Below are 57,671 nucleotides of genomic sequence, written 5' to 3' on the forward strand. Positions count from 1 at the left end.
CTTTTTTCAATGCCGAAATGAAAATAACATCTTCTTCATAGCGGCTGCGCAGCTTTTGTTTAAATTCTTCCAGCACCATCAGGCGGTCTTCGTCTTTGATGTAGGGATCAAAATAAGTGCTTTCAAAAGCATCGAATTTGTTGCATATCAACAAAGTGGGTTTGTGCGCTACTTTTAGTTCTTCCAATGTCTTTTTTACTACCGCTATCTGGTCTTCGTAGTGCGGGTGCGAAATATCCACCACATGCAACAAAATGTCGCTTTCGCGCACTTCATCAAGCGTTGATTTAAAACTTTCAATCAGATTATGCGGCAACTTGCGAATAAAACCCACGGTATCCGACAACAAAAAAGGTTGCTGCTCAATAGTGAGTTTGCGCACGGTAGTATCCAAAGTGGCAAATAGTTTGTCTTCGGCGAATACTTCTGTTTTGGCAAGGGTGTTGAGCAGTGTGGATTTGCCCACGTTGGTGTAGCCCACCAAAGCTATGCGCACCAATTGTTCGCGTTGGCGGCGTTGGGTAAAGTTTTGGCGGTCAATATCGGTGAGTCGCTCTTTGAGGCGGCTGATTTTTTCGTTTACGATGCGGCGGTCGGTTTCTATTTCTTTTTCGCCGGGACCACGCATACCGATACCCCCCTGCTGGCGTTCTAAGTGTGTCCACAAACCCCGCAAACGCGGCAATAAATATTGTAGTTGCGCTAGCTCTACTTGTGCTTTGGCTTGTGCGCTGCGGGCGCGTTTGGCGAAAATATCAATAATCAAAAGGCTGCGATCAATGACTTTGCGCTTGAGTTCGCGCTCTAAATTGTTTTGTTGCGAAGGCGAAATGTCATCATCAAAAATTACCAAATCTATTTCGTGAGTTTCTATGTAGTCTTTTATTTCCTGTACTTTGCCTTTGCCTATAAAGGTGGCTTTATCGGGATAAGGGAGCCGTTGTTTAAAAGTTTTTACTGTGCTTGCCCCCGCAGTATCGGCAAGAAAAGTCAGTTCTTTCAGGTACTCGTCTAAGATGGGTTCGGTTTGCTCTTTATAAATAAGCCCCACCAAAATCGCTTTTTCGTTTTCGTGGAGACTGGATATTTTTACGTCTTTTAGCATGTAAAAAAAGGATTTTTGGGCGCGTTAAAAAGATAAGCTGTTTTTTATGTTTGCGGCGGGGGATTGTCGTCAGTATCGTTTGGTGTGGTATAGTGTGGTTTTGCTTCGTGTTCGGAGGGTTCTAATTCGTCGGAGAAAATAAGGTGGCGTTGGAACAATAAAATAACGGCGACACCTACCGAAATAGCGGCATCGGCGATATTGAACACCGGACGGAAGAAAACAAAAAAGTCGCCGCCTACAAACGGAATCCAAGCGGGTAAAAATCCTTCGTAAAGCGGAAAATACAGCATATCTACCACTTTTCCGTGAAATAAAGGGGCATAGCCACCGCCTTTGGGCAAAAATTCGGCGATATTGCGTGCATGGAAAGAACTTTCGCTGAACAATACGCCATAAAAAATACTATCTATAATATTGCCCAAAGCTCCCGCAAAAATGAGCGAAAAACTCAATAATATACTCGCCGATGCCGAGCGTTGCAGCAACTGACGAATGAGGTAGCCAATAAAAAATACCATTAATATCCGAAAAACCGTGAGCAGCAGTTTGCCGTAGTTGCCGCCTAAAGTTACGCCAAAAGCCATTCCTTCGTTTTCAATGAAATGAATACGAAACCAATCGCCCAAAATATAAAACTCCTGACCGATGAACATGTGCGTTTTTATCCAAAACTTGACGAGTTGGTCAAAAAACAGCACGCAGCCTACAACAATAAAAGGAATGTATTTTTTTTTCAAAATAAACTCAATAAGCGTTTTTTATAACGCACAGAAAGAAGATTATCGTATTAAAACAACCCCGCCGTAGTTTTTTACTTCAAAATTGTTTTCAAGGTCTTTGTAATTCGCTATCCACATATAACTGCCCACAGGAGCGTTTTCGCCGCCTTCCATCGTGCCGTCCCAGCCGATACTATTGTCGTTGGTTTCATAAATGAGTGCCCCCCAGCGATTAAAAATTTTGAGGGTATAATTTTCAACAGCGCAAGTGCCTAAACCTCTGAATGTGGGGTTCATGGCATCGCCATCAGGCGAAAAGGCTTTCGGGAATATCAAACAACCCGCCTGACAATCTTTTTTGACGACATACACCTGATCGCTGGCTTTGTTGCCGCATAAATCTTCAATCGTTACGCGATACATTCCTTCTGAGCGCACCTGATACGTTTGCTGGGTGCTGCCGTCTTGCCAAGTATATTTTTTATATCCCGCTCCTGCATTTAATACCAAACTACCTTCGCTGCACAAAGTGAGCGTGTCGGAGTCGGATATATTCACGGTGGCAATTCCGTCATTCAAATGCACATCTACTTCATCAATATAATAATAAGCCGTTGGCTCAGTGCCGTTGGCAATTTCGGTGGGGTTGTCGGTGTTTTCGTCATCATAAAAATTACCAATCAACATATATTGCTCGCCGCCTTGTGCAGTGTAGCGTGCACCGATCAGTTCCCAGCCATCTGTGGTTTTGAATACCGAATCAGAAGAAATAACCAAACTCGGAGTAATATTTGCCGGATAATAATTGTTGGAAGGCAAACTTACTACATTGTTGGTAAAATATACATGAAACTCACCTACTGCCCAACGCGCTTTATCTGCCAAACTGATTTTGAACGACACACAATAATCTTCGCCGGCTTGGAGCGGCTGACTTAACTGTACCTGCGGAAATTCGCGGTAATTGTTTGTAGTGCTCGTATCTACCAAATACAACTTTAATCCTGCGTATGCCTGTCCTTCGGCGGGCGTTTCAATTCCGTATTGATTTGCTGTATTGCTGTTGAAACCACTATTGCCGCAAGCATTAAAATAATCCACAGAATTAATCATCCACCAAGAATTGCACATGTTTTGGAAATCGCCTTCGGCAGCAGGACAACCACTGCTTGACTCAAAACCGGCGTTGGGAACTAAATTTTGGGAAAAGAGCTGAACCATGTTCAGCGTTAATATTAATAAAAGTATTTTTTTCATTGCACAAACAATCCATCTTCAAAAAACTTTGCAAAGTTAATGAGAATGATAATGTAACGTTGTAAAATATTGAAAAATCAATAAAAAACCTCAATATTTGGAGTTGTTAAGGCGAATTTTTTATAAAAAACGAAGGGTATGTTACCAAAATCGGCTGAAAATGATAGTTTTGAACGATGGCAAAGTCGCGCTTTTCGTTGAGTTGTGCAAAAAAACGGTCTAAATCGAAGCGAAGCGGATTGCCTTGTCGGTCGGTCAGTGTTTTGCTGCGCTCGTTGATGGGCTTGTACCATAATGTTAGTTGTTGTTGCTGTTGTGCCGTGTCTTTTACGGATATAATGCAAAACGGCGCACTTGCCAATACCGAATCTTTGCGGATATACTCGTTTTCAAATGCTTCTATCTGAAGCGTTGGTATCGACTTGAAAAAATTGTTGGCTGCCAGCATATTCATCGCAACGGCGGGCAATGGCGGTGTTTGTGCCGACAAGGGCTGTATGATAAAAGAATCTTTGGCAGCGGGCTGAAACGAAAAAGAATATTGTGGCATAGCCGGATATTCTATTTGTACGGAAGCAATCGCTTCGGGGCTTATATGAAATACGCTGCGGTCGCGCCACAGTGTGATGTCGGTATTAAAATTTGCTCTTATATCGCCTTCAAAACCCGGAATATGCACCAAACAGGGAGCTTGTCCGTCTATTTGGGCAATGTTGCCTTGCTTGCTGTTGTTGAGACCCAGCAACGCGAAGCGGCGAAGCGGCTCACTGGCGGTGGCATCGTCAAAAACGGCAACAGTGCGGGCGTTTTTTTGCAGCGAGTTTTGTGCGGTATTTAGGGCACTTTGCGCCAAAGGGCTGTATATATGTAGGCGATACAAAGTGCTCAGTGTGCTTTTGATAGTGGGTGCTGCCACATAATAACGCTTGTTTACCGACCAGCGACCCTCTTTTTCGCGCTGTAAGGTCAGTGTGCCTTCTTTGTCGGAGATGACGATTTTTTGAATGGCAGCAGTATCTGTAATAGCAACGGAATCGCCCGAAACCGAGAGCGTGGAAGTATGACGGCGGGCAATAAAAAAATAGGCTGCCGCCGCTAAAACAGCAAAAATTAAGATATAAAAAAAATTCCTGTTCATTTATGTGCTTATAATAAAAAACTATTGCTTTTTGGAATCATAATGCAAAACGGCTACTACCGGAAAATGGTCAGATTTCCCTTTTTCTATTATTTTAAAACTTTTTGTCTCAAAAGATTTATCGTGTAAAATATAATCAATACGAAAGGAGGGCAAGGGACCATTGTAAGTGCCGCCCATACCTGCGCCACATTCCAAAAAAGCGTCTTTGAGTTTTTTTTGCCGCAAAGTATGATAGGCAAAAGAGTTGGGGGTGTCGTTGAAATCGCCACACACAATTACCGGATACGGCGAAGACTCTATATTTTCAGCCAATGTATGTACCTGAGCACTTCTGAGACGAAAAGCATCGCGCAGTTTTATTAAAATAGACTTAGACCCTTTTAAATCTATATTTTCTATTTTAGATATTTTTTCTAAATATTTATAATCTTTTTGCCCCAAACGATACGATTGTAAATGAGAATTGAACAATTGAAAACGCAATCCTTTGGCTACTTCTACTACACAATAAGTAATTAAATTGAGGCTTTTCGGAAACTGTTTCTTGAAACTGTCTCCACTGATAATCGGGTATTTTGAAAAAGTTGCCAGTCCCCAGTGTTTCGTATTTTCCAAAGTGAGTGTTTTTTCGAAACGATGGTAGGGATAGCCTAAATCGTTGGTAATTTTTTTGACATTGTTGAAATTTCCTTTTTCGTCTTCATCTGTAAAAAACTCCTGAAAAAAAATAATATCGGGGTTTTCGTGCCGTATCAGTTGCAGCATAGAGTCTCTTGAAGTGCTATTTTCTGTCCAGTTGTACAAATCAAAATTTTCTACGTTATACGTCATAACTTTTAATGAAGCCGAATTTTCTGTTTCCGCCTTCTGCGCCCCATCTTTTTCGGATAATTGTGTTGTAGCTGTGGCAAAGGTATATTGAAAATTCTGCCTGCCCCCAATCATCACTCCCAACGACAATAGCAAAGGAAGCAAACGAAACTTGAGTAACCAAAATATTATAAATATCAAATTCGCAAAAAATAAATACGGATAAGCTAATCCTGCTACTGCCACCCACCAAAATTTTCCGGACGGATTGACATATAATGCCGCCTGTGAAATGCCCAAAAGGATTGCCACAGGAATATTGAGGTAAAAGAACAGCTTATCTAATAAAGTAAGGCGGCGCATAATAAGCTGCTAAGATAAAGAATAAAAAAAATAGAAAAGTCTATAATGCGTGAAATGACAAAATTATGATGAATGTCTGCAAAAAAACCTCCTTTAGTGCATATTGCAGCAAAGGAGGTTTTTCTTTAAAATTTTTATCTACTCAATGCAATTATTTATTGCTGGGTGTTACCTGCAAAACGGGTGTTTGCTTTTCGGGCATCGCAATTTTGGATTGAAAACTTTTGTCAAAATCTGCCCAAGGGGTGGTTTGGTGATGATTCTCGGCGAAATAATGTAGTATTTTATCCATCATATCCGGCTCTTTGAAACCCGGTGCAATGCTCAAATTGCTTAAATCTTCGCCCAGAAACACCAAAGTCGGAAAACTCATTCTGCCATTGAGTAAGGTGGCTGCAAATTGGTTGTAGCCTCTGCCGTTACTGCCTTGCACATACTCAAAAGTTTCTTCACCCAATTTGATGGGCGTTTTTTGTTCGGCATCTAATTTTACGGCATAATAGTTGGCATTTACATACTCTACTATCGTGGGGTGAACAAATGTGGTTTTGTCCATTTTTTTGCACCAGCCGCACCAATCGGTATATACGTCCACCATAATTTTTTTAGGGTTTTTCTGCGAAGCTGCCACCGCTTCTTCAATGCTCATCCAACGAATACCTGCTGTGGTAGCAGTGCCGCCGTCTCCGTCAGCCTTTTGTGCCGCCGCAAATGAACTCCACAACACAACCCCGCACAAGAGTGCCAGCGAAAGAAATATTTTTTTCATGTAAAAAATTGTTTTTGTGTTTTTTTTGAAAAATATAAAAAAGTGAAAATTCCCAAAGTGCAAAGTTACTAAAGAATTATCAATACTTGCCGAGTGTGCTTTGACTAAAATCGTGCTAAAAAGTTTATAAAGTGTTAAAAATTTATAATCTTAGTTTCTTTACCATCTTAACAAAGCCGATGCCCAAGTGAATCCGCTTCCAAAAGCAGCCAAACATACTAAGTTCCCTTTTTGTAAGCGTCCTGTTTGATGAGCTTGACTTAACGCCAATGGAATAGATGCCGCTGTAGTGTTTCCGTATTGTTGTATATTGCTCACTACTTTTTCTTCGGGCAGGTTCATTTTGCGCTGCAAAAACTGAATAATGCGATAATTGGCTTGATGCGGCACAAGTAAATCTATATCGGTTGCCTGCAAACCGTTGTGTGCCAATGCTTCGTTGATGACCTCCTCAAAGCGCACTACGGCGTGCTTGAATACTAAGTTGCCGTTCATATACGGATAATAGCTTTCGGGCAATGCTTCACCCTCGACAGGGTAGCGTGCCGCACTTAGGTTGCCCGGGTCTTTTACCATCAGCTCTTCGGCAAATGCTCCCTGTGCATGTAAATGTGTGGATAAGATGCCGCTGTCGTTGTCGGAGGCTTGCAGCACTACCGCCGCCGCCCCATCGCCGAAAATCACCGACACATTGCGCCCGCGTGTTGTTTTTTCTAAGCCGTGACTGTGTAATTCGCTGCCGATTACCAACACTGTTTTGTATGTGCCTGCTTTCACAAATTGGTCGCCTACCGACAGTGCATACACAAAACCCGAACATTGGTTGCGCACGTCCAACGCACCTATTTCGCGAATGCCGAGTTGGTGTTGCACCAGCACGCCCGTTCCGGGGAAGTAGTGGTCGGGGCTAATAGTGGCTACAATGATAAAATCTACATCTTCCGGTGTCAGTCCGGCATTTTCCAGCGCGCGGCGGGCTGCTGCCGTTGCCATTGATGCCGTTGTTTCCTGACCTGCCACTGCCCAGCGGCGTTGCTCAATACCGGTGCGTTCGCGTATCCACGCATCGGTGGTGTCCATCATCTGTTCGAGGTCGGCATTGCTGATTACACGCTCAGGTACATAATGCCCGATGCCGCTGATTTTGGTTCTTTTCAGCATTTTTTTATGATATGGATAAAAAGTGTGATAATTTGTTTCTGAAAAATATGGGTAAAATTACACGAAAATTCAACAATTTCTTATTTGAAAATAAAAGCATCTGAATAAAAAATAATGTCGCGTATGTCTTATTTGCTTTATACTGAATTTTTTTTAGCTTTTGAATAAATGATGTAGATTCGTAAATACAGAGAAGTATAAAAACTGTTTCAAATTCCTGCATATAAAAATGATTTGTAGGCATCATGGCAGTATCTCGTATCATTTGTTAATAGAAACAAATAAAAAATCACCACAAACCATTGAAATATGAAACCTCAGAAAGATATATCAGAAATAATAGAAAAAATTACTGAAAATGCTCCCTCGGTTGATGAAGCCATTATAAAATTAAACGGCTATTTTAAACAATATTTTTGGAACAATCATCTTCGTATAAAAATGGGGGAATTATACCTGAAGAAAGGAGACTTTGTAAAAGCAGGAAAAATGTTGTATTTCAAGGACAAACCGAATGAAGCCGAGCAAAGAGCCATCGTAAGATTTAAGGAGAGTTGTAAAAATAAACACCTCCTTATTCTTAGGTCGTTTCTTGATAAAGCCAAAGTTCCAAGGGGCATTGATGTAAAAATGAGCTATAAAATATTTAATTTAATCCTGAATGTAGCACAGCAGGAAGGTTCTTTGCCTGTTGGTATTGTATTATGGATATATCGGTATGAACGAATAAGAAGTATAGAAATAGAAAAAGGATTGATACAAAATTATTCAAGAAACGATAAGTCTGATGAAAACGTTGTGTAGTTGTTTTTTTGTTGAACTTATAATCCTTTTCAGTTGCAGAAGGTGTATAATTTTACTCAAAAAACCACACATCATTATCTCAAAAACCTTGTGCCGAATCATCTCCACGCGGGTCGGCTCCGCCCTCTAAAGTGCCATCATCGCGCCGCAAAATGGCTTCTACCCTGCCGATAGGTTCGCGCTCTTTGAGCCTATGTCCCAATGCCTCCAAAGCCGCACGCTGCTGCTCCGAAAAAGTGTCCGTTTCCAAAAAAATCTGGTCGGGCTTCCATTGATGATGAAAACGCGGCAACGCCACCGCCTCTTGCATGCTCAAACCAAATTCTTCTACATTTAATAATGTCTGCAATACCGATGTAATAATCGTAGCACCACCCGGCGCACCCAACACCATATATACTTTTCCATCTTTTTCTGCAATGGTGGGTGTCATCGAACTCAACATGCGCTTGTTTGGTTCAATCGTATTGGCGTTGCTGTTGGCTATCAAACCAAATTGGTTCGGTGTGTTGGATTTTGCACTGAAATCGTCCATTTCGTTGTTCAATAGAAACCCCGCCCCCTGCACAAATACTTTGTTGCCAAAACGACTGTTGAGTGTAGTGGTTAGCGAAATTGCATTTCCTTCGGTATCTATAATAGAAATATGTGTGGTTTCTTCGCTTTCGGCGTGCAGTGTGCCCGCTTGTATATGCTCCGAAGGTGTGGCTTGTTCGGGATTAAAGGAAGCAAAACGCTCTTTTAAATATTGAATATTTAACAAAGATTTTTGCGGAACACGCACAAAATCGGGGTCGCCCATATAAGTGGCACGGTCGGCATAAGCACGCCTTTCGGCTTCTGCGATGGCGTGTACGGCGGCAGTGCTGTGTAAGCCCCATTGTTGCAGCGGTTGATTTTCCAACATGTGCAGAATTTGAAGCAAACAAATACCACCACTTGAAGGCGGCGGCATCGTGATAAGCGACATATTTTTGTAGCTGCCGCGCAAAGGAGTGCGCCATACAGAATGATAGTTGTCCAAATCGGCTTGTGTGATGATGCCTCCGCCGTATTGCATTTCTGCCAGCAGCAAAGCTGCCGTTTGTCCTGCATAAAAACCGGCTCTGCCTCCATCGCGAATACGCGCTAAAGTACCCGCTAAATCTTCTAAGTGTATCGTGTCGTCTGCTGCCCACTCGCCGATTTTTTGAAAATAGTTGAAACGGTTGAGGCGTTCAAAAAGGGCTTTTTCTTTATTGATAAATCCCGCTTCTTTTTCGGTAAGTACAAAGCCATTTCGTGCCAAATCAACGGCGGGCTGTATTAAATCTGCCCAAGGTAATGTCCCAAAACGCTCGTGCATGGCAATGCAACCGTCCACCGTGCCCGGCACACCTGCCGCCAAATGCCCGTCTATACTCAACTGAGGAATTATATTTCCATTGCTATCCAAATACATATCGCGGTGTACGGCGGCGGGGGCTGTTTCGCGAAAATCAAGACAAAACGCTTCGCCTTTGGCACTACGGTATATCAAAAAACCGCCACCGCCTATGTTGCCTGCCTGTGGATATACCACCGCCAACGCCATTTGTACGGCTACAGCGGCATCTATGGCATTGCCGCCTTTTTTTAGTATATCAACTCCTACGCGAGAGGCTTCGGGGTGTGCCGACACTACCATCGCTTGCGCCGCCAAAGTGCCGTATTGGTGTTGAGCGCATATACGGGAATACGGTAACATCAAAAAAATATAAAATAATAAAAAACAAATTCTACTGCTGCAAACCAACATAGGCAGAGGTAGTTTTTATAAAAATAACTCAAAAAAAATAAAGACTTTACATAATAAACAACTCAATATAATTGTTCAAACTATTATTTATTTAAAAGCCGAATTGTATGAACATTTTTCTATTTTTGTGCATTATTTTGGATAAAGAAATGAAAAATGTGCAAACATATTGCTGCAAAAGTAGCGTATCCTTCACAAATTCTGTTTTTCTTTTATAATAAAACCTGTTTTTTCCTTATTATTAAAATTAAGTAAATTTAAAATACACAAACAACACATTTTGTATCATGGCAACATCTCATCGTATTATTAAAAAAGTAGCCGTTTTGGGTTCGGGCGTTATGGGCAGCCGTATTGCCTGTCATTTTGCCAATATCGGCTGCGAAGTATTGTTGTTGGATATTGTTCCGAATGATTTAAAAGAAGAAGAAAAAAATAAACCCGCCGCCCGCAATCGCATTGTTAATGAGTCTTTGCAAGCTACTTTTAAAGCTAATCCGGCGGCTTTGTATCATAAAAAATTCGCTTCGCGTATCCAAACCGGTAACTTTGATGATGATTTGTCCAAAATAAAAAATTGTGACTGGGTGCTGGAAGCCGTAGTAGAGCGTTTGGACATCAAACAGCAATTGTATGCAAAGGTAGAACAACACCGCCGCGCCGGTACGCTTATTACCTCTAATACTTCCGGTATTCCTATTCATTTGCTCGCTCAAGGACGCAGCGATGATTTTAAAGCTAATTTTTGCGGCACACACTTTTTTAATCCGCCGCGCTATTTGCGCCTGCTCGAAATTATCCCCACTCCCGACACGCGTCCCGAAGTTGTAGATTTTTTGATGCACTACGGCGATTTGTTTTTGGGAAAAACCACCGTGCTGTGCAAAGATACCCCCGGCTTTATCGCCAATCGTATCGGCGTATTCGGTATGATGGCTACTTTTAAGCTGATGGGCGAAATGGATATGACCCCTACACAGGTAGATTCACTCACAGGCACTATCGCCGGTCGTCCGAAGTCGGCTACTTTCCGCACCGCCGATGTGGTGGGTTTGGATACGCTTATCAAAGTTGCCAAAGGCTTATACGATAGTGGCGCAAATGACGAAGCCCGCGATATTTTCTTATTGCCCGATTATTTGAAAAAAATGGAAGAGAACAAATGGTTGGGTGATAAAACAAAACAGGGATTTTTCAAAAAAGACCGCGATGAGAAAGGAAAGAGCATCATCAAGGCACTCAACCTCAAAACAATGGAATATGAAACGGAAGCCAAAACCAAATTTGCTGCCGTAGAAGCCGCCAAACCCATTGAAAATTTGCGCGAGCGACTCAAAGTGTTGCACGGCGCAGGCGACAAAGCCGCAGAGTTTTTAAATAAATTGGCATATCAGGTATTTCAATATTGTAGTTTTCGTATTCCCGAAATTGCCGACCATTTGTATCAAATAGATGATGCCATGCGTGCAGGCTTCGGTTGGGAATTAGGACCTTTTGAACTGTGGGACGTGTTGGGTGTGGAAAAAACCGTCAAAAAAATGAGCGACAACGGAAATGCTCCCGCCGCTTGGGTGCAAGAGATGCTAGCAAAAGGAATTTCTTCTTTTTATAAATCCGAAAACGGCAAACGTTTTTGCTATCAGCCTGCTACCCAACAATACGAAGCCATTGCCGGAACAGAGGCTTTGATTATGCTGGATAATTTCCGCGCCCAAAAATCGGTGTGGAGCAATAGCGGCGGCACCCTCCACGACATCGGAGATGGTGTTTTGTGCTTGGAGTTTCATACCAAAATGAATGCCATCGGCGGCGAAGTGCTCGAAGGTATCAACACAGCCATAGACATCGCCGAACAAGAAGGCTGGAAAGGTTTGGTCATTGGTAATGATTCACAGACTTTTTCGGCAGGAGCTAATTTGGGCTTGATTTATATGTTTGCCTTAGAGCAGGAGTTTGATGAGTTGGATATTGCTATTCGTATGTTCCAAAATACAATGATGCGTCTGCGCTTTTGCAATGTGCCTACCGTGGCTGCTCCGCACGGCTTGACACTCGGCGGCGGTTGCGAACTCTCTATGCACTGCGACCGCATTGTGGCGGCTGCCGAAACCTACATTGGTTTGGTAGAAGTAGGTGTAGGGGTAATTCCGGGTGGCGGCGGTACAAAAGAGTTTGTATTGCGGGCTTCGGACAGGTATTTTGAAGGCGATATTGAAATTCCGACTTTGCAAAAATATTTGCTCACCATCGGTAAAGCCGAAGTTGCCACCTCTGCCTACGAAGCCTACGATTTGGGTATTATGCAAGCCGGCAAAGATACGGTTACGCTCAATTTGAGTCGGCAGTTGGCTGATGCGAAAGAGGCAGTATTGGAACTCTACAATGCAGGCTACACCGCTCCTACACCGCGCACCGACATCAAGGTATTGGGCAGACAAGCACTCGGTTCTTTGATAGTAGGTATTGAGCAAATGAAAGCAGGTAATTTTATTTCGGAATACGATGCACACATTGCCAAAAAATTGGCGTATGTGATGTGCGGCGGCGATTTGTCGCAGCCTACTTTGGTATCGGAACAATATTTGCTGGATTTGGAACGCGAAACTTTCTTATCCTTGCTCACCGAACGCAAAACATTAGAACGCATACAAAGTATTCTCACAAGCGGTAAGCCTTTGAGAAATTAGATTTTTAAAATTTTTAAAATAAAAAAAACAACTTTTTATGTCTTTACAAAATACTTCGCTTGGCTTGCTCATTTTGCGCATTTCTTTGGGGTTGATGATGCTTTTGCATGGTATTGCCAAAATAACGCACGGTATTGAGGGCATCAAAGGAATGTTTGGCGCATGCCTCCGACATTTTTACAGTAGGCGAACACGGCGGCTGGGGCGTAGAGTTGGCGGGTTTGTATTTGTTCGGTGCATTGGCTTTGTTTTTTACAGGCGGCGGAAATTATGCACTTTCTACTGCCAATCGCTGGGATTAAATCGGTTTGTACCGCATATTTTTTATTTTACATCAATTTTTATCCTGTAAACTGACAATATAACATACACAGATTTAAGTTTTTTTTATCTTGTAATTTCAATATATCATTATGATAATAGAAGTAAAAGTGCCTTCGGTGGGCGAATCGGTAAATGAAGTAACACTTGCCTCTTGGTTAGTAAAAGACGGCGATATGGTACAAATAGACCAAAGCCTCTGCGAACTGGAGTCTGATAAAGCCTCTATGGAACTGCCCGCCGAAAAAGCGGGTAAAATCAAAATTATTGCTGCAACAGGCAGTGATTTGGGTATCGGTGCCTTGCTGGCTACTATTGATACTGCTGCTGCATCTGCCGCTGCTTCGCCCAAAGCCGACAGCCCCGCCGCGCCGCCGCCAACTGCTCCTGCCCCACCCCCTGCCGTTTCGGGAGGCAGCAACTATGCCGGTGGGCATCCATCGCCGGCTGCTGCCAAGCTCATCGCCGAAAATCAGGTGACAGTGGTACAGGGAACCGGAAAAGACGGGCGCATTACCAAAGAAGATGCACAAAAAGCCATAGAACAAAAAAATAATACGCCTGCGCCACCGCCTGCCGACAGCAAAGCAACGCCGCCGCCTGCTGCCAACGACAACAGAGCTGTACGCCGCGAAAAAATGAGCCGTCTGCGCCGTACTATCGCCGCACATTTGGTAGAAGCTAAAAATACCACTGCCATGCTCACCACTTTCAATGAAGTGGACTTGACAGAAATTATGGCTGTTCGTGCCAAATACAAAGATATTTTCAAAGAAAAACATCAGGTCGGGCTGGGCTTTATGTCGTTTTTTACCAAAGCCTGTTGTGTGGCTTTGTTGGAATTTCCGCCCGTTAATGCTCAAATCAATGGCGATGATATTGTGTATCACGATTTTGTGGACATCAGCGTTGCCGTTTCTACGCCGCGCGGCTTGGTGACACCGGTGGTGCGCAACGCACACGCTATGAATTTGGAGCAAATAGAAAAAGCTATCGGAGAACTTGCCGTGCGCGGACGCGACAATAAACTCGGACTTGATGATATGGAGGGCGGTACATTTACCATCAGCAATGGCGGTGTATTCGGTTCTTTGCTTTCTACGCCTATCATCAATGCACCGCAAACCGCTATTTTGGGTATGCACAAAATTCAAGACCGCCCTATGGTTATCAACGGCGAAATAAAAGTGCGCCCGATGATGTATTTGGCTCTCAGCTACGACCACCGTATTATTGACGGCAAAGAGGCGGTTTCGTTTTTGGTGCGTGTAAAAGAATTGCTCGAAGACCCTATCCGCTTGATGTTGGGCGTGTAATGAGCGAGAAAAAAGAGACGCAGTTTTCTTTTGTTCTTTTGTATTGATTTGTATTTTTATATACTCCCTTCTTCAAAAAAGAGGCGAAATATTTATTCATCATTATTTTTTGTTTCCGCTGCAAAATTCTTTGTGTTATTTTGCAGCGGAATTTTTTTTTCAGATGCAATTATTTTATCAGGCGGATATTGACAAGGGCAGCCTTTTTTTGGATAGCGAAGAAGCGCGTCACGCTGCCAAAGTATTGCGCAAAAATGCAGGCGATTTGCTACATGTTACTGATGGCAAAGGAAATTTGTATGAGGTTCAGATTACTCAAATTACCTACGAGCGTTGTTTGTTTCGTGTGTTGGGGGTAAAAAATACAGCACCGCCGCCTTTTTTGCATATCGCTGTTGCGCCTACTAAAAATTTAGACCGCTTTGAATGGTTGGTGGAAAAATGTACCGAATTTGGCGTTACCCATATTACGCCTTTGCTCACGCAACGCTGCGAATTGCGCCAGCATATTAAATTGGAACGCCTCCAAAAAATTGCCGCCGCTGCCATGAAACAATCGCTCAAATATCATTTGCCCCTCATACAACCCGCCCTTGATTTGGCTGCTTTTCTTCGGCAGCACGGAAATGGTGCTTTGCCCTCTTCCGAAGCGGAGCAGCGTTTTATCGCTTATATTGAAACGCCGCCACCGCCACATCTCAAAAGTTGCTATGTCGCTCCGCTCCCTGTGTGTGTGCTCATCGGTCCCGAAGGCGACTTCACAGAGGCAGAAGTGGCGGCTTGTGAGGCTTGCGGCTTTGAGCGGGTATCGTTGGGCGGTAGCCGCCTACGCACCGAAACGGCAGCCATCGCCGCTTGTCATCTGATTCAGGTGTTGCGGGAGCAGTAGTGCGGTGCTTTTTTTTATTTTACCCCAAAAAAACTCAATAATTCATCTGCCCGCATATCGCGTTGCTCGCCGCTTTCCATGTTTTTGAGTGTAAAAGTGCCGCTTTGCATTTCGTTGCTGCCGATGAATATTACATGTGGAATTTTTTTATCGTTGGCATAGTTCATCGCTTTTTTGAGTTTTTTGCCGCTTACCAATTCGGGGTACAACTCGGCGGCAATGCCCGCCTGACGCACCGACTGCACCGTGCGAATGGCAAAGGGCAGTGCGTTTTCTTCAAAAGCCAAAATGAGCAGACGACTACTGAAAAAATCTTTTTCCCCAAAAATGCCCAGAGCTTCCATTAAATCATAAATTCTGTCTAAACCAAACGACATACCCACGCCCGACATACCCTGCCAACCGAAAATGCCCGTGAGGTTGTCGTATCTGCCGCCGCCGACTACTGTTCCTAACTTTACCGAAGTGGGTACGGTTTCCAATACTACACCTGTGTAGTAGCTCAAGCCGCGTGCCAGCAGCGGATCTAAAGCGATATTTTGATGCGCCGCTTCGCCTTTGGCGTAGTTCAGATATTGCAGCAGTTGTTCCATATCTGCCAAACCCGCTTGGGCTGTTTCGGAGGAGGCGAGCAGGTTTTTGAGTTGGCGGCATACTTCGACGGGTGAGTCTGCGGCGAGTTGTATAAAATGTTGTAATGAGTCGCTGTGTGTGTCGATGCCGCGTGCTTGTAATTCGGCGCATACGCCGTCAAACCCTATTTTATCCAATTTATCCACCGCCACTGTAAATTCCTGAAAATTGTCTTTTGCGCCGCACACTTCCGCTACGCCTTCGAGAATTTTGCGGTGGTTGATTTTTATACTAAAATCTTGAATACCTAATTCCCCGAACACTTCCTGAATAATGGCGATGAGTTCCATTTCGCAGAGTAGGCTGTCTGTGCCGATGATGTCGCCATCGCATTGATAAAACTCGCGGTAGCGTCCTTTTTGCGGACGGTCGGCACGCCACACCGGTTGTATTTGGTAGCGTTTGAAAGGAAAAGCGAGTTGTTCGCGGTTCATTACCACAAAGCGTGCAAAAGGTACGGTGAGGTCGTAGCGCAAACCTTTGTCGCTGATGTGAGGCAGCAATTTTTTGGCGTTTTTTTCCTCCATAACTGCTTCGGGGCATTTTGCCAAAAAATCGCCGGAGTTGAGAATTTTAAACAAAAGCTGGTCGCCTTCGTCGCCGTATTTGCCGCTCAATGTACTTAGATTTTCCATTGCGGGTGTTTCCAAGGGCAAAAAACCATATCGCTCATAAGCGCGGCGAATGGTGTTGATGATGTATTGGCGTTTGGCGACCTGCTCCGGTGCAAAATCGCGTGTGCCGCTGGGTATGGAGGGTTTCATAAGATTTTTTTGTTAAAAAAGGACAGGCGAAATTAGCCATAAAAATCTATTTTAGTATATACTGGTCGTTTTTCCTTGCGGGTGAGCGGTTATTTTTGAAAGGAATGAAATGTATGTTTTCTGTGCCACAAAAAAACTTTTACAAAACAATGACAAAAAAACGACTCCTAAATTTGGTGCGTTGAAAAAGATGCGGTTAATTAGTTCCGTTATTATATTAAAAAAAAATAACTCTGCGCCTTTGCGCCTTAGCGGTAAAAAAGATACTAACCGCAAAGACGCAGAGATGCGAAGAGAAAGAACATAAAAGGCGATATTTTTAATTCAATTCTCAATTTTTTCTTTATGAAAACAAAACAAATTTTATTGCACCCTCGCTGGCTGCTGCTGTTTTTACTATTTGCCTATCTATTTGTGGCACCGCCGCCCGAAGCCCGCGCTCAAAACACTGAGTTTGCGCCCATTGGGGCGAAGTGGTGGTATGCTCAACGTTCGCCTGTGGGACCTCCTGACTATTGGACTGTTACTATGGAATGTATAGGCAATACTCTGATTGAAAATACAACCTGCAAAATTTTAGAATTGCGCTCCCTTTCTTTTGTTGATACTTTATATATACACGAACAAAATGGCTTGGTGAAACTATATGACGGGCAAGATTTTTTTACTTTATATGATTTTAATGCGGAAATCGGCGATACATGGAACACAAAAATAATAAGTGATTTATACTCCTCAAATTATTATGATGTAACCGCCATTGTTGATTCTATTAATTACCAAACTATAGAGGGTGTTATTACTAAAAATCAGTATATACATTTTATAATTAGTGATAGTGTAGAACAACAACTTGCTGATGAAACTGGTATTTGGATGATTGAAAACACAAAAATCAATAGTTTGTATGGTGCGACTCCTTTTTTTATTTATAATTTTCTTATTTTGGATGATGGTGGGGAAGGAGTTTTACATTGCTATCAAGATGATGCAATTGCAATTACTTTGGTAATAGACCCTTACTACGCCAATGGCAGCGACGATTGCGATTATTCATTGATGTATGGAGTAGATGACGACAGAGCAGATACGTCCTGTTGAAATAGCTGTATTTCCTGAAAAACTAATCTTTACAATCCCCGATTTTTCGGTATATGATACTGCGGAATGTATGTTGCTGTCGTGTAATGGTCAAACATTGGCACAATTTCCTGTTCGTGAGCCTTCTACCGAAATATCTACGGCACATTTAGCCGCTGGAGTGTATATTGTTTTATTAAGAGATACAACAAATAACCAAATTTTTTACACCACTAAATTTTATAAATTATGAGCCTTCTGCTACTCTCTCCTACTTTTGAACTCGGTTAGCTTGGTTCTGCTTAACTTTGTCAAAGTTCTGATAAAAATTTCCCGCCTTCGGAAAGGAAGGATTGAGGAAGGTAGTGAAAATTCTCAGCAAGAGTTGAGGGAGCTTACTTCAACATCTTCACCGTCATGGGTATATCTTTAAAAGGGCGGCTCTGTGGATTGCTGCCTACCATTGCAATGCGGTCAATTACATCAAGTCCTTCTATTACTTCGCCAAATACAGTATAGTCGCCGTCTAAAAATGGCGCACCGCCCAAAGTAGTATAGATATCCACACTGCTTTTAGCCAATTTGCGTTTAGTTACTTTTTCCACTTGCGCCAACTCTACTGGCGAAAACTTTTGCCCCTGTACCAAATAAAATTGAGAGCCGTTCGATTCCTTTTTCGGATTTACGGCATCGCCCATACGCGCCGCCGCCAAAGCACCGCGCTTATGAATGAGGTCGGGAACGAACTCGGCGGGAATGTTGTAGCCCGGTCCGCCGTTGCCCAATTTTTGGTTGGGAGTGGCAAGTTTGGAGTCGGGGTCGCCGCCCTGAATCATAAAATTCATCATCACCCGATGAAACAGCGTTCCGTCATAAAAACCCTCTTTCGTCAATTTTATGAAATTGTCGCGGTGGCGCGGTGTTTGATTGTAGAGTTTTACCTTCATATCGCCCAGTTCAGTGCTGATAAGTGCCACATGCACCGGCTCTATATGCAGCAGCACCGTAGCCGTGTCGCATTGTTTGTGGTTGTCGCATACCATATATTCAAAGGTTTCATCGCCACTGAAATTGCGCTCAGGCAAAAAACTAAGCGTACCTTTTTTGATCGTCACTTTGCCCCGCAGCAAAGCGATATTTTTTAAAATCTTTACACTGTTGCTGTCTATGGCTTGTTCGGGGTCTTTGTCGTTTGCCAGCAAATCCAACACTATTTCCGTGCCTTCATCGGCGGTGGCTTTGTCGGCGGTGGCGGTAGGCTTCAAATTATCTTCGGTTTTGCAAGAAAATGAAAAAATTATCAACAATGTAATGCCGAAAAAAGAAAAAATATTTTTCATTCGTATTTTTAAAAAAATATAAAAACAGTTTAAATGTTATTAATGTATTCAAGAACTAATTGTTTCAGAAGCGTTTCCTGTTCTTTTAATCCTGCGGGTGCTGTTTTTTGCGAATTGGAGCTATAATGTGGCCAGCCCTCCTCATCATAATGCGAAAAATCATAATATCCCTCTTTGCTCATCAATTTGCAAACTGCAATGTGCATTAAATCTTGCTTCTCTTCTTTCGTAAAAGCCCGCTGAAGTTGTCCCAACTCCTGCACTCCGATTAAAAAAAGCACCGCTTCCATAGTCGGTTTGCGCTTAAAATGCCCTTTGAGGCGGTATAATAAACGCTGCCACTCTACTTCTAAATTTCTTTTATCTTCTTCATTCATACTATCTACAATCAATTGCGCTGCAAATTTATGCCTGTCAAGTGAAAAATATTCAATAAAATGAATAATCTTTTATAAAATCAGATAAATTATATTTCGGTGAAACTATTTCTGCAATTTTACAGTTATGAGCGTTTATGGTGAACGATTATTGATAAAATACTATTTATATAAATATAAAAAAATATTATCAATCTTGTGACTTTTTATAACATTATACTTCAAAATAAGATACTTTATATTTAAATCATAAATTATAACAGCACATTTTTTAATTAATTAACACAAACACAAAACAAATTTAAAAAAAAACAATGAATATCAATTTATTAGATTTGCTGAAAAGCGAAGTCGGCTCGCAAGGTATCCAAATGGTAAGCCGTTATTTGGGCGAAAGCGAAAGCGGCACACAAAAAGCATTTGACAGCGTTCTGCCTTCAGTATTGGGTGGTTTGATGTCTAAAGCAGCTACTCCCAACGGAGGCGGTGCTATTATGGATATGTTGAGCGGCGGCAACAACAATGGCAGCATTTTCAATAATCTTTTGGGCTTATTGGGTAGCGGCGACAAAATCAAATCCTTGTTGGATATGGGCGCACCTTTGTTGAACAGCTTGTTTGGCAACCGCTTGGGTAGCATCGTTGATTTGGTAGCAGGTGCTTCGGGCGTAAGCAAAAGCTCTTCAGGTTCTTTGTTGAGCTTGGCGATGCCTTTGATACTCGGTATGTTGGGCAAACAAAAAAGCGCACTTGGCTTAGATGCCGGCGGTTTGATGAAATTGCTCTTCAGCCAAAAAGACTATGTAAAAGCCGCTGCTCCTGCCGGATTGGCAAGTGCTTTGGGCATTTCAAGTTTTGATAGCCTGAGCGACAGCGTTTCGGGTGCAGTGCGTACTGCTTCGCACAATGTGGAGCGCACAGTAAATACAACAGTAAGAGAAACCGAGAAAGCCAGCAGTGGTGGCGGTTTTGGTAAATTTTTACCTTGGTTGTTGTTGTTGGCTTTGTTGGGCTTATTGTGGTGGATGCTCAAAGGTTGTGGCGGCGAAAAAGCTGTAGATGCTACTAAAGATGCCGTAGGCACTGCTGTAGAAACTACAAAGGATGCCGCTGCTACTACTGTAGATGCTGCTAAAGATGCCGCTGCTACTACCGCTACTGCCGTAGATAGCGCAGCAAGTGCCGTAAGCACTACCGTTAATAGTGCTTGGGCTGCTTTGGGTAATTTCTTCAAAACAAAACTCCCTAATGGTGTTGAATTGAACATTCCAGAAAAAGGTGTTGAAAATAAATTAATCAAATTTATTGAAGACAAAAACGCCGCCGTAAGCAAAGATTTGTGGTTCAGCTTCGACCGCCTCTTGTTTGATACCGGAAAATCTACCCTCAAACCCGAATCTCAAGAACAGTTGAAAAACACCGCTGAAATTATGAAAGCCTTCCCTAATGTTGAAATCAAATTGGGTGGCTACACAGACAACGTAGGTAATGCGGCTGCCAACAAAAAATTGTCAGAAGAACGTGCTAAAAATGTAATGGCAGAATTGATGAAGTTGGGCGTAGCTGCTAAACGTATGGCTGCCGAAGGTTATGGTCAGGAGCACCCCGTGGCTTCTAACGATACCGAGGAAGGTCGCGCACAGAATCGCCGTATTGATATTCGCGTTACTAAAAAATAATCAAGAAATAGAGTTTTTCTCTTTTTAATTGTTTATAAACAGCAAAACCTGAACTCCCCCATAGGTTCGGGTTTTGCTGTTTTTGTTTAAATATTTCTGCGTTTTTCAAATAAACTTTCACTCCTGCTTAATTGTTTGAAATACAAAGAAATGCTCTTTTTTATATAAAAATAAGTACCTTTGCGGCGTTTTTTAGATTTGTAATGACACCGTACAATATGACTACGCAAAATCCTCTTTACCGTACCGAAAAACAATTTAACCTGCCTGCCATTGAGCGCGAAATTTTACAATTTTGGGCAGATGAATATATTTTTGAAAAAAGCGTTTCCGCACGCCCTGCCGATAATACCTTTGTATTTTATGAAGGTCCGCCTTCTGCCAACGGTATGCCCGGTATTCACCATGTGATGGCTCGCACGGTAAAGGATATTTTTTGCCGTTATAAAACACTCAAAGGGTTCAGGGTGTATCGCAAAGCAGGCTGGGATACACACGGCTTGCCCATAGAACTGAGCGTAGAAAAAACATTGGGTATCGGCAAAGAAGACATCGGTAAAAAAATTACCGTAGAAGCCTACAACGAAACTTGCCGCCGCGAGGTGATGAAATATCAGGATAAATGGGAAACGCTCACGCACAATATGGGCTTTTGGTTGGATATGGAACACCCCTACATCACCTACGACAATAATTATATTGAAACGCTCTGGTGGTTGTTGCAAAAATTTTATCAAAAAGGTTATCTGTACAAAGGTTATACTATTCAGCCTTATTCGCCGGCGGCAGGCACAGGATTATCCAGCCACGAACTCAACCAACCCGGTTGCTACCGCGATGTCACCGACACCAGTGTAACGGGAATGTTTAAACTCTTGCGCAATGCACAGGCGGAGTGGCTCTTTGAAAATGCCGATGAAGATGTGCGCTTCTTGGCTTGGACCACCACGCCCTGGACACTTCCTTCCAATACCGCTTTGGCAGTGGGCAGCAATATTACTTATTTAAAAATAAAAACTTTTAATCCTTACACCCACGCTCCCGTGAGTGTGATTATGGCAAAAGATTTATTGCTCTCTTATTTTAAACCCGAACAGGAAGGAAATTTGGCGCAATACGACCCCTCGCAAAAAACTATTCCGTATCAAATTGTCGGAGAATTTGAGGGTAAACAATTAGATGCTCTGCGCTACGAACAATTATTGCCGTATTCGCAGCCCGACAACGGCGATGCTTTTCGTGTGCTTTTGGGAGATTTTGTAACCACCGAAGACGGAACGGGCATTGTGCATATTGCACCCAGTTTTGGTGCCGACGACTTGCGCGTGGCTCGCCAATATGGGGTCGGTTCTTTGACTTTGGTGGATAAAGAAGGAAAATTTATAGATGAAGTCACCGACTTTGCCGGTCGCTATGTAAAAAACTACAAAGACCAAAGCGATTATGTTTCTGTAGATGTTGATATTGCCGTAAAACTTAAAAAAGAAAATAAGGCATTTAAAATAGAAAAATTCTCTCATAATTATCCACATTGCTGGCGCACCGATAAGCCGGTTATTTATTATCCTTTGGATTCGTGGTTTATCAAAACATCGGCGGCAAAAGAGCGCATGGCTGCCCTCAACGAAACCATCAATTGGAAACCTGAAAATACCGGAACAGGGCGTTTTGGCAAATGGCTGGAAAATCTCCAAGACTGGAATTTGTCGCGCTCCCGTTTTTGGGGTACGCCACTCCCTATTTGGCGCAGCGAAGATGGCAGCGAAGAAAAATGTATCGGCTCATTGGCAGAACTGCGCAGCGAAGTGAAAAAATCGGTGGTGGCAGGACTGATGCGCGAAGAACTGCACCCCAATTTTGATTTGCACAAACCCTTTGTGGATAAAGTAATATTGGTGTCGGATAGTGGCAAGCCTATGTATCGCGAGAGCGACTTGGTAGATGTGTGGTTTGATAGTGGTGCTATGCCTTATGCACAATGGCATTTTCCTTTTGAAAACGAAGATAAATTTCGCCTGAACTTTCCCGCCGACTTTATCGCCGAAGGTGTTGACCAAACAAGAGGCTGGTTTTATACCCTCCACGCCATCGCGGTGATGCTGTTTGATAGTGTGGCATTTAAAAACGTTATTTCAAACGGATTGGTACTGGATAAAAACGGTAATAAAATGAGCAAACGCTTGGGAAATACCGTTAATCCTTTTGAAACCATCGCTGCTCACGGTGCCGATGCTACTCGCTGGTATATGATTTCCAACAGTCAGCCCTGGGATAACTTAAAGTTTGACATGGACGGTCTTACCGAAGCACAACGTCAGTTTTTTGGTACGTTGTTCAATACATATTCTTTTTTTGCCATTTATGCCAATATTGACTATTTTGTACCCAACGAACAGCAGGTAATTCCGATTGGTGAACGACCTTTGCTGGACAGATGGGTTATTTCCAAACTGCAATCGCTGAAAAAAGAAGTTGATGCCGCTTACAGCGAATACGAACCCACCAAAGCCGCCCGTCTTATCGGCGATTTTGTAGATGCGCACCTGAGTAATTGGTATGTGCGCCTCAATCGTCGCCGTTTTTGGAAAAATGACGAACCCGCCGACAAACGCGCCGCCTACGAAACCCTTTACGAGTGTTTGATGAGCGTGGCGCAATTGATGAGCCCCATTACGCCTTTCTTCTCCGATTGGCTGTATCGCAGCCTCAGCGACCCTATTCGCGCCACCGCCATACAGCACAAAACACCACTCGCTGCTGTTTCTGTTCATTTATCCGACTGGGGCGAAGCACAAACCGACCTCATCAACCCCGATTTGGAAGAAGCTATGCGCTTGGCTCAAAATACCACCTCTTTGGTGCTGGCATTGCGCAAAAAAGAAAAAATAAAAGTGCGCCAACCTCTCCAACGCATTTTAGTGCCTGTAATTGATGCAGCCCAGCAAGCAGCATTTGAACATGTAAAGGATATTATCCTTACCGAAGTGAACGTGAAAGAAATAGAATATGTAACCGAAGACAGTGGTATGTTTACGAAATCCGTAAAACCTAATTTTAAACTTTTAGGGGCGCGGTTGGGTCATAAAATGGCGACGGTAAAAAATGAAATAGAAAAATTAAATCAGGAAGAAATAAGAGCATTTGAAAAAAATGGGCTTCTAACGTTAAATATTGACGATGAAACAGTGACCATTGATAAAAATGAAGTCGCAATAAGTAGCAAAGATGTTCCCGGTTGGTTGGTAAACAGTATTGATGGTATCACCATTGCTTTGGATATTCATATCAGCGAAGCACTGAAAAACGAAGGATATGCCCGCGAAATTGTCAATAAAATACAAAATATTCGCAAAGAATTGGATTTGAACGTTACCACACGTTTGCGCGTTGTCTTATCAGAAGAAGTGGTGCTATTGCCCGCTATTCAAACCTATCACAATTATATTTGCAGTGAAACGTTAATAGAACATTTAGATATTCAGCCAAAAACACAAACAGAAGACTGGCAACAAACCCTTGATATCAATGGAGAGCCTTTGAATATCATTATTCATTACTCCTAAACCCTAATATTTTATATACATTCAATTAATCATTTATTTTAATTTTCTACTGCGTATGGATACTTTAGAAAAAAATTACTACACTGACGAAGAACTACAAGAATTTAAAGACATAATTTTGAAAAAGTTAAATACGGCAAAAGATGAATTTAATTACTTGCAGGAGCAAATAAAAAATTCCGGTGAAGAGTTGCAAGACGGCAAACTGAGCGGTTTGGAAGATGGATCTTCTACGCTTGAAAAAGAGCATCTCAACAAATTGATGGCACGCCAAGCGCAATATATCCAAAACCTTAATAATGCACTCATTCGTATTAAAAACAAAACGTATGGTGTGTGTCGTATTACCGGAAAACTTATCGGTAAAGACCGTTTGAGAGCCGTGCCGCATGCTACGCTCAGTATTGAAGCAAAAAACGGAGAAAGGAAATAAAAAACAGTAGTGTTTTTTTGTGATAAAAAAAGCGTGTTTTTAGTGTAGAAATACTACCTGAAAACACGCTTTTTCTTTTTTTTAATGTGATGTTTTTTTTTAACTCAAACGGTCTTTGTAAGATTCGTAGCCAAAGGTTTTTATTAGCTGAAAAGTATCATTTTCTTTCCAGATGCCAATGGCGGGTAAATTGACACCATTGAAGGTGGTCGTTTTTACCATTGTATAATGAATCATATCGTCAAAAATTATTTTATCGCCGATTGCTGGGGCTTGTCAAAGAATAATCGCCTAAATAGTCGCCCGCTAAACAAGTGCCGCCGCCCATACGGTAGGTGGGTTTTCCGACGATGGCATCGGTAGCTCCGAGAATTCGCGGTTTGTAGGGCATCTCCAATGTATCGGGCATGTGTGCGGCAAATGATACATCTAACATCGCAATTTCAATGCCTTTGCTGTGTACAATATCCAGTACCTCCGACACTAAGTAGCCCGTTTGCCAAGCCACCGCCGAGCCGGGTTCTAAAATTACCTTTTTTAAATTCGGATAGCGACTTCTGAAACCACGCAACACACTTATCAAATGCTCCACATCATAATCTTTGCGGGTAATCAGATGCCCGCCGCCCATATTAAACCATTCAATTTTTGGTAAAAATGACGCAAATCTCTCTTCAACTGCCTTCAATGTATTCTCCAAAGCAAAAGAACTGCTTTCGCACAGCGAATGAAAATGTAAACCGTTGATGCCTTCGGGCAGTGCAGCGGGCATATCTTCGGCGCGAATACCCAAACGTGAGCCGGGTACGGTGGGGTTGTACATGTCCACTTCTACTTCCGAGTATTCGGGATTGATGCGCAATGCACAGTGCAAGTGGCGGTGATATGATTTGATGCGTGCTGCATACGTCTGCCACTGGCGCAGCGAATTGAAAGTGATGTGATTAGATAAATCCATCAGTTCGTCAAATTCGGCAGGCACATACACCGGACTGTACAGGTGCGCTTTGCTATGCATATATTCATTGCACAACTTAGCTTCGTTGAGCGATGATGCCGTAGCTCCGCCCAAATATTGGTGCACCAAATCAAAGGTGCTGTACATCGCAAAGCCTTTGAGGGCGCAAATAATTTCTACACCGCTTTGTTGCTGCACATAGTTGAGCTTTTCGAGATTGGCACGCAAGAGCCGCTCTTCCAATACATAACAAGGCGATGGAATTTGTTGAAAAGAAACAGACATATATGTTTATATTGAAATAGCTGTTATGTGTGTGCGATTTTATTTTATTTTGAAATGATAATTTTTAGCTATTCAGAGTTTCATAGGTTACTATAAAGAATAAGAGTTTTCTTTTATTTTACGCTTATGGCATAATGACTTCTTCTAAATCTTTTTTTGCTTGATAGCATATACCTTCTATGTGTTTTAAAAAACTGATAAGTTTTTTTTCTCGTTTTTTTATTACTTTAAGGGTTTTTTCTTTATTTACATCGCAATAGTTTGCAAAAAAATGACTTCCCATTTCCCAAAAACCAATAACAAATTCCTCTTCATTTCCATAACACAATATATTATTTATCTTTGTGTCTAACTCCTCTATTTGTTCTTCCAGCAACTGATTATAATACTTTAGGCGGCTGTCTTCGAGTGATGCTATTTGGTCATTGGCATTGTCTATGTATTGCAACTGGTATTGCAGCAGCAAGAAAAAATTATTGCTTTCGTAGGCTTGTGTGATTTTCTGAAGTGTTTCGGTTTTTTCAAGACGTTTAACTTCGTCTTTTTCCAAATCGGGGTGGAGTTGCTTTACTAATTGAGTGTAAATCTCCCGCACATTTTTGCTGATATTCTTTTTGTTTTCCTGCTCTTTTTCTTCGCGTTTGATTTGTGCTTTGCTTTTGGGTTTTTTAGGTGGAGGCGGTACTTCCTCTTCCTGCATTTGCTGTTGTATTTTTTCCTGAACTCTTCTTTGAAATTCTTCTGGGTTTTCTTTTATGTCATTTATATCAACGTCTATTCCAAACGTTGTTTTTATCAGCTCAGTAGCAAAATCCGAAATATCTTTTTCATATTCTTCGTTTTCTTGCTTTTCTTTTTTAGTGGCGGTTTGGTCAAAATGAAACTGCGCCAGAATTTGTAATTCAGATGTTATTTCAGGAGTCAGGGCATCTTTATAAATATCGTCCATTATTACAAGAATAAAATTGCTGAAGCGTTTTTTATCTCTTTTTAGACGTATTTTATCATAATTATCATGAACATGTTTTATAGCTTCTATAATGATGATGTTTGTCTTTCTCTTTTGAGCATAGAGTAATTCTGCTATTTTTTGGTGCGCATATTCGGCAATATCTTTATTTTCTGTATATCGAAGCTGTAGCTTTTGTAATTTTTTGTTTAAACGGTTAAACCGTTCCTGCTCTTTTGTCAGTAATTGCTCCTTTTTGATAATAGGAACTATATTGCTGTTTTGAGAAGGGTTCATGAGGTGGTTTTATTTTAACGCATTGACAAAATGCTCACTTTCGGCGCGATACATTCCGTTTTTGAGTTTATCGGCTACTTCGGTAAATGCTTGGAGGGTTTCTTGTATGTCTTGCTCACTATGGGCAGCAGTGGGTATAACACGCAACAAAATCTGTCCGCGCGGAATGACCGGATATACCACCACCGAGCAAAAAATATTGTAATTTTCGCGCAAGTCATACACTAACTTTACGGCTTCGGGTACTTCGCCATGCATGTATACAGGCGTAACACAAGAATTGGTTGTACCCAAATCGAAGCCGCGTGTGCGTAAGCCGTTTTGCAAAGAATCAACATTTTGCCATAGCTTTTCTTTCAGTTGAGGGTTGTTGCGGAGGAGTTCCAAGCGTTTTAGATTGCCTTCTACATAAGGCATCGGCAGCGATTTGGCAAATATTTGCGAGCGGTTGGTGTAGCGCAGGTGGTCTATAATTTTTTTATCCCCCGACATAAAAGCTCCGATACTCGCCATAGATTTTGCAAATGTGGAAAAATACAAATCAATGTCGTTTTGTACGCCTTGCTCTTCGCCTGCGCCTGCGCCGGTAGCCCCGAGTGTGCCGAAGCCGTGTGCATCGTCCACCATCAAACGGAAATTGTATGTTTTTTTGAGGGCTGCAATTTCGCGCAATTTTCCCTGATCACCACCCATACCGAATACCCCTTCGGTGATGAGCAAAATAGCTCCGTTGCCGTTTTCTTTTACCAAGGCTGTAGCACGCTCCAACTGCTTTTTGCAATTTTCAATATCGTTGTGTACATAAGCGAAGCGTTTTCCTTGATGCAAGCGCACGCCATCAATGATGCAGGCGTGACATTCAGCATCATATACCACTACATCGTGGCGGTCTAGCAGAGCATCTATCGCCGACATAATGCCCTGATAGCCGTAGTTGAGCAGAATAGTATCTTCTTTGCCAACAAACTGCGATAGTTCGGCTTCTAGACGGTTGTGCAGGTCGGAGTTGCCCGACATCATACGCGCCCCCATCGGATATGCCAAACCCCAGCGTTCGGCGGCTTCGGCATCTATGCGGCGCACTTCGGGGTGGTTTGCCAATCCTAAATAATTGTTCAAACTCCACACAATGCGCTCTTTGCCCTGAAAAAGCATGCGCGCTCCTAATTCTCCTTCTAATTTAGGAAAAAAATAATACTCTTGCATATAATGAGAGTATTTGCCCAAAGGGCTTTTTTGATGTTGTATTTTTTTAAATAAATCCATTGTATCTTGCAAAAAAAAAGTACAGTTTATCAAGGGCGCAAAGGTACGTTTTTTTTATACAATAGTTCATTGAAAAATAAAAGGTGAATTATTCAGGTGTACAAAAAAATACAACGACAAGAGTTGTTTTTTATACTGCTCTTGTCGCTGTATTTTTGTTTTTAAGATGATGCTTTTATTTTTTAGCCGACAGGCGGTGGCGCAAACCTTCGTATTTGGTGATGTAGCCTCGTACTGAACCCACCGAAATAGGACTTTCTATATACACCGGAATACGGTTTTCGTCATCGGTTGCCCATATCGTCATGCTTTCGCCCCCTTTGAACACATCGCCCTCAATGAGCATCGGGCTTATTTTTATACATTTAAAAGTACCCAAATCTGTTTTTATTTCGCCTTTGCCTTTGTAACGCACATACACCGGATACATTTCTCCATCAACAAATAAATCTACGGGTGCAGTTTCGCCTACTTTATAAGATGAAAAATCAATGCAGCGAGTATAATACAATGCTGATACAATGTCTTGTACGCAGGGCGTAACGGTAACTTTTTTATCTTTTTCTTGTAATTTGTCTTTTCTGTACCAAAAATCAATATTCACTTTTTGAGAATTGTGGTCAAAAGTAAATTGCTGCTTGATGGTGTAGCCGCCTTCATATACATCGCGCACGAATTTTAAAGGTTTCATGGTTTCTTTGTCCACATAAGTTTCGTATTTATCCCTTACTTTGAAAAACCAATCGTATGACGAAAGAGATTTTCCTTCGGTTTTTAGATGAAATACTTCTCTGCCCCACAGGTTGGTGCTGTTGGTTTTGAATTTGGCAGTACCTGCTGGAATCCATACGGCTTTCCAGTTGTAATATATTTTATATTCCAAATATTCGCCTTCCTGAAATGCTAATCCTTCAATATCACATTCGTAACTGTCGGGGGCTTGTTCTGCTGCATAACTGTCAAAGTTGGTGTTGCCACCATAGCCCAGACATTGTTGCGAAAACAGCAAAGACGCAGCCACAAAAGCAACCAAAAATAAAGCTGTTAAATCGCTGAAGAGTTTCATATACCAAGTATCTGATTGTTGAAAAATATTAAATAAATTGTATTCTGAAAAAAAAGTTTATATATGGACTTTAAGTTTCGTCATAAAGTTTAATTCGTGCTATTACAAAAACACCTATCACGGCAGGTAAAGCCACATTGAACAGCCACGTCAGCCATACTGCCGCCAATATTGCCACTTCATTGAATACGGCTGCCGGTATCAGTACACCGAAAAAAAACAGGGCTGTTTTGCCGCGCACACCTAAATCTACCAATGCCATAGAAGGCAATAGCATTTGTACACAAAAAATACAAGCCACCGCTGTTATGGCTTTCCACAGAGTTATATCTGCTCCCAATGCCTGCACAATTAACGCATATTGCAAAATACTAACATATAAACGCAATGCCGACAGCATTAATATATAACTTAATTGTTTAAACGAAAAATGTTGTATTAATGTAACGTATTTTTGATAAGATTTTAAAAATTTTAGTTTTGCTACCCGATTTTCCCAGTGATGATAGTTGTAGTACAATAATAATGAAATGCAAGTATAAAGCAATGTTGCTATCGCTAATATTCGGTGCAGATGTGGCGCAAGCGGATATAAATATGTAAAAAAATATAATAATACCCAGCTACTGACGGTTGTATTGGCAATAATTTGTGCAGCACTCCCCAACAGTGTGAGGGCTGCACCCTCGTAGCGGTTATTTTCGTGGAGTAGCAGCACACGACCACCGAAGTCGCCTATGCGGTTGGGTGTAAAAATAGAAACCGCCGCCCCACTAAAAAATGCCAATATTGCCTGCCACAACGATACTTGTTGTATCTTTCGTACTACATACCGCCATTTCCAAGCATCTAAACACCACCCTGCCACTGCCACTGCCATTGCTACTGCTAATTTTTGCCACGCACTCGCTGTTTGCAAACGCAGTTGCAGTGCGCTCCACAGTTCGGGAAGATTATTTTTTGAAATTAATTGTACATACAAAGAAATAGCAACTAAAATAAATACTACACTTTTTAAAAACCATGCAATACCTTTATGACGGAAAATATTTATCAAAATTATTGTAAAAAAAGAATAGAAAAATCTTGGACAAAGATACAAAAGACGTAATAATAATCGGTATAGATCCGGGTACACAAATTTTGGGTTATTCGGTCATTTGCAGCCAACCCAAACAAATGGCGAGAGTGCTGGAAGTGGGTATTTTGCGCTTGGAAAAATACGAAGATGCTCATGTGAAATTAAAGGTGATTTTTGAGAAAATGCGCAGCCTGATTCGCTCCTATCGCCCACACGAAATGGCGATAGAAGCTCCTTTTTATGGAAAAAATGTACAATCTATGCTCAAACTCGGCAGGGCGCAGGGCGTAGCTATTGCCTGTGGTATGCTCCACGATATGCAAGTAACGGAATATTCGCCGAAGTCGGTGAAACAAGCTATCAGCGGAAACGGCAATGCCTCCAAAGAGCAGGTGGCAGCGATGGTGCAGCATATTTTAAAACTCAAAGAAATGCCCGATGATTTTAACGCCACCGATGCTTTGGGCGTGGCTTTGTGTCATTTGTTGAAAAGAAACAGCGTTTTCGGCGCAGCCAAAAGCGGCTATTCGGGGTGGGAGGCTTTTGTGCGTAATAATCCCGATAAAGTGAAATAACATAAAAAGGAGTCCGTTTTTTAAAAACGCATCAATTCTTTAAAAAAATGAGTTCTCTTTCATTTTTATACACCTTTTTTAAATTCCTTTTCAATATCATCTAAACGATACTGAATAAAAGTAGCGTTGCCGTTGAAAGAAATGTAGGGTACTTCGCAGGCGAAAAGCTGGTCAATGAGGTTTTTCATTTCGGCGGCTTGCAGTAGAGTGCCGTTTTTGATGGCGTTGTGCTTGGCTATTACCTGTGCCAAGCGGTTGCGAGCCGAGAGCTTGAGGTCGGGTGCTTGACTGAATTGCTGCACCAAATCCTCAAAAATCGCTTGCTCATTGCCGCCCGCAATATCCGAAGGCACGCCGTGTACCACAAAATCAGTGCCGCCGAAATACTCTACTTCGTAGCCCAAAGCGGCTATTTGCGGTAGCATATTTTGGAGTGTAACCGTATCTGCCACCGACATTTTCACGGCTTGCGGAAACAATAATTTTTGAATACTTACCGTGCCTTGTTCTAAAATAAGGAGATATTTTTCGTATAAAATGCGCTCGTGTGCCGCTTGTTGGTCAATGAGAATAAAACCGGATTTGATTTGGGATAATATATATCGTTTGTGTAGTTGAGTCGGCATTTGGGGTGCGGCAGACAACGCAAAAATAGCCGTAGTTTCGTCGTTTTTTTCGGGTGTTGCCGTGCTGCTTTTAGATAAATAAGTGGCAGTATGGGCAGCAGTTTCGTCTGTAGCAGTGTTTGATTCCGGCGTTTTTTCTTCGGATTGTGGCGATTTCGGTGGCACATATAGCGTTTCCCAAATGGGAACTTTGCCGCTGCTTTTTTTGCCGATGTCCGAAGTTTTTTGGGGTGTGGTGCTTTTGTTGGGCGTAAATAAAGGAGATGATGGTGTTTTTTCGGGTAATGCCGACGGCGACCCACCCACGATAGCATCAGGTTGGGCGGCTTTGCCCAAAGCTCCAAATGACAAAGAGGCTTCCTGCTCAAAATCGAGCGAAGGAGTAATGCTGTGCGAACTAAGTGCGTGCTTAACGGCGGCATGTACAAAAGTATAAACTACACGCTCATCTTCAAACTTGATTTCTTGCTTGGTGGGGTGTATATTCACATCAATTTTATTGGGGTCTATTTTGATGTAAATACAATACAAAGGAAAATGCTCTTTGGGTAGTAAATTTTCGTAAGCCGCCATTACTGCCCCGTGCAGATATTGGCTTTTGATGAAGCGACTATTGACAAAAAAGAACTGTTCGCCGCGCAACTTTTTGGCAAATTTGGGTTTTCCGATAAAGCCACTGATGTGCAAAAAATCTATATCCTCCGCAATAGGTACTAATCTTTCGTTGTAGTTACTGCCAAATAACCCGATAATGCGTTGTTTGATGTTGCCACTGCGCAGATGATACATTTCAGTGCCATTGTGGTTGAGGATAAAAGTAAGGTCGGGATATGCCAATACCACCCGCTCAAACTCTTCTAAACAATGGCGCAGCTCTACATTGTCGGCTTTGAGAAATTGACGGCGTGCCGGCACATTGAAAAACAAATTTTTTACGGCAATAGAAGTTCCTTTTTCCCACTGGCAGGGGCTTTGCTCTTTTACTTTAGAGCCTTGCATATCTATCAGTGTGCCTATATTGTCTTCAGCGCGGCGTGTTTTGAGTTCAACGTGCGCTATGGCGGCGATAGAGGCTAAGGCTTCGCCGCGAAAACCCATCGTGCGCAGCCGAAACAAATCGGCGGCAGCGGTAATTTTGGACGTGGCGTGCCGCTCAAAGCACATACGAGCATCGGTGGGCGACATACCACTGCCATCGTCTATTACCTGAATGAGCGTTTTGCCGCCGTCTTTCAGCAGCAACGATATTTTTTTTGCTCCGGCATCAATGGCATTTTCCAACAATTCTTTTACTACCGATGCGGGACGTTGTACCACTTCGCCTGCAGCAATTTGATTGGCAATAGCATCGGGTAGTAATTTAATAATGTCGGATGAAGGCACGTTGTGAATTATTATTATTTTTTTTCGATTTGAAGTTGATGTTAAATTAAAAATATTTTTAAAATATTGCACTTATTATTTTATTATACTCCGAAAATTTTACTTTTCATCAATAAAACAATGTAAATGAAGTATTTAATGATAAAATATTTTTTATTCTACCGTCACCGACTTTGCCAAATTACGGGGCTGATCCACATTGCAGCCGCGCAATAAAGCAATATGATATGCCAGCAACTGCAAAGGAATACAGGTCAAAATCGGCATTAAAGGATCTTCAGTTTCGGGAATTTCTATCACAAATTCTGCTAATTCCTCCAATACTGTATCATTTTTGCGGTTCGTAACTACAATTACACGACCTTTTCTGGCTTTTACTTCCTGAATATTGCTCACGATTTTTTCGTAGGCACTTTCGTTCGTTGCCAATACCAACACCGGCATTTCTTCATCAATTAAAGCAATAGGTCCGTGTTTCATTTCTGCGGCAGGGTAGCCTTCGGCGTGGATATAAGAGATTTCTTTCAGTTTGAGTGCACCTTCCAGTGCCACCGGAAAATTGTAGCCGCGCCCTAAATACAGAAAATTGCGGGCATCTTTAAATTCTTCGGCAATAAAACGTACTTGTCGGTCGCAATGCAGTGTTTCCGAAATGAGTTCGGGAATACGATCTAATTCTTGTAGCAACAACTGAAAACGCGAGTGCGATATGGTGCCGTTTTGCTTGGCAATAGTAAGTGCCATTAATGTGAGCAAGGTGAGCTGCGCCGTAAATGCTTTCGTAGATGCCACTCCTATTTCGGGACCGGCGTGTGTGTAAGCACCGGCATCGGTGAGGCGGGCAATGCTGCTGCCTACCACATTGCAAATGCCGAATACGGTAGCTCCTTTGCTTTTTGCCAATTGTATGGCGGCGAGCGTGTCGGCGGTTTCGCCACTTTGAGAAATGGCAATAACTACATCTTTTTCGCGTAAAATGGGGTCGCGGTAGCGAAATTCCGAAGCATATTCCACTTCTACCGGAATACGAGCCAGCTCTTCAAATAAATATTCGCCTACCAAACCCGCATGCCACGATGTGCCGCAAGCTACAATAATAATACGGTCGGCATTGAATAATTTTTGCTGATAATCTTTGATGCCGCCCAATGTTGTTGTTCCTTCTTGTACATTTAATCTGCCGCGCATACTGTCGCGCACGGAGGTGGGCTGTTCATAAATTTCTTTGAGCATAAAATGATCAAAGCCGCCTTTTTCCAATTGCTCCAACTGCATCTCCAACTCTTGAATATGCGGGCGGATAATATTGTTGGAAATAGTGCGTACCGTAAGCCCCTGTTGGCGGTCAACAACGGCGATTTCTTCATCGTTCAGATATACGACATTTTTAGTGTATTCTACGATAGGCGTAGCATCGGAGGCGATGAAATATTCGTTTTCCCCTAAACCAATTACCAAAGGGCTGCTTTTGCGTGCCGCTATAATCTGATTAGGGGTGTCGTTGGAAATAATTACTATCGCATACGCTCCTACCACACTACGCAAAGCTAAACGAACGGCTTCGGGCAGATCTACTTCTTCAATTTTTTGTACTTCTTCAATCAAATGCACCAATACTTCTGTGTCAGTATCTGATTCAAAGGTATGCCCGCGTTTTATCAGTTCTTTTTTGAGCGAAGCATAATTTTCAATGATGCCGTTGTGTACCAAAGTAATTCTCTGGTTGCCTGAATGATGCGGGTGTGCGTTGATGTCGTTGGGAGGCCCGTGGGTAGCCCAGCGTGTGTGTCCAATGCCCACGGTGCTGTGTAAGTCTTTGCCTTTCAGCGCAGTTATTAAATCATCTACTTTCCCCTTTCGTTTATACACTTCCAAACTGCCATTGAGCAAGGCAATACCGGCACTGTCGTAGCCGCGATATTCTAAACGTTGCAAGCCTTTTATTAAAATAGGGGCAGCTTGACGATAACCAATGTAACCCACAATTCCACACATAAAAATCCTAGTTTTTTTATACAATTTCTACAAGCCGAAAAATCAATTAAGGCTTGCTTATATATATTGGTAAATGAAAAATAATCGATGTAATGATATAACGTTGTTGCCAATAAAAACACAAATGAATTGAAAATTCTTTTATAGGCTTGTTGTATAATAACAAAACAACGAATGTAACTATAAAAAGGTTGTGCGTAGAGCCATTTAAGTTAAATACATTTTTTATTCAACTTTTTACTCTATATCAGAATTAATTGAAAATACCGGAAGCATATATTTGGTCAAACAGGGGCAGTAAATCTATGCTTTCTTCTTGTTTGGCATCGCCGCCGCGTAAAGCATCAATGCGGATAAGCTGAAAAAATTCGCCGCTTACATTCCAACGGCATACCACACCGAAATCTTTCATTACCAAAGAATAATCGCCGTAGCCGCTGCTTTTGTTGTTGAGGTCGGATACATATACTTTGAATACTTCGCTTTGTATGCCCTTGAAATTGATTTTGCGAGCGTCCATTTTACGAATATAGCTTTTGCCGAGTGTCCAGTCTTTTTCGGCGGTGAATAAGCTCGGCAGCAATGAATAAATAAGTGAGTCGGTATCGCGGCAATGAAACGACACGCATTGCGCATTTGAATACTCAAAGCCTGCGCGGTCGTTGCCATAATACACCATCGTATCAATTAAAATATCATTGTTGCCCATTTTGGTCATATCTTGCCAATAGCGAATTTCTTTTACATCGTTGGCGGTAAGATGGCTCTGTTGTGCTATTGTATATTGAATACCCGCCACCAACAAAATCAACAATAGAAAAATCTTGTTTTTCATATTTATAAACTAAAAAACTGTTTTTATAAAAAATAATTACAGCCATTTTTATACAAAAGGGCATTGCAAAAGTACGACATAAAAACGGATTTTATTATTTTGAGGTTTGTACAAAGTTAAAAAATCAATGTTCAGCCTGTAAAAATATCATTAAACGCGCTTGCGTGGGGTGCGTGTAAATTGTTGAAGTTGTTGATAATCTACATAATAAATTATTTTTAGAGACAGCGAATTGGCTTGCGGCTCGCGGAAAAGTGTTTCCATGTTTTTGGAAAAATTGAGGTCGTTGTAAAGTTCGCCGGATTTTGAGGTGAGTATGGCGTTTTTCCAGGTAATGTTAATATCGCTGCCCGGGGCAAATCGCCAAGTATAAACCAAATCAATATTAAAAGCATTAAAATTGACGTTGTGCAGAGAATAGCCTTTATTGTCAAAATCGGCATAAGTACTCGGATATAATAAACCGTCATTTTCGCCTAACAGAAAAAAACGGCGATATTCGGCATCTGACCAATAATGGCGCAAACGAAAATCAAGCCCCATGCGATTGGTAAATAAATAAGCCGCCGTAATTGATTGTTCGTAAGTAACTACATCGCGCTCGGCAATGATAACCTGTGTGTTGCCTGCATCATCGCTGATATGGTCGGCAAATCCTTTGTCTTGTAAATAATTGTTGTTTTGTAAAGCATATACCAACAACAACTTGTCATTAACCCTGAAACGCGGTGCTATATTCCAGTGTATATTGTGGCGGCGGCTGTCGGTTTCGTAAAAATGGCGATATTCCCACCAAGCATCAAAAGCAAAGCGTTTGCGGTAATCGCTCGAAACCCAGTTGCCGATGGTGAAATTTTTTGGATAAGTGTAAAAACGCCCTTCCAAGCGCGGCTCGAAAAAATCGTAAGTAACAAAAGGCTCTGCACCTATCCAAGTGCCGTTGGCAAAGAAATTTTTCCAAAACCAGTTTGATTCGAAGTTGATGCCGAAATTCTGAAAGCGATTGGGGGCATAAAGGCGCGAATAAGAAATGTTGAGATTATTGTACATTTCGTTGAAACGCCAAAATGCCTTGTATAAATTTTGTTTGAGATTCAAAGAAACAGTGCGCTCGTTGTTGTTGTACAAAAACCCTAAATCGTTAGGGTCGTAGCTGTTGCTCTCTTCGTTGTAGGCAATGCCGTAGTTCCATTTGCCGCCTATTTTGGCTATATGTGTAAAGTAAGTATGCCCTAATTCGGTGGCATCGTTGAAGTATTTTTGCGACAAAGCTCCACTGCCGCGTATTTGTAGATTTCCTTTTTTGTTTTGAAATTGAAACTCTGTGCCGCTTACGTTGGCATCGTAAAAATGACTGCTGCTGCGCCATACGTTGGTGTTGATAAATGAAAGGTAAGAATTGTGCTTAAATGCTTGATCAAATACCAATACATTGTAGTTGGCGAGCGGGTTGGTGGCAATACTGCGCTTTTTTTGCGTATCGTTGTTGATAATAACGGCTTCGGTGGCTTGTGTGACAGCATTAAAAACGCCTATACCCAAATTTTTAGTCGTGCGCCCCGAAATTTTGCTCGCATTGAGCAATTTAACTTCTTTGGGATTTTCAATAATATCTTCATTGCTCTGTAATTCGTCTGCTACTTCGTGGTAGCGCAAAGGAGTGCCGCCCACTCGCCGCGAGTAAAATAGGCCTGCTTTATTGAATAGCTCTGTGCCTTCGGTGAAAAAAGGGCGATTTTCGTTGAAACGCACTTCAAAAGGCGACAAATTGAGTATCTGATTGTCGGAGCGTACTTGTCCGAAATCGGGCACTAAGGTCATATCTAACGTAAAAGCATCGTTAATGCCGTATTTTAAATCCATACCGCCATTGATATTGGTTTTTTGGCTGTTGTCGGCTTCGTTGTTGAAATAAGTGAGTGCTATGTATGGCGTAAGCGACAAACGCAGCGGCGTTTTTATGTTTTCAATGCCTGTGAGCCAACCTGCCTGATTGAAAAAACCGTTGACTTCAGGATTCAGCTCGCTCCACCAGCTTTGCTCCCGCAAGCGGCGTATGTTGCGGGTAAAGTTGATATTCCAGGTTTGTTGGTTCTTTTTAGGAAACCGCAATGCCGAAAAAGGAAGCCGAAACTCTGCCGTCCAGCCGTTTTTATCAACTTTTACGGCACTTTCCCACACAGCGTCCCAAGAATTGTCCTCACCAGTGGCGGCATATTTGGTATCAAATTGTACGCCGGCAGCTGTAACAATAAAACCAAATCCGTTGATATTATCCTGAAACGCATCAATTGTTACTCCAAACCAATCACTGTTGCCTACATCATCGCGCTTGGAAAGCATGGTGAGTACGCTGTCGGGAGCTGTATCGTAGAGCCAAGCACCGATATATACAGCTTCGTTATCAAATAATACTTTTACAACGCTGCGTTGAGCGGGTTGTGTGCCGGGTTTCGGCGAGCGAACGATAAAGTCTGTAGCTTCAGGTGCCTGTTGCCACTCGGTTTCATTTAATGTTCCGTCTATTTTTATCAAATTTGCAATTCTGTGCGCATTTACTTGTTTTTTATCCGCCTGCGCCATCGTTGGGTGGCAATTATAAGTAAATATAAAAAAAATGATAATATAACGGCAAAACATGTACTAAAAAGGATTGTTTATACAAAAATATAGGTCTAATGTGTATAATAAGCAATGATAAAGTTAAAATAGGTTAATGAGCGATAATAATATCTTGTAAAGGTAGTTTTTTGGGATAAAAAATCAACATTTTCAATGTTTTCGGTATTTAAAATATATTTATTTAATGTCAATGAGAGTAAATGATTCAGACGAAAAAGAACAGTTTTTTTCGCGGCAACTTTTGCAATGGCATACCCGACACAACGACCGCCAAATGCCTTGGAAAGGAATTAAAGACCCTTATAAAATTTGGCTGTCGGAAATAATTTTGCAACAAACACGTGTAGAACAGGGACTGCCTTATTACGAAAAAATCATCGCTGCCTACCCCACTGTACACGATTTGGCAGCAGCCCCCGATGATGCGGTGATGCACTTATGGCAGGGTTTGGGTTATTATAGTCGTGCTCGCAATATGTTGGCGGCGGCACGCTATATCAGTGACAACTGTGGCGGTTTTTTTCCTGATAATTACAATGCTATTGCCCAACTCAAAGGTGTCGGCTCTTATACCGCTGCCGCTATTGCTTCTTTTGCTTTCAATTTGCCGCATGCCGTTGTCGATGGTAATGTATATCGGGTGCTTTCGCGGTATTTTGGCATTGATATACCCACCGACAGCACGGCGGGCAAAAAATATTTTTCTGCGCTGGCAAACCGCCTCTTGCCACCCGAACAGGCAGCAACATACAATCAGGCAATTATGGATTTTGGAGCTACGCAATGCACACCTCAACATCCGAATTGTATGTTTTGTCCTGTTGGAGCATCTTGCAGTGCCTTGCACCAAAACAACATAGACCGCTATCCGGTGAAGGAAAAAAAACTGCAAAAAAAAATGCGCTATTTTTGTTTTTGGGTATTGCGGCAGGGAGACACACTGTGGATAGAAAAACGCATTGCTGCCGATATTTGGAAAGATTTGTACCAGTTTCCGTTGTCGGAGGCGGCTGCAACTTGGGAGGCTGCCGCTATTGCCAAGCATAGCAGCTTTCCGGTAGCTGATATATCCGAAATTTATCGCCAAACGCTCACCCACCGCGAAATAGCGGCGCGTTTTGTGCAGGTAGCCGCCGCCGACCCTTTGCAAGTGGCACAAATGTACCCACAGGCGCAGGCGGTTTCTATTACAGCATTGAAAAATTTTGCTTTTCCGAAAATTATTGTGGAATATTGTAAGGCGCAGGGCTGGATAGATTAAAATGAGCCGCCTATAATAAAAAAGGTCGCAGGTTTATTGACACCCACGACCTTTTTTATCATTTTTTATACTACAAAAAAAACTTTATATCAACTTTTCGTCTTTTAAATCTCGCAATACGCGCTCCAGCATGCGATTTTCGTCGGGATTATAAGGTGTGTCAAATTTGTAGCCGTAGCGTTTGCCGATTACTTCGTAAAACCAAACCGAAACACCGCTTTTATAATCTTTTAAGATACTTTCAAAAGTACGGTCGCTGTCGCGCTCTACCAAGTCTATCAGTACCTTGCCCTGGCTGACCGTTAAGTTTTTTAGTTCATCTCTGAATTTACCTTTCAATTCTTTTTCTAATTTATTTACATACTGATTGCGCTTGCGTTTTTTGTCCATTGTAGCCGTAGTATCTTCAATTTGTTTCATCAACGCATTTATTTTTGTGGCATAAGGATATACTTTCATCACATTGCGGCGCATTTTTTGGTACAAAGCGCGTTCTTCGGCGGTATTGATGGCATCTTCGGTGATTACTACTTCTGAGAGCAAAAAACTCGGAATGGAATCTGCGCCCACTTTTCCGGCACGCGACTTGTCGCGTTTGAGCATTTCGGACAAAGTGAGTTCTTCGTCTTCATCGGTCGTTTGTGCCTGCACATAAGCCGGAACAATTGCACACAAAGCACACAAGAGCGCGAAGCAATAAAATATTTTTTTTATGGAGGTCGTCATTTATCGTTTTTATATAAAAAATAAGGTATCTTAGAAAATGCTTATTGGTTTGGGCATAACGAAATATAAGACTACACCATTATATATTTGTTTAAAAATATTTTTTGCATTATTTCAAGAATGCTTGTGTGAAATTGTCGGTAATTTCGGTGGCGAGTTCTAATTGTTCGGGAGTTTCGCTGTGTGTAAAAGTTTGCTCGCGTAAATAAATAGTGTCGTTGCTGTTATAAAGCAAACGGTTGGCATCAAACTGAATGGTTACGTTTTTGGTGGTTGAGTTGCTGAATTGCAGGTCTTTTTCCAGCTCCACGACTCTGTACAGCGCATCGGTGCCCGTATGATAACTGAAGGCATAACGCGGCACTGCTTGGGTGGTGTCGTAGTCGCTGCGCCCTTCGAGTTGTACGAATTTATATTTTGTTGCCCAGCCCCAGTGCGTATTTTGCGATACACTCAAAGGGTGGTCAATGGCGAAAGTGGCAGGGTCGGAGGCATTAGTGGCTGCATCTAAGCCCAATCCGAAGCGCACTGCTTTGTATTCGCCGGCAGGTACTTTGAGGCGCAAGGTGTCGGGACTGCTCAGGTCGTACAATATTACATCTTTGAGCGCAACTGCTTCGTTGTTGTTGTTAATAAGCGCGATATTGGACAGATAAAACTGAAATAAAGAAAACTTTAAACGCTCGCCATACACTGTTTCAAATTCATCGGTAAAATTTAAAGGCTTGTTGTTAATCAAAGCCTGCCATTGCAATTGCAAATTATAATCTACTTCGGTTGTGTCGTCATCATCTTTACACGCCACAAAAAAAACACTCAACAAGAGTACGAATGCTGCAATTTTATTGGGGAAAAGCCGAAACATAAAAAAAAGATATAAATGAGATAAAAATAAACAGGATTATGGCATAGAAAAATCCCATTTTACCCAACAGTATTGTATAAAGAAAAGTTGCAAATTTTTATTTAGATTCTTCTTCTGTTATTTCGGTTGTATCAATAGCTTCCGGCTCAGGGTCGCTCAAATCTATTTGATGTTTTTGAACGCTATTGTACCATTTTATCAATTTTTTAATATCGCTTGTGTAAACTTTCTCTCTGTCGTGGTCGGGTAGTGCCATAATCATAAAGTCGCGCAACTCGGCAGGGCTGGCGTTGGAGGCAGGCAGCACGAGCGACAACTCCGAAATTTGGCGCATCACCTGACGCAAAGGCACAGTGCCGCCATCTTGTGTATAGATAGCTACACTTTCTAAAGCAGAAAAACTATTTAAGCGTTGAGGGACAAACGTAGTTTTATTATCTTCCAAAGAGCGCAATACCAAACCGTCTTTGCGCGTTCCTTTTAATTCAAACAGACCTGATTGCCCTGTAACAGCGATGATTTTTGAAAAATTCATGGTTTAAAAATAACTGTAAAATATAATAATTGAATGTTAATAGATATTAGGGCTGCAAATTTATATAAGTATTACAGATTTTTACTACTACACGCTGCAATATGTAAGTATCTGTTGAAAAGACTGTGAAAAAATTTGCTATTTTTGTTCTTTGTTACATTTTTATTATCTAATGCGTAAAGAATTATATATCGTGCGCCACGCTCAAACAGATTTTAACTTGCAGGGTATTGTGCAGGGCAGTGGTGTGGACAGCGACATCAATGATACCGGACAACAACAGGCGGCGGAATTTTATGAAAAATATAAAGATGAGGGTTTTGATGCCGTAGCTACTTCTTCGCTCAAACGCACCGCACAGTCGGTGGCGGGTTTTTTGGCAGCTGGTATTCCGCACCGACAGTATGCCCACCTCAACGAAATTTGCTGGGGTATTTATGAGGGCAAAGCTCCTACCGCCGATTGGCAGGCTGCCTACGAAAGTATGTCGGTGGCGTGGCGGGCAGGAAATACCCACATCGCGCCGCCGCAGGGCGAAAGCCCCGACTCCGTGTATCAACGCTTGGCAACGTGGCTGCTCGATGAACTGCCCCACATCGAAGGCGATAAAATTTTGGTGTGTACGCACGGGCGCACGTTGCGTATTTTTATGACGCTGCTGACAAATGCTCCTTTGGCACACATGGAACGTTTCGGGCACGCCAATTTAGGACTTTATAAAGTGATTTATACGCCGCAAAACTGCGATATTGTTGTCAGTAATGAAGTGCAACATTTAAAAAAGATCATTCCCGTATAAAAAAATAAAAGGCTGCCAAACAACTTGGCAGCCTTTTTTATCCATAAAATAAATTTTTTTTATTATTATTTGCTCGTAAAAGTAGCTGTGCAAGTATCGTCATTGCCGCTTGATACCGTGTACTCGATAGAGAAAGAGTTGGTGTTGGTAGCGGCAAAATGTGAAAAAACAGCCGTAGTAGTACCTGCAATCGTATATTGCGCACCATCATTTGCAGTTACAGTTTGGCTTGGAATAGTAAATTTATCATTGTTTGCTACTGCTTTTACATTTGCCTGAAAACCACCGAAGTTACTGATGATAAATTCATTGGCATTGGTAGAGGTCGTAATCGTAACATCTGCTGCATAATTGCCGGAAGCGCAAACATCATTTTGAGTATAGTTGCCGATATAGTTGGCAACAGGGAAAGAATCACATGTAGTGCCTGTCCAGCCATTATCGCACTCACAAGTACTAGTAGTGGTGTCGCAGTCGCCGTGTTCGCCGCAATCGGGGCAAGCCAATTGGCTGCAATCAGAGCCTGTATAGCCGGCCTCGCACTCACATTTTCCGGTTATAGCGTTGTAAGTACCGTGCTCAGAGTTACATTTTACGCTGCAATCCGAACCAAAATAGCCGGTTTTACAAATACAAGTACCATCTACGCAATCGGTGCTGTTTGCACCACAGTCGAGATTTTCGCAATTATCGGGGTCGCAAGCATTAAAGGAAATCAATGCAGCGAATACCATCATTAAAGCAAAAAGGGAGTTAATTTTGTTTTTGAACATCATTGTTAAAAAGAATTATATAATTTTTAATAGAAAAGTTGTAAAACTTTGTTGTTTTTCAATGCGGCTGCAAAGATAAGACTTCTTACGCAGTATATAGTTTAAAAAAATATCCACATTTTTTAAACTATTGTGATAAATAACGTAAAATAATTTCAAACGTTGCTTGTGGAATTGAGATATATTGGGTATGTAATAAAAAATGTTGATATAATATGCACCGTATAATTTTTAGCTGTAAGGAACGCTGACTCAAACAGCCCATTGGAAATTAGAAGATGGTGATGCAGGATTATATGTGAAATAGCTGCTACTTCTCATATTACTCAACTATACGGGTGGATTTTGTTGTGTAATGTAAGGGTTGAATTTAATGACAACTATAGAGACGGTTGTGATAATTATTTTGTAAAAAAATAAAACCCCATTTTTTCTACTCTATCTGCAATTTTTATAATTTTTTTAGCTCTCTGAAAGAAATCATTTGATAATTTTCTTCGTCCCAAAGTGCGTAAAATGCATATTTGATACTACTTAATAAAGTGATAGTAGTCGTATATTTTTGAAATATTGGATTTTCTTTACTGCATTTTTCCAATTTATAAAAAGGAACTTTAGGGGACAGATGATGAATGTGGTGGTAGCCTATATTTCCGGTGAAAAAATTGAATATTTTTGGTAATTTATAATACGAACTACCTTTAATTGCAGCTAAAAGAAATTTCCAGTCTTTTTTCCACGTTTTGTAATTTGGATCGTGTTGGTGCTGCACATAAAAAAACCAAACAGCAGTGGAGGAGAAAGTCATTAAAATAGGAATATACAAGGCGGCTAACTTTTTGAAACCATACCAAAAATCTAAATTTGGTAAGCCTAAAATTAATCCCAGAACAAGAAAAAACAGCAGCAAATAGAAATTGGTCTTTATAAGGGATTTTCTTTCTTTATCCCAGCCATTAAATTTTATTAAAGGTAATCTGTTATGGATAAAGATGTAATAAACAGGACCTATAATAAATAATACGGGTATTGACCTATAAATTCTGTATTTGAATTTTTCCCAAGCTGAAAGTTTTTTATATTCTCTCACTGTTAATAAGGTAATGTCGCCTATGGTTCTTGTATCCAATTGCCCCTGATGTGCATGGTGATGATTATGAGAGCGTGCCCAATATTTGTAAGGAATACAAGTCATAAAACTCATGATAAAACCGGTTCTGTCGTTTTTGGTTTTATCCGGAAAAAAGGATTGATGACCGCAATCGTGCTGAATGATAAAAATCCTGATTAAAAATAAACCAGCTAAAAAACAAATGCCAATTGCGCCCCATATATGAAATTCATATACAATGGCGGAGGCAATGAAAAGTAGTACAAATGGAAAAACGGTTTTCCATACTTCTCTTCTCGCCAGTTTTACTTCCGGAGTAGCGTAGGGTTTTATCAGTTCCTTCCAATTTTTAAGATCTTCTATTATATTGTCTTCTGTATTCTTCATTTTGAATGATTTTTTTAGAAGCTAAGATACAAATTATGCTATGGGCAGGGTGATAAAAATTTATAAGTCTTAAAAAAACAGCAAATTTGTAATGAAATAAATTGAATTTTATGGTGTTTTTAAGTGGATGTAAAGATTTTGAATGACTTCAATGGTCTTTGCTGTATTGTTGCAAAAAATCTTTTTCACTTGCACTCAAACTGTCGTAGCCGCTTTCCGATATTTTGTCTAAAATAGCATCAATGCGCTGTTGCGGCGACATAGACGAAGTGCCTGCGGGTATTTTGTTGTCATCGTTGCGTCCTCCGTTGATGCGTTGCAAAAATGTTTTTGAATTATTTGCTTGTTGCTCTGTGCTGTTTGTGGGCGATTGCTGAGGGGCTGTATTTTTGCCCTTATCCCAACGCCGATAGGAAATGTATGGTTTTTGGGGCGAAGCTGACTTTGGTTTGGATTGAAACAAGCCACGCAGCCGCTCAAAATAATTGTTGAAAGCCACCGACCAGTCATCGCCTTGCTGAAGGCGTTTGATATACAGAAATCCGTACAACACACCGCCCAAATGTGCAATGCTGCCGCCCGCGTTGTTGAGTTGCGCTATGCCTACAATATCCAATAACACAAAAAACAACATCAGATATTTAATGCGTACTTCTCCCAAAAATACCAACTGTATTGGATAATCGGGGCGCAAAGTAGCCGCCGCCATCGCTATCGCCATCACCGCCGCCGATGCTCCTATCATCATACCTCCATTGCCGCTTGCGAACAAAGGAACGGAATTGTACAGCAACATATACAACACTGCACCTGCAATGCCGCCCATAATATACAATGATAAAATGCGATGCTCGCCCAAAAATAAAACCAATATTCTGCCAAACCACATTAAACTGAGCATATTAAAAGCCAAATGCCACACGCCCGCGTGCATAAACATATAGCTGATAAGGCTCCAAGGCTGATAAAATAAAACTGATAAAGACGAAGGAAAAGCAAACTTATCGGATAGCCAATGATAGAAAGAAGTGTCTAAAAAAAATAACTGATTGAACAGCAAAATTACATTTAACAATACAAAAACCGCCACATTAATAATAATGAGTTGGTTAATGACATTGCCATAGCGAAACTGAGCGCGTATATCGTCGAAAATAGCAGACATAGACCTAAAAAACGGTTTTTAAAGTATAAATAACGCAATTTGTCGCTAAAAGTTATTGTCTTATAGTGTTCATAGCGTCATTTTATCCTTACGAAAAATATTTGGCAGCTATCGGAAAACGCCGCCCTACGCCAAATGCTTTGGAGGATACCCGCAAAATAGGGGCTACCTGATGACGTTTGTATTCATTGGTATTTACTAATTTCATCACTCGTTTTACCAAATCCTCTCCAAAACCCATTTCTATCAATTCTGATATACCTTGTCTTTTTTCAATGTATTGATACAAAATCCGGTCTAACACTGCATAATCTGGCAAAGAATCAGAGTCTTTTTGGTTGGGGCGCAATTCGGCAGAAGGGGCTTTTTGTAAAATATGTTGTGGCAATACCTGATTGAAATGTTCGTTGATGTATGCCGCCAACTGATAAATTTCAGATTTGTACACATCGCCCAGCACCGCCAAGCCGCCCGCCAAATCGCCGTAAAGGGTGCCGTAGCCTACGGCTGCCTCACTTTTGTTGGTGGTATTGAGCAAAATAGAACCATGTTTGTTGCTCAAAGCCATTAAAATAATTGCACGTACTCGTGCTTGTATATTTTCTTCGGTGACATCGGCGGCTTTATCTTCAAAATGCGGCTGCAATGTTTTTAAAAAAGCTGCAAAAGGCTCTTCAATGGGAATGATTTTGTGCGGACAACCTAAATTTTTTACCAACTCCAAAGAATCATTCACTGAATGTTCCGAAGAATAGCGCGAAGGCATCAGCACCGGCAATACGTTTTCAGCACCCAAAGCGTGTGCCGCCAGCACCAAGGTTATCGCAGAATCAACACCGCCCGACAATCCTAAAATTGCTTTTTTGAACCCTAATTTTTTAAAATAATCCTGAATGCCGCAAATGAGGGCTTTATAAATCAGTTCGTATTTTTCTTTGCGTTGGGTGCGCTCCGGCTGCGGATGATACAAATCTTCTAACTGATAAGTGCGTACCTCCTCGCTGAAATATGGCATTTCGTCATATACATCGCCGAAAGCCGTCATTGCTACCGAGCCGCCGTCAAAAATAAGTTCGGTTTGCGCCCCCACGCCGTTGCTGTAAAATATGGGAATGCGATAGCGGCGGGCATTTTCGCGCAGGGTATGAATGCGCTCCTGCGCCTGATTGTAATGAAAGGGAGATGCCGACAAATTGAGCATAAAATCGGGCGACTGGCTCATCATTTCGTCCATCGGACACATTGTATAAAGTGGATTGGCATTGCCCAAGTTCCATATATCTTCGCAAATCGTGATGGCGATGCGTTTGCCTCCGAAATTGACCACATGAAACTCCCGAGCCGGCTCAAAATAGCGGTATTCGTCAAAAATATCATAAGTGGGTAAAAGGGCTTTGTGCGCTACATGCAGCACTTGCCCGTTGTAAAGAAAATAAGCCGAATTGTACAGGTCTTTGCCGTTCAAGTCGGGATTGACAGTGGGTGCGCCTACGGCAATGGCTATGTCTTGCGAGGCAGCACACAAACGATATACGGCTTCGCGCGAACTGCGTATAAAATCGCTAAACTCCAGAAAATCGCGCGGAGGATAACCGCATACCGCCAATTCGCCAAACAAAATAATGTTTGCGCCTTGTTGCTTGGCTTCTTCTACGGCTCGCAACATTTTTTGAACATTTTGCTCAAAATTGCCAATATGATAGTTGAGTTGGGCTATTGCTATTTTCATATATTACAAAATGCAAAGAATAAAAATAAACCTTTGTACGTTTTTTTTGAGATTTTTAAAACATACAAAGGTAATATCTAATTGTCTTAATTTTGAGCAAATCTATACCGATAAAATCGCTTCTTTAACAGCGTATATACTGTTATTTTTTCAAGCGGCGACCGTTTTTTCTGAAATACTTTTTTCCGTCTTTGGGTAATAAACCCGAACGACTTTTGCCCGATACGGCAGGGATTCCTGTTTTTTCGTCAACTTTGGCTTTCTCTAATGCCGGACAACCGCCTTTTTTGCGACAAGACGGCATTGTTGCGCAAATGCTGAATAATAATAGCATCAATATGATTTTTTTGAACGACATATTTTGTCTAAGGGGGTTTTTTGTTTATAATTCGATGAACAGTGTGTGAATTTTGCTTAGATAACCGACAAAGCAGAAAGTTATATTTTATTTCAAATGTTTTGTTGTGCTTTTTTCTTTGATTATTGATAATGAAACTTCTGAAAGAACGAAATATAATGCCGCTTTATTTTTTTAATGTACTTCTAAAAAGCAATAAAAGAGTTTTTTAGGGCTTTACTACTATCAATAAATTGGGTGAAAAAAGCACATGACGGCTGCTATAACCGTGTGCAAACATCTGAATCCGTCTTTTGATATTTGTTACCCCGCGAATGAGGGTTGCCGCTACACTGCGCAAAAAACTCCCGTGTACCACCGCCGACGGCAAAAGGCGCACTTCCGAAAATCCCGCTGCCAACATCAACTGTTCGGCGGAGTTGCCGTTGAGCAAAGTTTCGTGCGTATAATCGCCGAAAGCATATACCGAAGCAAAGGGCGCATCTAAATTGGGTGTTCTGAAAATTGCGCTGCCCCCGACTTTCAGCGAATGGCGGATTTGCTGCAACAATGACAGAGCTTCGCTTTTTTCTAAGTGCTCTATTACATCAATACAAAAAATACAATCGTATAATTGTTTTTTTTCTGCTAAAAACTGTATCGCATCGGTGCACAGCACTTGGGATAAACCCAAAGATTGAGCCACTTGCACTTGCTCTGCACTAATGTCGATGCCCGAAAGTTGCGTGTAGCCGCGTTGCTGCAAAAACAGCAACAAAGAACCAAAGCCGCAGCCGATGTCTAAAATATATGCTTCTTGCTGCGAAGCAGGCAGCAAAGCCGCCAATTCAGCATTAAACTGACGCATATCATTAGCCAGCAATTGCTCCAAATCGCTATTGCCCTGATGCCGCGCTACCTGTGTGCGGTGATAATCTTCGTAGAGTTGTTGGCGGTAGTGTTGTTGCGACATTATCTAATCCAATCAAAACCGGTATAAGGCTGCAATGCTGCCGGAATACGAATGCCTTCGGGCGTTTGGTGATTTTCGAGCAATGCCGCCATAATGCGCGGCAACGCCAAGGCACTGCCGTTGAGCGTATGCACCAAGCGCGTTTTTTTGCTCTGAGCATCACGCAGACGGGCTTTGAGGCGGTTGCTTTGGAATGTTTCAAAATTAGAAACAGAACTTACCTCCAACCAGCGTTGCTGTGCTGCCGAAAATACTTCAAAATCATAAGTGAGTGCCGAAGCAAAACCCATATCGCCGCCGCACAAGTGCAAAATACGATAAGGTAATTCAAGAGCTTCTAATAAAGTTTCTACATGTGCCAGCATATCCTCCAATGTTTGATACGATTGGTCGGGGTGCGCAAATTGTACTATCTCTACTTTTTCAAACTGGTGTACGCGGTTCAGACCACGCACGTCTTTGCCGTAAGTACCCGCTTCACGGCGAAAACAAGGCGAATGTCCTGCCATTTTTACAGGCAAATCACTTTCATTAAAGATATGGTCGCGGTAAATGTTTGTAATGGGGACTTCGGCAGTGGGAATTAAATATAGATTGTCTTCCGTTACAAAATACATTTGCCCTTCTTTGTCCGGCAACTGCCCCGTGCCGTATGCCGATTGTTCGTTTACCATAAAAGGCGGCACTACTTCCAAATATCCGGCTTGCACGGCACGCTCCAAAAAGAAGGAAGCCAAGGCGCGTTGCAAACGTGCTCCTTTTCCCAAAAATACCGGAAATCCGGCTCCTGTGAGCTGCACACCTAATTCCATACTCACCAAATTGTACTGACTCATCAGCTCCCAGTGTGGTTTGGAGGCGGCGTGCAACTGCGGAATATTGCCCGCTTGCTTGCGCACTACATTATCTTCGGCAGATTTGCCCGCCGGTACAGAGGCGTGCGGCAAATTGGGTAATTGAAGCATTATTTTACGCAAATTCGCTTCTACTTTATCCATTGCCGCTTTTTCTTCCTGTTCTTGTTGTTTCAGGGTGGTGGTGCGTTGTTTCAGTATGTCGGCTTCGGCGGTTTTGCCCTGCTTCATCAGCATACCTATTTCTTTGGCAATGCTGTTGCTTTCGGCAAGAATGGTATCAAGGGTGCTTTGTGCTTTTTTGCGTTGCTCGTCTAATTCTAAGGCTTGGTCTATTAATTCGGGCTGGGGAAAATGTCGGAGTGCGAGCCGTTCTTTTGCCACAGCAACATTATTGCGAAGGGTTTGTAGTTCAAGCATATAATTTTATATCTTTTTTAATATATATTGCAACACATTGTATTTTATTTTTTTAAAAAAATATATTATTTACAGGGGTGTGCAAAAAAAACGTACAAAGTTACTATTTTTTTTAGTGCTGCATCTGCAACAAATAACGAAAAACTATGTGATATAAATATCTTCTTTGGGATAGCGGTATTTTAAGGTGCGTACTTTGAACCCACTTAACAAACCTACTAAAATGGTAAAAGCTCCTACCCTGCCGATGAACATAGTGGCAACAATGATTAATTTGCCCATATTGCTGAGTTGTGGGGTGATGCCCACCGACAAGCCTACCGTTCCATACGCCGAAAATGCCTCAAATGCCAGCGCAAAAGCATCTTTGTCCGGCTCAAAATAGCAGAGTGAGAAAATAGAAGAACCAATAATAATAAGCGAAAGGGAAATAACAGCAAAAGAACGCCGTATTGATTCGTCTGATATTTCGCGTCCGAATAGCTCAATGCGGTCTTTGCCGCGTACAATATTAATAATGTTGAGCGTACCCACAGCAAATGTCGTTACTTTGATACCGCCGCCTGTGCCGGCAGGTGCTGCCCCAACCCACATTAAAAATATGGTTATCAACAAAGAGGGCAACAACATATCGGCGATAGGCACTGAATTAAAGCCGGCGGTGCGCGGTGTTACCGCCATAAAAAAAGCGTTCACCACCTTGCCGAAGCCGCTATGTGGGGCGAGTACATTGTTGTATTCGGTGACGTAAAAGTATAATGTACCTAAAATCCATAAAGCAGATGACATCAGCAGTACCACACGAGCATGTAAAGGAATGATGCGGGCAGATATAATTTTGGGCTGATTGAGTAAGGGCGACAGCAGGTTTTTAATTTTGGTTTTGAGTAATTTATAAAAAACTATCAATATCGGAAATCCTAAACCTCCCAGCATAATTAATGCCATAATTGTAGCGTGTACCCAATAGTTGTAGCGAATACGAATATCATATAGCTGGTCGCTAAATAGCGCAAAACCCGCATTGCAAAAGGCAGAAATGGCATGAAACAAAGCGAAAAACATGCGCGAAGATGTATCACCTACTACATTTTCATCAATGTTGATATAAATTACTATTGCTCCCATCAACTCAATAAAAAAAGTAGCGGCGATAATTTTATATAAAGTCTGAAATACTTCGCCCAAGTGGTCGGCACTGATAAAGTCTTTGATGAGCATTTGGTTTTGCAGCGAGGAGGAGCGTGTGAAAAAATAACCAAAAAAAGATGTAATCGTCATTACACCCAAACCACCCAACTGAATAAAAAACAAAATAATTACCTGTCCGAAGCGTGTAAAATAATTGCCTGTGTCCAATACCCCCAAACCTGTTACACTTACAGCACTCGTGATGGTAAAAAGTGCATCTATCCAACCGATACCGGCGTGGGTGGCGGCGGGCATCATCAAAAATAAAGTACCCAACGTAATCAGCATCACAAAACTCAGCGTAAATAAAATGGCGGGATTGAGTTTGAGATGTACGACATCAAGGCTGCTGCGCGAAATTTCTACCAGAAAAACAATGAAAATTGTCCACCGCGCCCACGAAAGCGGCGTGAAAATACCGCCTGCAACAGAGGCATCGGCAGGATAATACAATAAAAAGAAACTCGCCAATGCCGTCAGTATCACCATCAGATATTCACCCCACAAGGCACGCCGCCGTATGTTGGCTAAAAGTGCCGCCCCTATCTGAAACAGCAAAGCCGCCGTAAAACCTACGATACAGACCAAATAAAAAAGGGAAATAAAATGCTGTGCGCTTGCCGAAGCGTAGTATCCGAATCCCAAATCATAAATGAGTACTAAAAAAGCGAGAATACTCGTGTATAGCAGCCATTTTCCGGTATTGCGAAAAACTTTCTTCTTACCAAAAGAATCACTGAATACGGTGAGCGTATCGTGTAGCCAAGATGTTGCCATAAGATTGCTTTATGTACAAAATAGGCGTACATAATGATGCAAATGTAAAAAGAGATTGTAAAATTTTTAAAAGACCTTATTTTTCTAATACAATAATTGAGCCACGACGGTGCGTGTAGTTTTGCCTGTTTTTTCGATTTTTATCGCTAAATAGGGTTTTTCCAAGTAAGACTCTGCTATTTGAGGCCATTCAATAAAAAAATAAGCTGCGGGGTGATGCTGCCAATAGTCATCAAAACCCAGTTCATCTAATTCCTCCACCCGATTGATACGGAATAAATCAAAATGAAGCACTTCTGTTCCGGTAGCATCGTTGTTGTATTCGTGTGCGATGGAATAAGTAGGGCTGCCGCCCGCCTCAATGCCTAATTGTCGGCAAAGGGCTTGTATCAAAGTTGTTTTTCCGGCTCCCATTTCGCCATAAAAAATAAAAGTGCGCTGCTCAGAAAAATACTGTAACAATGTCTGTGCAACGTGGTCTATTTCGCTGATGTCAAATGTTTTTTTTCCGAAATTACTCATGTTTTTTATAAAAAAATCAACTTTGCTGCACTTCTTTACCCTTCTACTATTACCAAAAATTTGTTTTTTCTACCGCGTTGTACTAAAATGTAGCGGTTTTTTAAAAAATCATTTTCCGATATCTGATATTCACTATCTATTTTTTTTAGGTTGATGCTCACTGAATTTTCTTGCAGCGCACGGCGGGCTTCGCCGCGCGATGATAGCAGTCCGGTGTGGTCGGCAAGAAAATCTACTATCGGAAGTAAAGTCCCAACAGCAGGGCGCGACAACTTAAAAACAGGTACCCCTTCGAATACTTCCATTATTTCGGTATCGCTGAGTTGTTGCAGTGTTTCGGTGGTGGCGTTGCCAAACAAAATATTTGATGTGAGGATAGCCTGTTGCAGTGCTTTTTCGCCATGTATCAATTTGGTTACTTCTTCGGCGGTGCGTTTTTGCAAAATACGCAAATGTGGTGCTTCGGCGTGTTGGGCTTCTAAACTTAATATTTCTTCTTGCGACAAAAATGTGAAAATGCGTATGAGTTTTTTGCTCTCTTCATCATCTGCATTTATCCAAAATTGATAAAATTTGTAAGGTGAAGTAAGGGCAGCATCGAGCCATACATTGCCGCCTTCCGATTTTCCGAATTTAGAACCGTCTGCTTTGGTGAGCAAAGGACAAGTGAGGGCGTGGGCTTCGCCGCCATACATACGGCGCACCAATTCTGTGCCGCTTACGATATTGCCCCATTGGTCAGAGCCACCGAGTTGCAGCCGGCAGTTGTGCTGCTTGTACAAATAAGCAAAATCGTAGCCTTGTATGAGCTGGTAAGAAAATTCGGTAAAAGAAATGCCCGTTTCCAAACGATTTTTTACGGAATCTTTCGTGAGCATATTCGGTACGGAAAAATGCTTGCCGATGTCGCGCAAAAAAGCGAATACGCTCATATCTTTGTAAAAATCGTAGTTGTTCACCATCAGCGCACCGTTTTGGGGGTCATCAAAATCAAATAATTTTGACAGGTGTTTTTTTAACCCTTCTACGTTGGCTTGCACTTTTTCTACGGTGAGCAGGTCGCGCTCCGCATTTTTTCCCGAAGGGTCGCCGATAAGTCCGGTAGCTCCGCCTACTAAAATAATAGGGCGATGACCGGCACGTTGTAAATGCAAGGACGACATACCTGCCGCCAAAGTGCCGATATGCGGTGAAGCCGCCGAAGGGTCAATGCCCCAATAACTCGTGATGCGTTGTTGGCGCAACAATTCTTCGGCTCCGGGCGTAATGCTGTGTATCATTCCGCGCCAGCGCAATTCTTCCACTAAATCAAAAATAGGTTTCATACCCTGAAAAAAATAACTTCTTTTTATTAAAAAGTGCGTGTTGAAAAAAATATATACTCGGCTTTCTGAATTTTTTTTACAAAAATGACACATTTTACCTTGTGCTTCCCTTGTTTGATGGAAACTCGCATCTATTTGATAGATGTGTGTGTCGTGCTCTGTGTTTTTCTTTTAATCTAATTCGCGCAAATTGATGCGGTCGCTGATGATGAAGGCTTTTTCAAAAAGCGGTTTGATGTCTTTGTATAATTGATATACTTCGTAGCGATTGGCAAAAGCACCTATCCGCAAGCGAAAATAAGGTTGCTCGTGTGTAATGAAAGTTGGAATACCGCTGCCAAAATTCTGCTGAAACTGTACTTTGGCTGCATATACTTCTTCGCGTTTATCCGATTGCAATAGCTGAATACGATAGCCTTTCAAACGTGGGTTGCGTTGATTCACCTGTTTGTATTTGTCGGTTAAAGCCGTGAGTGTGTAGTCGGCGTTGATGTTTAAATTGCCGTAGCCGATGGTGGCGGCGGTGCTTTGAGCAATGGCTGTGTGAAAATTGCCACACCCTATTGCCAACAGTAGTGTGGTCAGTACGCCGACAGACGAAAATTTGATGGTGTTCATAAGCTATCCACAATTTTAACACTTGACGAACTCCCCAAAGTATCTGCACCTGCTTTTAATAACTCAATAGCAAATTCGCGGGTTTTGATGCCGCCCGATGCTTTTATTTTGATGGAAGCGGGTAAATTCCGGCGTAATAGTTCAATAGTGGGTACATCTGCGCCCTTACTTGCGAAGCCGGTGGATGTTTTTACATAATCTACCTGCACCCGTGCCGCTATTTCGCACAGTTGAATAATTTGTGCTTCGTTGAGCATACCGCTTTCTATGATTACTTTTAATATAGCCCCCTGATGATGGCACAGTTGGGTAAGGTGATAGATTTCGTTTTCTACACTGTTCCAGCGTTCTTCCAATACATCGCCCACATTCACTACCATATCTATTTCTGTTGCTCCTTGTTCTAAGGCTTGTTGTGCCTCAAATACTTTGGCGGCAGTAGTGGTGTATCCGAAAGGAAACCCCACCACCGTACACAAACGGGTATGCGGGTGTTTTTCGAGGGTTTCTTTGGCGAGACTCACATAGGCGGGCGGTACTACTACCACCGCAAAATTATAATTCATCGCCTCTTTGCAAAGCCATTTTACATCATTGACACTCACACCTGCTTTGAGGGCGGTATGCTCTATTTTTGAGGCAAGTTCTTTATCTATAGCCATATTGTTGGATTATTGCGTGTTATTCTTTTTTTAAATAAGGGTACAAATTTACAAATTGTTCGTGTGTTGTAGGGCTTTTTTTTCCAACTTTGATAACTTTAAGCAAAAGCTAACCCTAAATTGACCGACCTAACTCTCAAAATCTCTGTTTGCTGTAAATGAAAAAAAGCAGACAACAAAAATTACATGTCGTCTGCTTTTTTCTTTTTATTCTAAAAATGTTATATCCACCTGTTTGAAAACAGATTGGGATTATTCGCTTTCATTATCTTTCATATTATGAAAAACGGCTTGTACATCTTCGTCATCTTCTAATTTGTCAATCAATTTTTCGATGTCGGGACGTTGTTCGTCGGTAATTTCTTTGTAGGTACTCGGCAAACGCTCTTTTTCGGAACTGATGACGGGTATGCCTAATTTTTCCAAAGCCTCCTGCATTGCTCCGAAATCATTAAATGCAACTTGTATATAAGTTTCACCTTCTTCTTCGGCGAGTTCTTCCAAGCCGGCATCAATGAGTTCTAATTCCAAATCCTCCAAATTTTTACCGCTGGGGTCTATGGTAAAAAATGCTTTGCGGTCAAACATATAATCTACCGAACCTGAATTGCCGAGTGCGCCGCCGCATTTGGAAAAAATAGTGCGCAAATTGGCAACGGTGCGTGTAGGATTGTCGGTGGCAGTTTCTATCACAAAAGCAATGCCGTAGGGACCATAGCCTTCATATACTACTTCCTGATAATCTTTTTCGTCTTTGGATAAGGCTCTTTTGATAGCACCTTCTACATTGGCTTTGGGCATGTTGCAGGCGCGGGCGTTTTGCATTGCCAAGCGCAGGCGGGCGTTGGTGTCGGGATTTGCTCCCGCCGATTTTACCGCGATAGCTATCTCTTTTCCGATGCGTGTAAATTGCACCGCCATTCTGCCCCAACGAGCCATTTTTCTTGCTTTTCTGTACTCAAATGCACGTCCCATATCTTAATTATATCAGTTTTTTTTGTTGTAAAAATAGTTTTTGCGGTTGCAAAGTTAAAAATTTTCATTTTTTTCCGCAAACACACCTTTGTCAAAAAAAATAATAACTACGATATATATTTTATCAAAATAAAAAAATACGGCTTTGGAGCGGCAATATTTGAATTTTATAGCTCTTTGCGCAAGCGTGCCACCGGAATATTAAGCTGTTCGCGGTATTTGGCTACGGTGCGGCGGGCAATGTTGTAACCTTTTTTGATAAGTGTTTCGGTCAGTTTTTGGTCGGATAAAGGTTTGCGCTTGCTTTCGGTGCTTACCAAATCTTTTAATATTTTTTTAACCTCCAAAGTAGATACTTCATCGCCTTGCTCGGTGGATAGCGACTCGGAAAAAAATGATTTGAGCCGAAATGTGCCAAATTCCGTTTGTACCCATTTGCTGTTGGCTACTCGCGAAATCGTAGAAATATCCAATCCGGTTTTGTCCGAAATGTCTTTCAGTATCATGGGTTTGAGGCGGGTTTCGTCGCCTGTATAAAAATACGCAAACTGATAGTCCAAAATTGCTTTCATCGTTTTGTACATCGTTTGCTGGCGTTGGCGAATGGCATCAATGAACCACTTGGCAGAGTCTATTTTTTGTTTGATAAACATCACTGCTTCGCGTTGCTGGCGGTCTTTGTTGCGCGAACGGTCGTAAGCACGCAGCATTTCTATATAGTGGCTGCTGATGCGCAA

At 41.8% G+C, this 57,671-nt stretch carries 48 protein-coding genes and 2 pseudogenes (2 of these 50 cut by a window edge); 13 read left to right on the forward strand and 37 right to left on the reverse strand.

Going from position 1 to position 57,671, the window contains the following annotated elements; all coding sequences use genetic code 11:
• The 7 genes from hflX to IPL35_10570 all read right to left on the reverse strand — a co-directional run.
• Positions 1-1,105 carry the 5' portion of a GTPase HflX gene (hflX, locus tag IPL35_10540; protein ID MBK8443806.1) on the reverse strand. Its footprint begins 71 nt before the window's first position, so only the first 1,105 of its 1,176 coding nucleotides appear in the window; its start codon is at positions 1,103-1,105; its stop codon lies off the left edge, out of view.
• A gap of 44 nt (positions 1,106-1,149) precedes the next feature.
• Entirely contained in the window at positions 1,150-1,845 is a 696-nt protein-coding gene (locus IPL35_10545; GenBank protein ID MBK8443807.1) for a lipoprotein signal peptidase, read from the reverse strand.
• Positions 1,846-1,887: 42 nt separating this feature from the next.
• Complete coding sequence (locus IPL35_10550) at positions 1,888-3,084, reverse strand: gliding motility-associated C-terminal domain-containing protein (GenBank protein MBK8443808.1); 1,197 nt, start codon at positions 3,082-3,084, stop codon at positions 1,888-1,890.
• A 106-nt stretch (positions 3,085-3,190) separates the two neighbouring features.
• The gene (locus IPL35_10555) at positions 3,191-4,222 is read right to left on the reverse strand and encodes a hypothetical protein (GenBank protein ID MBK8443809.1); all 1,032 of its coding nucleotides are present in this window, start codon (positions 4,220-4,222) and stop codon (positions 3,191-3,193) included.
• Positions 4,223-4,243: 21 nt separating this feature from the next.
• Positions 4,244-5,398 (reverse strand): endonuclease/exonuclease/phosphatase family protein, encoded by a 1,155-nt coding sequence (locus IPL35_10560; protein ID MBK8443810.1) that lies wholly within the window; start codon positions 5,396-5,398, stop codon positions 4,244-4,246.
• A gap of 151 nt (positions 5,399-5,549) precedes the next feature.
• The gene (locus IPL35_10565; protein MBK8443811.1) at positions 5,550-6,167 is read right to left on the reverse strand and encodes a DUF255 domain-containing protein; all 618 of its coding nucleotides are present in this window, start codon (positions 6,165-6,167) and stop codon (positions 5,550-5,552) included.
• Between the two features lie 159 nt (positions 6,168-6,326).
• Positions 6,327-7,325 carry a ketoacyl-ACP synthase III gene (locus IPL35_10570; GenBank protein ID MBK8443812.1) on the reverse strand — a complete coding sequence of 333 codons (999 nt, stop codon included), beginning with the start codon at positions 7,323-7,325 and terminating at the stop codon, positions 6,327-6,329.
• Between the two features lie 312 nt (positions 7,326-7,637).
• Here IPL35_10570 and IPL35_10575 point away from each other — a divergent pair, with 312 nt between their 5' ends.
• Positions 7,638-8,132: a hypothetical protein gene (locus IPL35_10575; protein ID MBK8443813.1), complete on the forward strand. Its 495-nt coding sequence runs from the start codon at positions 7,638-7,640 to the stop codon at positions 8,130-8,132.
• A gap of 79 nt (positions 8,133-8,211) precedes the next feature.
• On the opposite strand, the gene ggt is transcribed toward IPL35_10575, so the two are convergent.
• Positions 8,212-9,798, reverse strand: a complete 1,587-nt coding sequence (ggt, locus tag IPL35_10580) for a gamma-glutamyltransferase (protein ID MBK8443814.1) — start codon at positions 9,796-9,798, stop codon at positions 8,212-8,214.
• A 398-nt stretch (positions 9,799-10,196) separates the two neighbouring features.
• Between ggt and IPL35_10585 the strand changes: the two genes are divergently transcribed.
• From IPL35_10585 to IPL35_10600, 4 genes and pseudogenes are all read left to right on the forward strand, one after another.
• Entirely contained in the window at positions 10,197-12,596 is a 2,400-nt protein-coding gene (locus tag IPL35_10585; GenBank protein ID MBK8443815.1) for an enoyl-CoA hydratase/isomerase family protein, read from the forward strand.
• A 37-nt stretch (positions 12,597-12,633) separates the two neighbouring features.
• A pseudogene (locus IPL35_10590) lies at positions 12,634-12,898 on the forward strand (DoxX family membrane protein).
• 111 nt (positions 12,899-13,009) lie between these two features.
• Complete coding sequence (gene odhB / locus IPL35_10595; protein MBK8443816.1) at positions 13,010-14,233, forward strand: 2-oxoglutarate dehydrogenase complex dihydrolipoyllysine-residue succinyltransferase; 1,224 nt, start codon at positions 13,010-13,012, stop codon at positions 14,231-14,233.
• A gap of 163 nt (positions 14,234-14,396) precedes the next feature.
• Positions 14,397-15,122, forward strand: a complete 726-nt coding sequence (locus tag IPL35_10600) for a 16S rRNA (uracil(1498)-N(3))-methyltransferase (GenBank protein ID MBK8443817.1) — start codon at positions 14,397-14,399, stop codon at positions 15,120-15,122.
• 14 nt (positions 15,123-15,136) lie between these two features.
• On the opposite strand, the gene IPL35_10605 is transcribed toward IPL35_10600, so the two are convergent.
• Positions 15,137-16,519, reverse strand: coding sequence for a histidine--tRNA ligase (locus tag IPL35_10605; protein ID MBK8443818.1), 1,383 nt, complete (start codon positions 16,517-16,519; stop codon positions 15,137-15,139).
• A gap of 345 nt (positions 16,520-16,864) precedes the next feature.
• On the opposite strand from IPL35_10605, the gene IPL35_10610 reads away from it, so the two are divergent.
• The gene (locus IPL35_10610) at positions 16,865-17,620 is read left to right on the forward strand and encodes a hypothetical protein (protein MBK8443819.1); all 756 of its coding nucleotides are present in this window, start codon (positions 16,865-16,867) and stop codon (positions 17,618-17,620) included.
• The gene (locus IPL35_10615; GenBank protein MBK8443820.1) at positions 17,592-17,852 is read left to right on the forward strand and encodes a hypothetical protein; all 261 of its coding nucleotides are present in this window, start codon (positions 17,592-17,594) and stop codon (positions 17,850-17,852) included. The genes IPL35_10610 and IPL35_10615 overlap by 29 nt, the downstream gene beginning before the upstream one ends.
• A 142-nt stretch (positions 17,853-17,994) precedes the next feature.
• Here IPL35_10615 and IPL35_10620 read toward each other — a convergent pair whose 3' ends face one another.
• Positions 17,995-18,939: a peptidylprolyl isomerase gene (locus IPL35_10620; protein MBK8443821.1), complete on the reverse strand. Its 945-nt coding sequence runs from the start codon at positions 18,937-18,939 to the stop codon at positions 17,995-17,997.
• 29 nt (positions 18,940-18,968) lie between these two features.
• Entirely contained in the window at positions 18,969-19,316 is a 348-nt protein-coding gene (locus IPL35_10625) for a hypothetical protein (GenBank protein MBK8443822.1), read from the reverse strand.
• A gap of 314 nt (positions 19,317-19,630) precedes the next feature.
• Between IPL35_10625 and IPL35_10630 the strand changes: the two genes are divergently transcribed.
• From IPL35_10630 to IPL35_10640, 3 genes are all read left to right on the forward strand, one after another.
• On the forward strand, positions 19,631-20,995 hold the full coding sequence (locus IPL35_10630) for an OmpA family protein (GenBank protein MBK8443823.1): 1,365 nt from the start codon (positions 19,631-19,633) through the stop codon (positions 20,993-20,995).
• A 203-nt stretch (positions 20,996-21,198) separates the two neighbouring features.
• Positions 21,199-24,558, forward strand: a complete 3,360-nt coding sequence (locus tag IPL35_10635; protein ID MBK8443824.1) for an isoleucine--tRNA ligase — start codon at positions 21,199-21,201, stop codon at positions 24,556-24,558.
• A 55-nt stretch (positions 24,559-24,613) separates the two neighbouring features.
• Positions 24,614-24,991, forward strand: a complete 378-nt coding sequence (locus IPL35_10640; protein MBK8443825.1) for a TraR/DksA C4-type zinc finger protein — start codon at positions 24,614-24,616, stop codon at positions 24,989-24,991.
• A gap of 99 nt (positions 24,992-25,090) precedes the next feature.
• On the opposite strand, the pseudogene nspC reads toward IPL35_10640, so the two are convergent.
• The 5 genes and pseudogenes from nspC to IPL35_10665 form a co-directional block, all read right to left on the reverse strand.
• Positions 25,091-26,234, reverse strand: a pseudogene (gene nspC / locus IPL35_10645) (carboxynorspermidine decarboxylase).
• A 124-nt stretch (positions 26,235-26,358) separates the two neighbouring features.
• Positions 26,359-27,480 (reverse strand): hypothetical protein, encoded by a 1,122-nt coding sequence (locus IPL35_10650; protein ID MBK8443826.1) that lies wholly within the window; start codon positions 27,478-27,480, stop codon positions 26,359-26,361.
• A 9-nt stretch (positions 27,481-27,489) separates the two neighbouring features.
• Positions 27,490-28,746, reverse strand: a complete 1,257-nt coding sequence (locus IPL35_10655; protein ID MBK8443827.1) for an aminotransferase class I/II-fold pyridoxal phosphate-dependent enzyme — start codon at positions 28,744-28,746, stop codon at positions 27,490-27,492.
• 175 nt (positions 28,747-28,921) lie between these two features.
• Positions 28,922-29,812, reverse strand: a complete 891-nt coding sequence (locus IPL35_10660) for a DUF3108 domain-containing protein (GenBank protein MBK8443828.1) — start codon at positions 29,810-29,812, stop codon at positions 28,922-28,924.
• A gap of 70 nt (positions 29,813-29,882) precedes the next feature.
• Positions 29,883-30,869, reverse strand: a complete 987-nt coding sequence (locus IPL35_10665; protein ID MBK8443829.1) for a flippase-like domain-containing protein — start codon at positions 30,867-30,869, stop codon at positions 29,883-29,885.
• A gap of 29 nt (positions 30,870-30,898) precedes the next feature.
• Here IPL35_10665 and ruvC point away from each other — a divergent pair, with 29 nt between their 5' ends.
• Positions 30,899-31,468, forward strand: a complete 570-nt coding sequence (gene ruvC, locus IPL35_10670) for a crossover junction endodeoxyribonuclease RuvC (GenBank protein MBK8443830.1) — start codon at positions 30,899-30,901, stop codon at positions 31,466-31,468.
• 65 nt (positions 31,469-31,533) lie between these two features.
• Here the strand turns inward: ruvC and mutL are convergent, their stop codons facing one another.
• The 4 genes from mutL to IPL35_10690 form a co-directional block, all read right to left on the reverse strand.
• A complete protein-coding gene (gene mutL / locus IPL35_10675) occupies positions 31,534-33,477 on the reverse strand; it encodes a DNA mismatch repair endonuclease MutL (protein ID MBK8443831.1) in 1,944 nt (647 codons plus the stop codon).
• Between the two features lie 153 nt (positions 33,478-33,630).
• Complete coding sequence (gene glmS, locus IPL35_10680) at positions 33,631-35,472, reverse strand: glutamine--fructose-6-phosphate transaminase (isomerizing) (protein ID MBK8443832.1); 1,842 nt, start codon at positions 35,470-35,472, stop codon at positions 33,631-33,633.
• 253 nt (positions 35,473-35,725) lie between these two features.
• Entirely contained in the window at positions 35,726-36,307 is a 582-nt protein-coding gene (locus tag IPL35_10685) for a hypothetical protein (GenBank protein MBK8443833.1), read from the reverse strand.
• 150 nt (positions 36,308-36,457) lie between these two features.
• Entirely contained in the window at positions 36,458-38,947 is a 2,490-nt protein-coding gene (locus tag IPL35_10690; protein ID MBK8443834.1) for a hypothetical protein, read from the reverse strand.
• Positions 38,948-39,119: 172 nt separating this feature from the next.
• Here IPL35_10690 and mutY point away from each other — a divergent pair, with 172 nt between their 5' ends.
• On the forward strand, positions 39,120-40,190 hold the full coding sequence (gene mutY, locus IPL35_10695; GenBank protein ID MBK8443835.1) for an A/G-specific adenine glycosylase: 1,071 nt from the start codon (positions 39,120-39,122) through the stop codon (positions 40,188-40,190).
• 84 nt (positions 40,191-40,274) lie between these two features.
• Here mutY and IPL35_10700 read toward each other — a convergent pair whose 3' ends face one another.
• The 3 genes from IPL35_10700 to IPL35_10710 all read right to left on the reverse strand — a co-directional run bounded on the left by IPL35_10700 (position 40,275) and on the right by IPL35_10710 (position 42,316).
• Entirely contained in the window at positions 40,275-40,916 is a 642-nt protein-coding gene (locus tag IPL35_10700) for a DUF4294 domain-containing protein (GenBank protein ID MBK8443836.1), read from the reverse strand.
• 109 nt (positions 40,917-41,025) lie between these two features.
• On the reverse strand, positions 41,026-41,736 hold the full coding sequence (locus IPL35_10705; GenBank protein MBK8443837.1) for a hypothetical protein: 711 nt from the start codon (positions 41,734-41,736) through the stop codon (positions 41,026-41,028).
• A gap of 142 nt (positions 41,737-41,878) precedes the next feature.
• A complete protein-coding gene (locus tag IPL35_10710) occupies positions 41,879-42,316 on the reverse strand; it encodes a DUF5606 domain-containing protein (protein MBK8443838.1) in 438 nt (145 codons plus the stop codon).
• Between the two features lie 172 nt (positions 42,317-42,488).
• Between IPL35_10710 and IPL35_10715 the strand changes: the two genes are divergently transcribed.
• Positions 42,489-43,115 (forward strand): histidine phosphatase family protein, encoded by a 627-nt coding sequence (locus IPL35_10715; protein ID MBK8443839.1) that lies wholly within the window; start codon positions 42,489-42,491, stop codon positions 43,113-43,115.
• Positions 43,116-43,180: 65 nt separating this feature from the next.
• Here the strand turns inward: IPL35_10715 and IPL35_10720 are convergent, their stop codons facing one another.
• From IPL35_10720 to rpoN, 14 genes are all read right to left on the reverse strand, one after another.
• Entirely contained in the window at positions 43,181-43,852 is a 672-nt protein-coding gene (locus IPL35_10720; protein MBK8443840.1) for a hypothetical protein, read from the reverse strand.
• 487 nt (positions 43,853-44,339) lie between these two features.
• Positions 44,340-45,386, reverse strand: coding sequence for a fatty acid desaturase (locus tag IPL35_10725; GenBank protein MBK8443841.1), 1,047 nt, complete (start codon positions 45,384-45,386; stop codon positions 44,340-44,342).
• Positions 45,387-45,534: 148 nt separating this feature from the next.
• Positions 45,535-46,551: a rhomboid family intramembrane serine protease gene (locus IPL35_10730; protein ID MBK8443842.1), complete on the reverse strand. Its 1,017-nt coding sequence runs from the start codon at positions 46,549-46,551 to the stop codon at positions 45,535-45,537.
• An 88-nt stretch (positions 46,552-46,639) separates the two neighbouring features.
• On the reverse strand, positions 46,640-48,280 hold the full coding sequence (locus IPL35_10735; protein ID MBK8443843.1) for an NAD+ synthase: 1,641 nt from the start codon (positions 48,278-48,280) through the stop codon (positions 46,640-46,642).
• Positions 48,281-48,422: 142 nt separating this feature from the next.
• Positions 48,423-48,584 carry a hypothetical protein gene (locus tag IPL35_10740; GenBank protein MBK8443844.1) on the reverse strand — a complete coding sequence of 54 codons (162 nt, stop codon included), beginning with the start codon at positions 48,582-48,584 and terminating at the stop codon, positions 48,423-48,425.
• A gap of 262 nt (positions 48,585-48,846) precedes the next feature.
• Complete coding sequence (locus IPL35_10745) at positions 48,847-49,590, reverse strand: class I SAM-dependent methyltransferase (GenBank protein MBK8443845.1); 744 nt, start codon at positions 49,588-49,590, stop codon at positions 48,847-48,849.
• Positions 49,590-50,864: a serine--tRNA ligase gene (gene serS / locus IPL35_10750; protein ID MBK8443846.1), complete on the reverse strand. Its 1,275-nt coding sequence runs from the start codon at positions 50,862-50,864 to the stop codon at positions 49,590-49,592. The genes IPL35_10745 and serS overlap by 1 nt, the downstream gene beginning before the upstream one ends.
• A gap of 144 nt (positions 50,865-51,008) precedes the next feature.
• A complete protein-coding gene (locus IPL35_10755; protein ID MBK8443847.1) occupies positions 51,009-52,832 on the reverse strand; it encodes an ATPase in 1,824 nt (607 codons plus the stop codon).
• 84 nt (positions 52,833-52,916) lie between these two features.
• A complete protein-coding gene (gene tsaE / locus IPL35_10760; GenBank protein MBK8443848.1) occupies positions 52,917-53,354 on the reverse strand; it encodes a tRNA (adenosine(37)-N6)-threonylcarbamoyltransferase complex ATPase subunit type 1 TsaE in 438 nt (145 codons plus the stop codon).
• 35 nt (positions 53,355-53,389) lie between these two features.
• The gene (locus IPL35_10765) at positions 53,390-54,679 is read right to left on the reverse strand and encodes a tyrosine--tRNA ligase (GenBank protein ID MBK8443849.1); all 1,290 of its coding nucleotides are present in this window, start codon (positions 54,677-54,679) and stop codon (positions 53,390-53,392) included.
• A gap of 171 nt (positions 54,680-54,850) precedes the next feature.
• On the reverse strand, positions 54,851-55,297 hold the full coding sequence (locus IPL35_10770; protein MBK8443850.1) for an SPOR domain-containing protein: 447 nt from the start codon (positions 55,295-55,297) through the stop codon (positions 54,851-54,853).
• A complete protein-coding gene (gene deoC / locus IPL35_10775) occupies positions 55,294-55,959 on the reverse strand; it encodes a deoxyribose-phosphate aldolase (protein MBK8443851.1) in 666 nt (221 codons plus the stop codon). Before deoC ends, IPL35_10770 begins: the two co-directional genes overlap by 4 nt.
• 252 nt (positions 55,960-56,211) lie before the next feature.
• On the reverse strand, positions 56,212-56,934 hold the full coding sequence (locus tag IPL35_10780) for a YebC/PmpR family DNA-binding transcriptional regulator (GenBank protein ID MBK8443852.1): 723 nt from the start codon (positions 56,932-56,934) through the stop codon (positions 56,212-56,214).
• 167 nt (positions 56,935-57,101) lie between these two features.
• Positions 57,102-57,671: the 3' end of an RNA polymerase factor sigma-54 gene (gene rpoN, locus IPL35_10785; GenBank protein MBK8443853.1), read on the reverse strand. The gene runs 906 nt beyond the window's last position; 570 of the gene's 1,476 nt are visible here — the last part of the coding sequence; its start codon lies off the right edge, out of view — the gene reads right to left on this strand; it ends in the stop codon at positions 57,102-57,104.

This window comes from Sphingobacteriales bacterium (assembly GCA_016711285.1).
GTDB lineage: Bacteria > Bacteroidota > Bacteroidia > Chitinophagales > UBA2359 > JADJTG01.

Bases quoted from the DNA above. Each gene is read 5' to 3' on its own strand.
- IPL35_10560 (MBK8443810.1), bottom strand. From the start codon at position 5,398: ATGCGCCGCCTTACTTTATTAGATAAGCTGTTCTTTTACCTCAATATT.
- IPL35_10650 (MBK8443826.1), bottom strand. From the start codon at position 27,480: ATGAACCCTTCTCAAAACAGCAATATAGTTCCTATTATCAAAAAGGAG.
- IPL35_10755 (MBK8443847.1), bottom strand. From the start codon at position 52,832: ATGGCAACATCTTGGCTACACGATACGCTCACCGTATTCAGTGATTCT.
- IPL35_10585 (MBK8443815.1), top strand. From the start codon at position 10,197: ATGGCAACATCTCATCGTATTATTAAAAAAGTAGCCGTTTTGGGTTCG.
- IPL35_10720 (MBK8443840.1), bottom strand. From the start codon at position 43,852: ATGATGGTATTCGCTGCATTGATTTCCTTTAATGCTTGCGACCCCGAT.
- IPL35_10555 (MBK8443809.1), bottom strand. From the start codon at position 4,222: ATGAACAGGAATTTTTTTTATATCTTAATTTTTGCTGTTTTAGCGGCG.
- IPL35_10770 (MBK8443850.1), bottom strand. From the start codon at position 55,297: ATGAACACCATCAAATTTTCGTCTGTCGGCGTACTGACCACACTACTG.
- IPL35_10685 (MBK8443833.1), bottom strand. From the start codon at position 36,307: ATGAAAAACAAGATTTTTCTATTGTTGATTTTGTTGGTGGCGGGTATT.
- IPL35_10700 (MBK8443836.1), bottom strand. From the start codon at position 40,916: ATGACGACCTCCATAAAAAAAATATTTTATTGCTTCGCGCTCTTGTGT.
- IPL35_10575 (MBK8443813.1), top strand. From the start codon at position 7,638: ATGAAACCTCAGAAAGATATATCAGAAATAATAGAAAAAATTACTGAA.
- IPL35_10655 (MBK8443827.1), bottom strand. From the start codon at position 28,746: ATGGATTTATTTAAAAAAATACAACATCAAAAAAGCCCTTTGGGCAAA.
- IPL35_10715 (MBK8443839.1), top strand. From the start codon at position 42,489: ATGCGTAAAGAATTATATATCGTGCGCCACGCTCAAACAGATTTTAAC.
- serS (MBK8443846.1), bottom strand. From the start codon at position 50,864: ATGCTTGAACTACAAACCCTTCGCAATAATGTTGCTGTGGCAAAAGAA.
- IPL35_10620 (MBK8443821.1), bottom strand. From the start codon at position 18,939: ATGAAAAATATTTTTTCTTTTTTCGGCATTACATTGTTGATAATTTTT.
- IPL35_10765 (MBK8443849.1), bottom strand. From the start codon at position 54,679: ATGAAACCTATTTTTGATTTAGTGGAAGAATTGCGCTGGCGCGGAATG.
- IPL35_10730 (MBK8443842.1), bottom strand. From the start codon at position 46,551: ATGTCTGCTATTTTCGACGATATACGCGCTCAGTTTCGCTATGGCAAT.
- deoC (MBK8443851.1), bottom strand. From the start codon at position 55,959: ATGGCTATAGATAAAGAACTTGCCTCAAAAATAGAGCATACCGCCCTC.
- mutY (MBK8443835.1), top strand. From the start codon at position 39,120: ATGAGAGTAAATGATTCAGACGAAAAAGAACAGTTTTTTTCGCGGCAA.
- IPL35_10635 (MBK8443824.1), top strand. From the start codon at position 21,199: ATGACACCGTACAATATGACTACGCAAAATCCTCTTTACCGTACCGAA.
- IPL35_10745 (MBK8443845.1), bottom strand. From the start codon at position 49,590: ATGTCGCAACAACACTACCGCCAACAACTCTACGAAGATTATCACCGC.
- IPL35_10565 (MBK8443811.1), bottom strand. From the start codon at position 6,167: ATGAAAAAAATATTTCTTTCGCTGGCACTCTTGTGCGGGGTTGTGTTG.
- IPL35_10735 (MBK8443843.1), bottom strand. From the start codon at position 48,280: ATGAAAATAGCAATAGCCCAACTCAACTATCATATTGGCAATTTTGAG.
- IPL35_10780 (MBK8443852.1), bottom strand. From the start codon at position 56,934: ATGGGACGTGCATTTGAGTACAGAAAAGCAAGAAAAATGGCTCGTTGG.
- odhB (MBK8443816.1), top strand. From the start codon at position 13,010: ATGATAATAGAAGTAAAAGTGCCTTCGGTGGGCGAATCGGTAAATGAA.
- IPL35_10550 (MBK8443808.1), bottom strand. From the start codon at position 3,084: ATGAAAAAAATACTTTTATTAATATTAACGCTGAACATGGTTCAGCTC.
- IPL35_10710 (MBK8443838.1), bottom strand. From the start codon at position 42,316: ATGAATTTTTCAAAAATCATCGCTGTTACAGGGCAATCAGGTCTGTTT.
- IPL35_10625 (MBK8443822.1), bottom strand. From the start codon at position 19,316: ATGAATGAAGAAGATAAAAGAAATTTAGAAGTAGAGTGGCAGCGTTTA.
- IPL35_10660 (MBK8443828.1), bottom strand. From the start codon at position 29,812: ATGAAACTCTTCAGCGATTTAACAGCTTTATTTTTGGTTGCTTTTGTG.
- IPL35_10740 (MBK8443844.1), bottom strand. From the start codon at position 48,584: ATGCCGTCTTGTCGCAAAAAAGGCGGTTGTCCGGCATTAGAGAAAGCC.
- glmS (MBK8443832.1), bottom strand. From the start codon at position 35,472: ATGTGTGGAATTGTGGGTTACATTGGTTATCGTCAAGCTGCCCCTATT.
- ggt (MBK8443814.1), bottom strand. From the start codon at position 9,798: ATGGTAGTGTCGGCACACCCCGAAGCCTCTCGCGTAGGAGTTGATATA.
- IPL35_10725 (MBK8443841.1), bottom strand. From the start codon at position 45,386: ATGAAGAATACAGAAGACAATATAATAGAAGATCTTAAAAATTGGAAG.
- tsaE (MBK8443848.1), bottom strand. From the start codon at position 53,354: ATGAGTAATTTCGGAAAAAAAACATTTGACATCAGCGAAATAGACCAC.
- IPL35_10690 (MBK8443834.1), bottom strand. From the start codon at position 38,947: ATGTTTTGCCGTTATATTATCATTTTTTTTATATTTACTTATAATTGC.
- IPL35_10605 (MBK8443818.1), bottom strand. From the start codon at position 16,519: ATGAAACCCTCCATACCCAGCGGCACACGCGATTTTGCACCGGAGCAG.
- IPL35_10600 (MBK8443817.1), top strand. From the start codon at position 14,397: ATGCAATTATTTTATCAGGCGGATATTGACAAGGGCAGCCTTTTTTTG.
- IPL35_10630 (MBK8443823.1), top strand. From the start codon at position 19,631: ATGAATATCAATTTATTAGATTTGCTGAAAAGCGAAGTCGGCTCGCAA.
- IPL35_10615 (MBK8443820.1), top strand. From the start codon at position 17,592: ATGACGACAGAGCAGATACGTCCTGTTGAAATAGCTGTATTTCCTGAA.
- IPL35_10610 (MBK8443819.1), top strand. From the start codon at position 16,865: ATGAAAACAAAACAAATTTTATTGCACCCTCGCTGGCTGCTGCTGTTT.
- IPL35_10640 (MBK8443825.1), top strand. From the start codon at position 24,614: ATGGATACTTTAGAAAAAAATTACTACACTGACGAAGAACTACAAGAA.